The organism is Agaribacterium sp. ZY112 (assembly GCF_041346925.1).
Lineage (GTDB): Bacteria > Pseudomonadota > Gammaproteobacteria > Pseudomonadales > Cellvibrionaceae > Agaribacterium.
The window spans coordinates 2,097,843-2,155,513 of sequence record NZ_CP166840.1 but is presented as its reverse complement, the minus strand read 5'-3'; the positions used below and the strand labels follow the sequence as shown (position 1 = coordinate 2,155,513).

Sequence of the window (57,671 nt, the reverse complement as noted above, 5' to 3'; positions counted from 1 at the left end):
TGCCTGAGCTTAACTCAGCATAAGCGCAATATCGCTAAGCGACATTCTCCTAATATTACCTTCAAAGTCAAGGTTTTAGCTGCTTTTCACCTACTTGGCGCACAGATTTAGTCCAATCAGCACAGTGAAGATATTTATTGCGATTCATATTGCCCTATACTACTAGCCATACAAAGAACCAATATCATGGGTTTATAGCGTTTGCAGATTCACCTTTGCCGCCTGAACTCAACCAAACAGCATGTTACGAGGTAGCACTATGGCTTTGCTGAGCAAATTACTTGTCGCCGGAAATATTTTCTTGATCTCGGCACTTATAAGTTCAGCCGTAAGCGCTGGAGAATACTGGCGATGGCAAGACGAACAAGGCGTGACTCACTACGGCTCAACACCACCACAAGGTGTTGCCGCAGAAAAGGTCACCACTCACGGTGATACAGCCCCTGTAAATAACCAAGCAGCAGCGAGCACCTCTACTGCCCCGCAAGCAGGAAGCTCTGATATAGACACGCAGAAAAAACAACTACAAGAACAGCGCAAAGAAGAGTGCGAGCAAGAAAAGCAACGCCTACAAACCTTAAAAAGTAGTGGCAGCCGTATTCGCATGAAAAGCGAAGATGGAACCACACGCTTTTTAACACCAGATGAGATCGCGCAAGAAATTCAAATGAGTAACAGCTTCCTTAAGGATGCCTGCTCAAATAACTAACACTTTTGGTGCCGCACTTTTGCGGCACCAAATTTGATTGGCCAAGCTTGATAAAATCAAAAAGAAAGAACTACTTAGAAAACGCCAAAGCGCCTCTCTCAACAGTCGCGTGAATACAGTCTCCCGCAACAAACTCTCCAGCCAATAACTTCTCTGCCAGAGTATTCTCAAGCAAGCTCTGTATTGCACGCTTTAAAGGCCTCGCCCCATAAACTGGGTCATAACCGGCATCAGAGATAAGCTGCATGGCCTCTTCACTTAACTCAAACTTAAGTTCCCGCTCAGCCAAGCGAGCCTGTAAACGCTCTATTTGAATATTCGCGATGCCATGAATTTGTGTTTTACCTAAGGGGTGAAATACCACCGCCTCATCTATTCGATTGATAAACTCAGGGCGAAAATGCCCCGACACCACATTCATTACCGCGTCTTTCATGGCCTCATAACGGTTTTCATTCAGTACATCATCGTTCGCTTCAAGCCCGTCAAAGCTAATACTGTCAAAGGCTTTATTTTCAGTAATATCTTGAATTGCATCCGACCCCAAGTTGGAAGTCATAACAATAACCGTATTACGAAAATCGACCGTGCGCCCCTGACCATCAGTTAAACGGCCATCCTCCAGAACCTGTAATAAAATATTAAAAACATCCGGATGAGCCTTTTCAATCTCATCCAGTAACAATACAGAATAAGGTTTGCGACGTACGGCCTCCGTTAAATAACCGCCCTCTTCGTAACCGACATAGCCAGGGGGAGCACCAATTAAACGAGCAACGCTATGCTTCTCCATAAACTCGCTCATATCTATGCGCACCATGGCGTCATCACTATCAAATAAGAATGTCGCAAGTGTTTTACATAACTCTGTCTTACCAACGCCTGTTGGCCCTAAAAATAAAAAGCTGCCATTGGGGCGGTTAGGGTCACTTAAGCCTGCTCGTGCACGCCTTACAGCATTGGATACGGCAACCACAGCTTCTTTTTGACCAATGACCCGCTCATGTAATACCTGTTCCATACGCAAAAGTTTCTCGCGCTCACCTTCAAGCATTTTAGATACAGGAATACCCGTCCACTTAGAAACAACTTCGGCAATTTCTTCATCGCCAACTTTATTACGCAATAAAGTTGTTTCTTGCATCTCAGCTTGAGCAGCTAGATCAAGCTGTTTTTCTAACTCTGGGATAATACCGTATTGCAATTCACTCATGCGCCCTAAGTCACTAGCACGATGAGCGGCCTCTAAATCCAAGCGAGCTTGCTCCAAGGTACTTTTAATTTCCTGCGTACCTTTAAGGGCAATTTTTTCTGCTCGCCAAACTTCATCAAGTTCAGCAAAAGCGCGTTCGGCTTGATCAATTTGAGTTTCTATCTTTTCAAGGCGTATACGTGAAGCCTCGTCTTCATCTTTTTTAACAGCTTCACGTTCAATTTTTAGTTGAATCAAACGGCGCTCAAGCTTATCCATTTGCTCAGGTTTCGAGTCTATCTCCATACGGATACGACTTGCTGCCTCATCGATTAAATCAATGGCCTTATCAGGAAGTTGGCGGTCGGTGATATAGCGCTGACTCAATTTAGCAGAAGCAATGATGGCCGAATCCGTAATATTGACCCCATGGTGAACCTCATAACGCTCCTTAAGGCCCCGTAAAATAGCGATCGTATCTTCTTCAGAAGGCTCATCGACTTGCACTTTTTGAAACCGCCGCTCGAGCGCTGCGTCTTTTTCAATATACTGACGATATTCATCTAAAGTGGTTGCCCCCACACAGTGAAGTTCACCACGAGCAAGAGCTGGTTTTAACATATTGCCAGCATCCAAGGCTCCGTCAACCTTACCAGCACCAACCATGGTATGCAGCTCATCAATAAATAAAATGATGCGCCCCTCTTGCTTACTTAATTCATTAAGCAAGGACTTTAAGCGCTCTTCAAATTCGCCTCGAAATTTTGCCCCTGCTAATAAAGATCCTAAATCCAAACTAAGCAGGCGCTTATTTTTTAAACCTTCTGGCACCTCACCATTAACAATACGCTGGGCCAAACCTTCAACAATTGCGGTTTTACCGACACCGGGCTCACCAATAAGCACTGGGTTATTTTTAGTCCGGCGCTGAAGTACCTGCACTGTGCGACGAATTTCATCATCCCGGCCAATAACAGGATCTAATTTACCGGCCTCGGCTCGAGCAGTTAGGTCAACAGTAAATTTTTCTAAAGCTTGTCTGTTTTCTTCTGCATCGGGATTATCGACCGTTTCACCACCACGCACATTGTTGACCGCAAGCTCCAAGGCCTTTAAAGAACCACTTTGATTTAGCAGCTTGCTAATATTTAAGCTGCCATCTCGCATCGCAGCGATAAGCACGCTTTCAGAACTAATAAATTTGTCTTTATTTTCTTGCGCGTGTTTATCCGCTAGATTCAATAAACGCCCAAGCTCTGGCGACATACTGACATCGCCACTGGGCTGAGATACCGTCGCCAAGCCCTCTAAGGCTTTATTTAACTCATTACGTAAAGCACTTAAATCGAAATTAGCTGCCTGCAATAAAGAGCGCACCGTACCACCACGCTGATCAAGCATGGCTTGCAATAAATGCAAAGGATCTAAGTTGTTGTGATCACGACCGACAGCAAGGGATTGCGCATCGGACAGCGCCACCTGAAGGGGATTAGTCAATCTATCAATTCGCATAACAAACAATCTTCTCTGGTAGTTGAGTTGGCACTTGGCCTGTTACCAATAAGATTGGGGGCATTCGACTAAATAACAAGCGTATTTATAAAGAGCTTAACCAAATAAGTGACACCATACGGCCACATTCCGCACTTTGGCGATAGGAAAATAAATCAGGGGCATCATAAGTGCAATATTGCCCACCAAAGATAGCTTGCACTCCAGCACCCTGCAGTTCGGCCAGGGCCAAACGATATAGGTCAGCTCTATAACGTGAAGCATCTAAAGCATCTTTAACAAAAGCATGCCTTATCGATTCAGAATACGGACGCTGCTGCTCGGCACAGATAAATGCCTCAAGCACATCGCGACCTACCTGAAAATTTTTTTGAGAAATTGCAGGCCCCAGATACACCAATAAATCTTCTATTGGAGTATTAAAGCTTGTTAAGGTTTTGCTGATGATGCCATTGGCCAAGCCTTTCCAGCCGGCATGCACTGCCGCAACCTCTCGCCCAAAGCGATCACACACTAACAAGGGTAAGCAATCCGCCGTCATCACACAGCAAGCCAACTGAGGGGCTTGAGTATATGCGGCGTCGGCTTGTGGTGTCGCATCTAACTGCTGGGACAAGTGCACTAAGTCACAGCTATGTATTTGCTCAAGCCATTGTAGCTCAGGCGAACACCCAAACTCGCTAGCCAGAGCAAGCTCTAACAAGCGGCGGTTTTCCAATACCGAACTTGGTTTATCCCCGACATGCAGGGCAAGGTTAAGACTATCAAATGGGCTAGCACTTACTCCTCCTAAGCGAGTTGTTATAGCAGCCTTTACTGTAGACGGGGCAGGCCAGTCTGGCTTAATAAGCACTGTGCCTATCCTTAAGATCGAGCAAAACCGACTCAAAGTCTTCTGGCAGCATAGTTTGCCAGCTCATCTCTTTGCCAGTACCCGGGTGAATTAAGCCTAACTCTTTAGCGTGTAAGGCTTGGCGAGGAAACTCGCGAACATAGTCGAGCATCTCATCGTTTTTCAAATTTGCAGGCCAGCGACTGCCATAAACTTGATCACCGACTAAAGGAAAGCCCAAGTGACTCATATGCACTCGAATTTGGTGGGTGCGCCCCGTCTCAAGCTTCAGCTCGACTAAAGCAAAACCGGAAAGCTTGTGAGTCACACGATAGTGTGTACGCGCTTCTTTGCCTGTACCTTTAACAACCGCCATTTTAACTCGCTGAGTCGGGTGGCGACCTATAGGCGCGTCAATGATGCCTTTTTTATCGGGCTCTCCTCGCACAATAGCCCAATACGTACGGCTAACACTGCGCTGCTGCAGTTGATCAATTAGAGATAACTGCGCATTCAAAGTTTTAGCCACCACCATCAAGCCGCTCGTATCTTTATCTAAGCGGTGTACGATGCCTGCACGAGGGATATTGGCCAACTCGGGACAGTGAAAGAGTAAACCGTTTAATAAAGTCCCACTCCAGTTCCCCGCGGCGGGATGAACCACAAGACCTACAGGCTTATTGAGAACGATAATCTCATCATCTTCGTAAACAATATCAAGAGCGATGTCTTCAGGTTCAAAGCTTGCATCTTGCTCAAGCTCTGCGTCTAACTCTAAGTGCTCACCACCTGCCAGTTTGGTATTCGGCTTAACTGTGCGCCCATCAATCCGCAATGCGCCACTCTTAATCCAATCTTTTAAGCGTGAGCGGCTGTACTCAGGGAACATTGTAGCCGCCACAGCGTCCAAACGACTGCCGGCATGTTCAGCACTGATGGTTTCTTTATGCTGGGTAATAGTAGAAGAGGGAGGTATCGTCATTGTTTTTCGCAGGCGGCCTATTTACACTGTCGGCCCGACTTTGTTCTTACCGCCTGTGCGGGCCAGAACACAGCGACATATAGCGCGGCATGATGCGCCGCCAACAAGTTGATTACAAGCGTTGATTCTAGAATGCCTACATACCTAAGTTCAAACCCGATTGTCCGCACACTTTTATGGCTAAGCTTTTGCGCCACTCTCTTAACTAGCTGCAGTACCACTGAGGACTACGGCCGGGGCACAGAGCAAGAAGTCTTTGAGCGCGCCCAGCACCATATGGAAAACTCTAGCTGGCAAGTAGCCATAGAAACCTTGCAAGCTTTAGAGGAGAACTTCCCTTTTGGCACTTACGCCGAGCAAGCTCAACTAGAACTTATCTATGCGTATTATAAGGCTGGGGAGTTTCAGGCAGCCCTAATAACCTCAGAGCGCTTTATTCGCCTACACCCCCAGCACCGCAATGTTGATTACGCCTATTACATGCGTGGTATCTCGAGCTTTTATAACGATTCTGTGTTTTCTTCATTTTTCCCTGTCGACACTACCTTACGTGACCCAGGCACAGCCAAAGAAAGCTTCCACCACTTCTCTGAGCTCTTAAATAATTACCCGCAAAGCCCTTATGCATTAGATGCTGAAAAACGTATGATCTTCTTACGTAATACCTTGGCTCGTGGAGAAATCAATGTTGCCAACTATTATTTTAAACGAGGGGCTTATTTAGCCGCTGCTAATCGCGGACGCTGGGTAGTTGAAAACATGCAAGGCACGCCTGCTGTACCTGACGGCTTGGCAACAATGGCTCAAGCCTACCACTTGATTGACATGCAGCCCTTATCTGAAGATGCGATTAAGGTATTAAACCTAAACTACCCTGACTACCCCGCACTAAAAAATGGTGGCTTTGACTACCAATACGGTAGCGCTCAAGGCCGCTCTTGGGTCAGTTATGTGACCTTTGGGATTTTTGATAAACGCCCAACAATTAAGTTTGATACACGAAAGCAGTACAACCCTTACTATCTAAAAAATAAAGAGCAAAGTGAAAACAGCCCAGCACTAACGCCTCCTGCATCCTAAAGTCTCTATCAAAAGCTCTTGATATCAAGGAAAATCGATTTCAAAGCGGACTAAGGCAAATATAAAAGGCTAACCTTGGGTTAGCCTTTTATATGTTTAATCACCAATCTTCCAGCCGTTTGTAATTGGATAACGGCGGTCTCGCCCAAAGGCTCGCCTAGTAATACGAATGCCTACCGGAGCCTGGCGACGCTTATACTCATTAATATCCACCATTCTCAGCACTCGTCTTACATCTACAGCATCAAAGCCACGACCAATAATCGCTTCGGCGCTTTGATCTTCTTCAACGTAAAGGCGCAGAACCTCATCCAGTATTTCATAAGGTGGTAAAGAATCTGAATCGACCTGATCAGGCGCCAACTCAGCCGAAGGCGGACGGGTAATGACATTCTCTGGAATCACTTCTTCGCGGGTATTGCGAAAACGACTAAGCTCAAAGACCTGTATCTTAGGTACATCCTTGAGTACATCCAAACCACCCGCCATATCGCCGTATAAAGTGGCATAACCTACAGACATTTCACTTTTGTTACCCGTTGTCAGCACAAGATAACCGAGCTTATTAGAGATCGCCATTAATAGAACGCCCCTGCTCCGAGCCTGCAAGTTTTCTTCTGTTTTATCGACTGCAGAGCCTTCAAATACAGGCCCTAAGCTCTGCATAAAGCTTTCATAAATGCCCTCTATACCAATGCTGTGATACTTAACGCCCATACGACGCGCCTGCTCAGAGGCATCATCTTTACTCATTTGAGAGGTATAGCGAAACGGCATCATCACCGCTTGAACTCTATCCGCACCTAAGGCATCCACGGCAATCGCCAAGGTCAAAGCTGAATCAATACCACCACTTAAACCCAGGACCACACCTTTAAAGCCGTTTTTATTGACATAATCTCGCACGCCAACAACAAGGGCATCATAAGTGACTGCAAGATGGTCATTGGCATAACGTGCATCAATACTATTTGTCGACTCGGTGTGTAGAGAACCTGCCTCAAGACTCACGTGAATAACATCATCACGTAACAATGGCGAGCGAGCAACAAGAGAACCGTCCGCATTGACAGCCATGGAACCACCATCAAAAACCAACTCATCCTGAGCACCTACCTGATTAACATAGACAATAGGCGCCCCAATTGCCTGCGCACGCTTTTTAACCAAACTTTCCCGCTCAGCTTGCTTTCCTTGATGGAAAGGAGAGGCATTTAGATTCAACACAAGATCAATGCTTTCGGCACAAAGCTCCTCAAGAGGACGGCCATCCCAAATATCTTCGCACACACTTAAAGCCAGACGATGGCCTTTAAAATCGAATTCGGCCTTACCTTCTCCGGGGACAAAATAGCGTTTCTCATCAAACACCTGATAGTTAGGTAAACAGCGCTTGGCGTATTCAAACAGCAACTTACCTTCATAGATAATACCGGCGACATTCAACAGCCCCCCAGCACTCCGCTTAGGATAACCTACGATCAAAGCACAGGGTAAATTAGCGGCTTTGAGTAAATCTAAAGCTCGCTGAATACGACCTTCGAGGCTGTCTCGGAGCAGTAGGTCTTCCGGTGGATAGCCACAGAGGGTCAATTCAGGAAAAAGAACTAAGTCACAAGGCTTCTCTGCTAAGATGTCTCGCGCCACCTGTAAAACCAATTGGGCATTACCATCGATATCTCCAACGAGAGGGTTCAATTGTGCAAGGGCGATATTGAGCTTGGACATAAAGCAGGATAACTCCAAAATTTAACGGGCTGCTATTGTCCTCTAAAGTCGATAATGAAGCAAAAAGGATGCACATGGACGCCAAAACGTTCAAATACAGCGGACACACAATACAAACCATACAGGTCTACCTTTATTACCGCCTTGTAGTCGCATGCTTGCTGTTTGTCATGTTTTTTATGGGCGTTGCAGATAATGTTCTCGCTTCTCACCATAAAAACATCTATCAGTGGACAAGCCTCGGCTACCTTGGACTGGTACTACTTAGCCTCATTATTTCGCCAAGCAGAACACTCTATAAAAAGCCGCGTTACTTACACTTTTTATTAAGCACAGACATTATTGCTCAATTTATACTCATTCATGCCAGTAACGGTATGGAAAGCGGCCTGCCCTTTTTATTACTTATTAGCGCCGCCATGACCAGCATGTTCCTAAAGCGTCAGTTTGCTTTTGCATACGCAGCCACAATGAGCATAACCCTGCTTGTTGATACTTGGTTATTACACAATGGAACTAACGGCTTAAGTAAAAACATATTTAGTGCAGGCTTACTTGGCCTACTCTTATTTGCGGTAACCTTTGCTCTTTCTTACCTTACCAATAAGCTACAACAACAAAATACTGAGGCTGAACAACAAAGTAGGCGCCTTAGAAACCTGCAAGAAACGGCTCAGAGCATCGTCACTCGTATGCAAACCGGCATCCTTGTTATTGGCCACGACAAACGTATTGAGTTAATGAACAGCTCAGCCAAGCAGCTATTTGAAATGAGTGAAAGCGAGCGTACCTATCACCGATATATAACGGATATCCCTAAGCTCACCCCTTTACTAGAGCACCTTCAATCATTAAAAGAAAATAAAAACTTCACCATTATTAGTGACAGCGGCAATAGGAAGCTTCGCATTAGCAACGCCTATCTCAACATGGGGGAGAATGAAGAACAAACCATCTTTTATATTGAAGATTACGGCAATGTTTTGCAGCATGCTCAGCAACTTAAACTCGCCTCACTTGGTCGCTTAACAGCAAGCATCGCCCATGAGATACGAAACCCACTAGGTGCACTCTCCCATGCCGCCCAACTGCTCAACGAGTCAGAAGCTCTGCCCAAAGCCGAACAGAGAATGACGGAGATTATTCTCAACAACAGCGCTCGGGTAAATGAAATAATCGAAAACACGCTAGATCTCAGCCGCCGTAAAGAGCCTAGCCCCGAGCAACTTAACCTTGCTACTTGGTTGCCCCACTTTATTAATGACAACCAAGCCCACAATCAAGGCTCTATCGACCTTCATGTCCACTCAAGTCAGTTATTAACCAAATTTGATCCAACCCACTTAAGCCAAATTCTATCTAACCTGGTAGATAACGGCCTACGCCATAGCCAAATTGAAACCGGTAAGGCCCAGGTTGAAATACACGCTAATGTGATGAACAACGACGAAAAAGCCTATATTGAAGTTATTGATGTTGGTGGTGGAATATCAGAAGATAAACAAAACATCATTTTTGAGCCTTTTTACACTACGGAAGATAAAGGCTCCGGCCTTGGGCTATACATTAGCAAAGAGCTTGCCGAAATAAACAACGCTAACTTAAGCTATCAACGCAATAACAAGCAAAGCTGCTTTCGTATAGACTTCTCTCATTACCAACGTATGCGCTAGACCATGACAACTTTACACGCCCTGATTATTGACGACGAACCTGATATTCGAGAACTGTTAAGCCTAACCTTAATGCGAATGGGCTTAGACTGCGATACTGCAAAAGACTTTAATGAAGCCATTAGCTACCTAAAATCGGGTAAAACCTACAATATCTGCTTAACCGATATGCGCTTACCCGATGGTAGCGGGCTTGATATCGTACGTTTTGTGCAAGAAAAATTGTCTACCCTACCCATCGCAGTGATTACCGCTCACGGCAATATGGACACAGCCGTTGAAGCCATGAAAGCCGGTGCCTTTGATTTTCTAAACAAGCCTGTCGATTTAAAAGACCTACGCACACTCGTCGATTCAGCAGTAAGCTCTAGTCAATTAGAAGAGAAAAACTGTAGTGAGCTAGATGCACAAGTAGACATCATAGGTAACTCCCCCGCTGTCACCAAGCTCAAACAAACAATCAGCAAATTAGCCCGATCTCAAGCCCCTGTTTATATCAGCGGAGAATCTGGAAGCGGTAAAGAGCTGGTAGCCCGGGCCATTCATAAACTTGGGCCCAGAGCAGACAAACCCTTTATCCCAGTGAACTGCGGAGCTATCCCTTCGGAATTGGTAGAAAGTGAGTTTTTTGGCTATAAAAAAGGTGCTTTTACTGGGGCTCACCGAGACAGCGAAGGTTTGTTTCAAGCCGCTAACGGTGGCACTTTATTTTTAGATGAAGTCGCCGACCTGCCCTTATCTATGCAAGTAAAAATACTTCGCGCCATCCAAGAAAAAGCCGTTCGCCCTGTGGGAACACAAAGTGAAGTGTCCGTTAACGTTCGAATTTTAAGCGCCACACACAAAGGCTTGCACACGCTCGTTGAAAAGGGTGAATTTCGCCAAGATTTATTCTATCGCCTAAATGTCATACAGCTTGATGTACCTCCTTTACGTAAGCGTTTGGACGACCTTGGAGCCTTAATTCAACACATATTACAAAGGCTCGACAGCGACTTAGGTGACTCTTATACACGCATAAACCCTGAGGCTTTAGCCAAATTAAAAACCTACAGCTTCCCAGGCAATGTCAGAGAACTAGAAAATATCCTAGAGCGCGCATTCACTTTGTGTGAAAACAGCTCTATTGGAGTCGAAGATCTACAACTGCAGCATCAAAGCCCAGAAGAAAGCGTAAACAACCTACAAAACACGGCTAATAATAATTTACTTAAAACCGTCTTAGAGTATGGCTCTATTGATGCGTACCTAGAGGAAATAGAGAAAGAAATATTACACGAAGCCTTAGAAAAAGACCGCTGGAATAAAACCAATGCGGCTAAAACCCTAGGCATTAGTTTCCGCAGTTTTCGTTATCGCTTAAAGAAACTAGGCTTAGACAACAGCGACGATGACTAACTAAACATTTTTGTAAGCTTTAGCTCACACAAATTAGCGACAAACACCACTCGCATACATTAACCCACTAGCTAATACTAAAGCTAAGAATGCCGCTCACTGTTTTTGTACTCAAGGAGGAGTTATGAAACAGCTACAGGGTTTTATTAGCATGTTTGAGCTACTAATAACATTGCTAATCAGCTCACTACTACTAAGTATTGCAATACCTAGTTTCTCTGAACTTATTAGAAAGAATCAAGCAAGAACGGACCTTAATGCCTTACAGCACGAGCTAAACTATGCTCGTATACATGCGGTCAGTAGCCATACACATACCTTACTCTGCCCCAGCATAAATCAGCAAGACTGTGTTAATGACTGGTCTCAACAGAGAATGATATTTGCGGATACAAATGCCAATGAAAGGCGAGACAATAACGAAGCACTTTTACTACTAAGCGATGGGTTTCGCCATTCACGACAAGTGGTATGGAAAAGTTTTGGCCAAAAAGAATTTATTCGCTACGACTATCTAGGCACAACAATCTACCAAAGCGGGCGTTTTTATTGGTGCGATATTGAAGAAAAAGAAAAGCAACAACTGATCATTTATAGAAGTGGCCGAGTACGTAAAGCCCTTGGCTCCCACATACTCGACAAATGCTCTTAAGCATAAAACACTAACGCCAGCACTGGTCATAGCTTGAAGCTGAGCCAGTATATCCCTTGCCCCCTAAGCTATCAAAAGTAAGGGTTAAGCACTCTGCATCGTTAGAGGGCCCTGTTGCAGTCAACTTATAATAAGTGCACTTTGTTGTGGAAGGGCTACAGCCGCTGGGTGTAACACTCACGGCTACTGAATAATGCCCCTCAGGGCTGGTAGCAGCACTTAAACCTAAGTCAGAAAGCGTAGAACTATAGCTAATTTTTTCCGTGTAGAGCCTCTCTTGACGGCTTGCGATATCCAATAAAAATGCTTTCGCATCCACCCTTTTACCTCGCATAACCTGCTTATTATAAGCAGGTATAGCAAAAGCACTAATAATGCCGATTATAGCCACAACAATCATTAGCTCTATCAGGGTAAAACCACGACTTACTTTAATCATATACATACTCTTAGCGGATGATAGACCAGTTTACTCGGCGAGAAAGTGCTTCTTTAGAGACCTTGGTATTAATAGACTGAATACCTCCAGAGGCATCTGGCACCACTGTTTTATTATCTATAAAGCTGGTACCAACCGGTAGCTGATCAATCGCTACCGACGCTTGATCAGGGTCGACATCAAAAACTTGAAACGGCGGTGTTTGGCCTTCAAAAATAGAAGCCGCCATCAGATGCCCCGAACCACCTTCAGAACAAGCAGCACTTTCTGGAATCGAGGTTGCAAAAAGAATTAACTCGCCAGCAGCCACAGGAGTAATAACTGAACGCTCACCAGAGTCTGGCAAGTTCATATACCAGCCATACTGAGTATTGTAATTCACGTTATTTTTACTGAGCGTTCTATAACCTTTAGCGTCTTCAGTAATTACCTGCTCTTGCAGATTTGAAAAGCGATTTAAGGGTTTCGCCAGATTATCAATCGCCGCCCCTGCATCCCAGGCAGCATAAAAACTCTGCTGTTGGGTATTATTAATATCATTTTGAGTCAAATAAGTGCCCGTACCAAACATAACAAACGTATTTGGTTTAGTTCCTAGTGAATTTTTTTCTGCATGACCAACAATAGCTGGCTCCACAGTAATTGACTGACGAGTAGTAGAGAGGCAACGTCCTGTTGTAGGATCAATACTACTAGCAGCATCAACACCAGAACAAGCAACGAAAAACGGCATAGGTTGATTGGTTGCATCGCTGTGTGCAACGGCCCACTTAGTTGGGTCGCTATCACTTAAATCAAAGGCCCACATATTGCCCCAAAGATCACCAGCATACACCCTATCGACTTTGGCATCCCCAGTTAAATCAATCAAGGTGGGAGATGAGAGGCCATTACAATCTGCAATTTCTTTACAATCTGTACCTGTTGCCGGCCCCGTTTTGGTTGAGATCTTCCTAAAGGAAGGCCCACTTGTACCTGCACCTTCATGGCCATCCAAATAAAGAATATACAAATAGGCTATACCATCAGCACTGACATGATCGTTTGCATAGCCGTTGCCAAAAATAGCCACCCACTCGCCATTATTTAACTTAGCAATTTGAGGGCGAGCAAAGGTATAACCTAACTGATCATCCGTAAACTCCATCACTATTTTTGAGGCAACGGATGCTTCAGAAGTAAAAGACGCAGGGTCCGTTACATCTAACACATAGATACCTCTAGCACCAGCGCCAAACCCTCCTACCAAGTAGGTCTTCCAAGCAGAGCCAATATAGACATCACCTGTAGTAGGTGTACCGTCAATATATGGCTTGTGCGTATAATTGGGGTTGGCTAACCAATGTAAGCCTTTATCAGTTTCAGACGAATAAAGATGACTGGGAATATAAGCAAAGAGCTCATCCAATGTATCGGCTTTAAAGGCGTGCACCATACCATCATTTGCACCAACATAGACGACCTTTTCACGTGCCGCATTGGCATTAACAAAGGTACTATAAGGAGCTAACGAACTTTCAATATGATTAGGATAAGGCTCGCTTGGTTTACCAACAATTTGCGGACTTGAATGAGCGATATCTCCTAATACAAAGCCATTTTTACGTTGACGAAATTGTGGATCTGTATTGTCGCCACGTAACCACGCAACAATAGCGTTCATATAGTCATCGTATTCATTCTCGCCTGTAGCTGGATCATCTACAGGCGCACCATAGGCAAGATCATTTATTTGCGCTGTACTTAGTGCATCAGCTCCTGTGGTTACATAGGTAAAAGGCACGCCTTTGGTACCGTTATGGGTAACGATAATACGGTCTGCATGCCCTTTATCTGCAACTCGGTCACTAAGTATTTCACCCGCTTTCAGATCAGGCTCTTGAGTCGATACAATACTGTTACCACTAGAAAAGTCGAAAGAGACTAGATCACCACTCCAATTCTGAGGCTCAAAGCGACTCTGATACAGCTTAGTCCCATCACTAATGTTTGTTGAATTAAAACCAATAGACGCAGCACTAAATTCGGAGTTACTTAAAATACTTTCAACCACCTCATTTAAACTAGCTTTAAGCTCAATTGGGTTCAGTGCTGATAAGAAATCCCCTCGACCGTTAAAAGCCGCATGCATAAGATCATCAAGAGAGGCTTTTTTCTCACCAACCCATAGATTGTTGTTCGCATTAGGCCAAGTGGGAACATTTGTCCATGCACCATTTTCATCACGTACAGGCATGCCTGTTGTAATATTCCCCGCCAAACCAAAGGCAACTGTATAAGTCACCATATGCTGCTCTTCATTTAGATCTTCAGGGTTTTTAGATTTTACTTTTCCGTCTAAATTTGTGTCTAAGTCCGTTGAGTAGTAATACATGGCAATATCAGCCATGGTATTTGAGTAGTCATCTTCATAGGGGTAACCACCGTACTCAGTATCATTTTTATCCTTATTGCCATAATTTACACTAGGAGTATTGCCTCCCTCATTAGAGTAACCGTCGGTCAATAACATAGTGTAATTATGCTGGCACTCACCTCCCTCTGCCTTACTTAAAATTGGGCTGCCGGGGTTTGATGTCGGGCCAATAAAATTCCAATCAACGCTTTCACCCGAAAAGTAACGGCCAGCATTTTCTAAAGGGCGACGTAAAGGGGTTGATTTCTGCTGCCCTACTTCCAGAATGCTATTAATAGCTTTAGCTCTTTGACCAGTATCCAACCCGTTAGAGTCTACAGTGTCATCAATTTCAAGAGCGACATCACTCGCCTTATTAATAGTCGCAACACCAACGCGTAAAGTGGTCTCAGATAATATATCCAGCATTGGAGACGTCATCGAAAAACGGCGCTTTCGATGATAAGTAAACCAATTGGCGTAATTGGTTTTCTCTTCTGCGGTCATACTACTTACAGGTACAAAGTGAGCATTATCAATATTGGCATTAGTAGGGTTATTCCAATTAGAAATTGTCCCTTCACCACACTCACCGGGATCAAACACACCAGGTGTGCCTGTACTAGGCTCGTCATCCCAGCGAACATAACCATAACCACGCTTTAAAGGGTTATTGGTATCCACCCCTTGGCTAGGTGTTTCTTCTAAATTAACCGTCGCATTCGCATAATAATACGCCTGAGAGGTTTTATTATCATGCATCTTACCAATAGGGTATAAAGGTGCAGCAGTAATTGGCGCATCAGTATAACCATACCAAGGTTCGTATGTCAGATCCGGATTATACGCTAGACTACTATAGCCAACACAGGAACGTAATAAATCTGCGTGATCAGCGTAGGTCCGGTCATAAGTAGGCATACCCCACCACTTCCATTTATTTCCATACCAATTATGCCAAGCCTTAATATTTCGATCAAAGGCTGCACCACTTGCATTGTGACCACTATAACTGCTGTTAGCATAGGCCCCAGGAGAAAGCATAATCTCATTTTCCATCGAGCCTGAATCATCCATTATAAATAGGACATTAGGCTTGACAGAATTACCTAGGAACAAAGGTAAATCACTAAGTTCATCATCAACACTAGCAAGAGCTTGAACCGAATAGGCACATAAAAATGTAAGACCATATTTACTGTATTTATTCATCATAAGTCCTCTAGTAGACAAAGCCTGTGCCATAACCTGTACGGAAGGTACTTTCTAATACCGAATATATTTTTTCATCCTTCGCCCAACCAATAGCTGTAATACGAAAGAAAAATGGCTCAACATCCCCCTGTTGAGCGCCAGCGTTTAAGCTAAGTGCCTTGGTGCCACCACCTAAGACGCTGCCCCTGCCAATATATTCAATAACATATCGAGGGTCTTTTGCTGTTACTGCTTTATTTGAGCTGTTTGTTAATCCATTAACGGTAACAGAGTTTGATGCTGTCCAAGCTGAATCTTTATTTAAATCGGTCGCTGCAGGAATGGCTGCAACAGAATCATTAGGCCGAGCAACAGCAGCGTATAAACCATTCGTACCATCAAACTTAGAATTAACATCATCTGTTTTGGCAAGGTTTGCTAGCAAATAACTTTCCGCCGTTTTTAGCGCAAACTCTGCCGCACTCTGTGCTTGCACACGATTTCTTGCATTAGCAGCCATACGCTCTTGTAAAGTTGAGCTTTGCATTGTTGCTATACCCAAAAAAGTCATTACAAGTAAAATAATGAGCGCTACAACCAGTGTCGCACCCTTTTGTTTAAAAGCCATCATTACTATTCGCTCAGTATTAATACACGGGAAGTTGATTACGAATCATAAATACGCGTGAGATTTGTTTTTCCATATACTTGGAGCCATCAAGACTCGGAGCAGGGTCTACCGAATTTAAACTCAAAGTAACTTTAATTCGATCGATTAAGGATTCAGCGCCGGCCGTTGCAACATCAGCCCACGTTGCATAACGTAAGTTGCCATTGGCTAATTGCCAGCCATACTCAACCTGCATATCATGTACACCCTCAACCAGCTCTTCACCATTGCGGGTCAATACACAATTTTGTTCTGCGCTTGCAGAACAAGTACCAGCCTGCCCACTTTCAACTTGATACTTTGCACGTGACTCACCCGCAAAAAGGTAAGGTAAAGACACATCTGCCGTTCTGGTTTGGCTCGCAGAGATTTTTAATGCAAAATGGTCCCCCAAGCTTAAATCCTGAGAAGCATTCTCTTGGCCACTGTTTAAACCGCTGCTAGCGGCAGTGCCAATAGCAAAATTAACAATACCATCACTAGAGGAGGGGGCATTTGTAATCATAAATACCGCCGCGCGAACACAGTTAGCAACATAAACAACATCAAACTGTTTCAGGTCTGAAAAATCTGGGTCCGTGTTATCAAGAGTCAGCTCACCTAGATTATCGTAAGCCGTAACTTGAATACGCTTACTTCTATCAGCATACCTAAGTAATACACTGTCACTGTTATTAATGCCGCTATTATCGGTCGTATCTCCAAGTACATAATGAACGTAGTCATATTCTTGGTTTTTTGCCGCATTGTTTTTTAAAGCATTAACAAAACGCCCTTGGCTTTCTGCACTGATCAAACCAAAACAACCACCTGAACCGGCTTGAGTTATATCACGCTCCAAACGGGTAAAGGCATAACGGGCATTTTCTTGAATTCTCGCCGCGCCTTCAAAGGTTCTTGAGTTTTGACTTGAGGTCGCATAGAGCTGAACGACACCCGCCAAAATAAAGGCGGACACAGTTAAGCTGACAAGTAACTCAACAAGGGTTAAACCCTGTTGGCGTAATAGCTCATACTTCACAGGCGCAACTCCAAGGTATAACAAGCCAAGTCGACAGCAGGATCTCCACCACACGCTGTTCCGGTAGGCTGAAGATTATCGTTGTCCCACATGATCGTTACGGTATACAAACCTGATGCGGCAAGGCTAATATCTGCTCGCCCCATCGGTAAGTTACTTTTCACTTCATTGGCCCACTGGCCAACGATAAGCTTCTTTTGATCTTCTTTAGTACAGCCTGCAGCCGCCGTTTGACAAGTAGGTGGAGCCGCTACTGAATCCGTATTAATGGCGTTAAAGGCATCGTCATCCGTAGTAACATCAACATCATCGTAGGCATAAATACGATCGACAATATCAGAAGCAAGTACGGGCACCATGCTCGAGTATTCAGCTCGTTGAGCGCTTTTAATACCCGTGGCCTGCATTGCAAGAATGCCTAACAGACCAATCGCAAGAATAAACAAAGAAATCAAACTCTCGATTAAAGCAACGCCTGTCTGATTCTTCTGTGTTCGAACTACGAGCATGTTGCAGCCCCCTTTTTCACTCTTGCGCTGCCAGAAGACGCAACACTAATCTCATGGGAGTTATCCACATCACCTGAAGCAAGGGCATTACCGGCACATAAGCGCAAAGAACTTAAGCTTCCTGTAGCTAAAGCGCCATAGCTATCAAAAGCCAAATATGCGCCCGATGAATACAGTGTATTTTGCCCATTAAGGCCTTGTTGTACCCTCAAGATACAATCTACAACGGGGTCACAATCCGCCGTAGTTAGTAAACCATCACCACTCTTATCAACATAAATAAGCCAGCCAGCACTCCAGTCTGAACTGGTCGCACAGCTTGTCGCATCTGTAGTGGCACAAAGTGCTACTTGTTCTTTAAGGCTAACCGCTTCGGTTCTAGCAAAAGCAATAGAGGATTTAAGAGTATTAAGATCTCCTCGTAACTCATTACCTCTTATCATGCCTGTCATTGCGGGTGCGGCGAGAGATGTAATAATCGCAAGAACTGCCATAGCGACTATAAGCTCGAGAAGGGTTAGACCGTTTTGTAATATATGAGTTTTCATAGACGCTACTCTACATGACCAATAATTAAAAGGGAGGGGCTTATGACGTAAGGTTACTAAAAGCGACAAATGGTTAATAAGCGCCATTTAAGTTGCTAGCTTACTGAAAGGAACACCAAATGAAATAGCGCTTAGATAGTTTCAAGAAAAAGTGTGACGCCGTATCAAATAAGAGGGCCTGGGTAGCCTAGCTCGAGCATAGCGCGGGACCAATTATAGACATGCGAGCCCGTCAAATATGAAGCGTTTAAAACTGAAGATGAATCAAGCATTAAGCTACTAACTGGAATACGAGCAACACTTGCTTGCGCACCATAGGTCACGATAAATTCACTATTATCGACACTAAGAGTCACACCTCTAGGGCGATCCAGCTCGATAAGTCTCAATAAACTTCCATCATCTAATGACCAGAACGTTAGCATATCTCCATCAGGATGGGTGGCCACCGCAATACCTTGTTTATCATGAATAGCAACACTCAGGGCCTCACCATACATCCTCCCTGCTACGACCGCCGGCTCTTGCCTGGTCTCTAAAACCCCTCCCGGTTTGCGAATGCTCACACCACCAACAAACTTATCCCCTAAACCCGCTCTAGGGGCGCTAACCACAACTAAATCACCTTGCTCGCTTATTGCAAAGTGCCCCGTATTCAAGTTCTTATTACTTAGCTCTATACGTTCAAGCAGCCTCTGACTCGCTACATCAATATATGTCACACAGGGCGCAGAGCCTCCCAATGGACCTCCCCCGTTAGTAACAACCAACGTCTTACCCGAATCAATCAACTTACATTCATGTGGCTCTTGTCCATACGAAGGAAACTCCCCAAGGTAACTCAAATCCCCCCCGTCACGAACGCCGATTACCCCTTCTCGGCTATCTAAAATCGTTTCTGTGCTTAAAAGCTCTTTACTATCCGCGGTATAAGCTCCGTGCCCATAAAAAAAGCGCCCCTTCTCAGGTGAAAGCTTGTGTATAACTTTATTTTCATCGATATCAAAAATAACTGCGCCAGGGCCTTTTTTTTCAAAAACAGCCATCACATTTTTCTGTATAGGCTTTCGATGGAAACCATGTGGTAAAAAATCGACGGGGCATAAATTAAGTTTTAACTGATCATACTTAACTGTAGAGATAACAAAGTGCTTACCATCAGGGTCGCTAAACTGCCCCCCCCCCACTAAGATATTGGGTTTAACTACGACATGTGGTTTTGTACACGACGGCAACACAGCAAGCAGTGGAAGATATGCGGAACGGTTTAATAATTGACGACGTGAAAACATGGAAGCTCCGAACTAAGAAGACAAATAAAAGCGGCAAACTCAAATAGTGCAGAGTGCGACAGATCAGTGCAAGAGCGATGTTGCTTTTATTTGATCTTAGATGGAGCTTAGATCTACCAGCAAACACCAGCCGAGTCTAGAGTGCTAGAACTGTTATAGGCAAGCTGGCTTCCCCTACTATCTAGGGTGAAACTTTTGCAAGAGCTGTCCGAAGCTTGAGCCCCCGTAGTTTTGGCTGTTGCTGTTAGCAAAAAGCAAGCCCCGTCAGAAGCACACGATGTATCTGCTGCTGTAACACTAACAGATATCGAATAATATCCGTTAGATGAGTCACTGCTTGTATTTAATACCGATAGATCATCCGTATACGTATTTTCTCGAAAGTAATATTTCTCTTGCTCCGAGGCTATATTTTGCAGCGCTTGCTTAGCATCAGCCCTTTTAGCTTTTTGACCCGACTTGGAATAACTCGACACTGCAAAGGCAGTTACAATACCTATAATAGCGACAACAACCATCATCTCAATCAGGGTAAAACCTTTATCTAACTTCTGCTTATACATATGTATTACCAATTAATAATAATTTCTCGCCAAGAAACACGCCCCGTTGCCGCACCTGCGGTTTGAGGCTGCACAACCGTCAAATCCCCTAGACCGCCTTGCACTACGGTTTTACCTTTAATAAATTTCACATCACGAACAAAACCAACGGCAATCGACTCGCTTTTTTTAGCAAGTGTTTTCCCTGATATAGTAGTGGTATCTTGAAAACCCGTTGCAGAGAATGGCGCTGCGGTACCAGTACCAAAGTGAACCAAATTAAGCATTGTTTCACCAAAAGGCTCACAGCGATCACCCGTACCTATGTATTCAGTAAAACCAACACTTAAGCCCGAGCTATCTGATTGGCCGGCATGTTTTGCTTTGCTATCAGAAAACTCAAACCTCCAACCGGGGCCTGTTTTAATTGCACTGCGTAACTCAACAAAGGAGTTAGGGTTATAGGTTGTGCCAGCGACACTAATCGTAGGTGTTGATCCAGAACCATTATAAATAGGGCCATTGGTTTTACCTTCATTAAACTCAACATGGATGTCTCCCACATCCGCAAGGTTCACCTCTGTTATCGGAGTCGCACCGTGTGGTTGGTAAATGCCGTAATAACCTTGTTGACCGGTAGAAAGATTATCCTCAGGAACATAAAAACGCCCTGTACCTGTAAACAACCACTGCTCCCCAGCAATATCCATTACATGTGGTTTACCAGAAAACGGCTTATTAACATCACTTAATACTTTGGCAGCGGTAGCCGATGTTATTTGTGTAGCTCCACTACCAAGGTTAAGTTTCATTAAACTACCTTCGGGGCTAGAAATCGTACCTTTTACCGTTCCGAAATAAACTTCATCATCTTCAAAGTCCCCATCCCAGTCAGCTGAAGTAAAGTCACCAGTAAAGGATGTGACCTCACTACTGAGCTCTAAATACCCAACACCGCCAAAAGAAACAAGAGACTTATTAAGTAAGTCAAAGGCGAATATTTTTGCAGTTTGATCACTAACCGCACTCTTTAAAGCTTCCTCTCTGGTAGTGTCATTACTACCATAAGGGCCACTACCAAAAACCAAATGCCAAGCATTATTTTGAAACTGCCCATTAGAATTTTGAGTACGTGATTTAACTAAAGCAGGCCTAGTGGTTGCAAAGCCCATATTAGGATGAGTAATTTCAGAGATTAATACAGGCTCTTTCTCTGGATTGGTGATATCAAAAATCACATAAGAAGAACCTGATGTATAATCATCACTAGTATCAACATCAAAATCACTATCCGGGTCAACGGTTATTTGAGCTCCACCAAAACGTAAACCTACAACCAAAATAGTTCCCCACCCACCAGGGTGATCTGCGTCATCAGAAAAAATATTTACTTCAAAAACTTGAGGAATACCATCAACATAATAAACATGCGGATAGTTGATACTAGGAAGCCATTGTAAGTGAGGAAGAACATTTGCCGGGACATAAGCCCACAATTCAGAGCCTAGAGGATGAGCAACTTTTCCGCTAATGCTTTTTACATAACCATTACCACTAGAGCTGTGTTTTAAGAACCCCCCATTTATGGCATGTAACATACCATCGTTTGCACCAACATAAACCATATGCCGTCTATCTTCATAATACTGTTGAAACTCTAAATAACTATCATCACCATATTTACTGTAATACTCTACGGATGAATCGGGTTCACCAACTACAGCGGGTGAAGAAGTCACAATATCTCCCAATAACCATGGCCTAAGAATACCGTCCCCAAGGTAATCTAAGGTTCGAGAGCGAGCACCACTTAGACCTTCCTCTCCTCGTATAAAGTTTACTAAGTCTTGAGCGCGACTACCTGTCGCACTATCCAAACCTAAAAGACGAAAATTATTTGAAACACCTCCGGCATCAGTAAATACCGTATCATCAAAATCAACGACCTCTGACGCCCTTATGTGACCATCAAAATCCGCATCGATTGCACTAATGATATGTCGCCCTGTGTCAGCAAGAGAATCATAAGCTCGCTGAGAAGTGTAGTCACTCACGGCTGCAAGCTGGTCTCGTGTATTCCACAAAGTTTTTAAATCTTCCAAACTAACATCTGTTTCAACCGGTAATGCAGAGACAGTTTCACCACCATCTGAGGTAGTATAAAGATCGGCTGTAGCATAATTTTCGGCCTCATGAATGGTGAATTTAATAACACGATCGTCATTAGTTAATACACCGTCCTCTTTCGTGTCTTCACGAACGTTACCGAAAGAATCAATAAATAAAGAATGTAAAATACCCAACCACTTTGCTTGGTTTCCGCTGTCATCAGTGGCTTCAGCTTTGTACATAGCCTGTACAACCATGGCTTCACCACCAGAAGTATTGGCAATAACCCCCGCAGCAGAGCTTGCTCGTAAATGTGCCGCTACTGAATTAAATACATCATTTAACCCCTCTACCAGCAAGGCTGGCTGATTCGCTAAAGTATAAGTATCCGGCTCACAGTCTCCATTAGCATCCCACTCATCAGTCGAACCACAATAATCAGAGCTACTTGGATCTGCACTATTTCGATTCCCTTTTGGGGCTACGCCATTATTAGGGTCATTATCATCATTTTCATCGACAAAACCGCCATATTTTGCAGCCATCCAAAGTGGGTTTTCTTCCCTCATTGGAGGATTAGTTTTATATTCTTGGGTATCAACAAAAAAAGTTCGAACGCTCTGTACACCGTCAAAATCACTACGCACATCATTGGTATTAGCGTAATACGCTAAGCCCGCAACATACCAACCATTATTATCTCTACCGCGAGTAGTACTTCCCAAGCTTCCCGAGTGGAAATTCTCTAAGGTACCGATAGTATCTGTTTCTGCATCTACATTAATGTCACTATCAGCATTTGATGGCTCTCCTGTTGGCACGCTCTGTCCTCCCGTTATACTTGTACCGGGAAGGTTATGATCAGCATGAGCAAATTGATCCCCAACCGCTACCATATAATTAGGCTGGCAAGAATCCAGTACAGGATCAACCCAATCTGAAGAGGAATTTATAACAGGAAAGTTATCTTTTTGATCATTAGTAAGCGCCAACAAAGAGCCACTGGCACCACTATATTCCGGTGTTGGCCCTAAAGCCTTAATATAGCGAAGGCCTTCATAAAATAATTCAGCAACTGGATCCGCACCTTTGTACCTTTCAGGCCCCAAACCAAAACTATTTATGTAATTAAGAATACCGCTATTATTAATCCCCTGACCTACATTTTGTAAACCATCAGGATCAAAGACAAGCTGCCCATATTGATTAACTTCAGCTTCAGGGTTAACTTCTAAATCGCCATTAACATCTGGTCTTAAATAACCAATATGCTTGGCATTTGCTCGTAAAAGCCCACCGTTACGAGCACGCCCATCTTGAGCACTATAACTGGTTAAAGCAAAACGCATTTGCTCTGCATGACGCTGCATCACACCTTCAGGCTTGTACCAAATGTCATTACCATTAGTATATTCCTCACAGTTCTCTTCAATACCAATACTGTCGTTACATACCTCAACAATGACATTGTATTCCCCCAGAGAAACACCTTTATCATCATAAAAACGAACTCTATTAGCGTAATTCCCTCCGTTATCAACACTTACCAATGCAGCACTAGAAAAAGGAGTAACTGTAGATGGGTCAACTATGAATGTACGACTACCATCCGAATTTGAACTTGTTAAACCCGATTTGCTAATGGCTTTAGTTCTAAATTTCCAATCTCCATAACGATGGGTTCGTGTTAATAATGTTTGTGCGGAGGGGCCAATTGTATCAACCAGCCGAGAACCACCTGTCATAGCACGACGGAACTGATCGAGAGCTGTCATCGTTGACCAATTTAAAAAATTACCGCTAAACTCACCACTGCACTCGTGTTTATCATTTGTTAAACCTACGGGCTTAAAATAATGAGGTTGTGGTTGAGTCGCCTGCCCATGACCATCACCTCGATAAGGCCCAATAGCATCTTGCTCTGTATTAGTATCAGATGAAAAATCAGTTTTGTTGTAAACATAACACTTATTAGAATCGAAATAGCCGATGTAACTAAAATCAGGGTCATAGCACACACCTACTGTTTCCGTTGATCCATCATCATCGATGTCAACATTTATCAAATCATAACAGGCGCTGTGTTTAAGGCTTTCATCGTAATAACCAACGGAGCTATCTGTATAAGCATTCTCTTGTTGAGTTAACTCTACCGACAAGCTAATCATGACAAAGGGGTCTGTAGTATCCACCAAAAATGGAGGAATAACGGAGAAATCTGAAGCACTAGCTGACCCAGAGTAAGCATTAGCACCCAACAAATGAGAACTAAAAAAAACACCAGCCACTAACATTCTTTTAAAACATGTAATCTTCATTTTATTTCCCCCACTAAATTGCAGGAACACGAGCGACAGATTGCAGCATAACTCGAGACTTTGCATCTCGGCTTTCTGCGAGAACAGTAAATCGGTAAAGTGCGATGCAGTTATTTGGTGATCCAGATGCACAAAGTAATGCACTGTTTGCATCTAAATCGCTATAACATAAAAACTCTGCAATATATTTAGGGTCAGAAAAACCGGGGTAGCCTGAAATATTAACCGTTTTATGACGAGAGCTAGTTTGCCAAACACTTAAATCACTACGCACCCAGTAGGGCTGCAAAGGAGGACTCACCGTACTTAAGGCGCATTCATGAGGCTCGTTATAGGTTGCATTCGCAGACAAGTAATTCCCATTAAAACAAAGCCCACCCAAACAAGTAGACCCAAAACAGCTAGCGCTATCAGTTGTACAATCTTGCACTGCATTAATGCTATGACCATTTAAGCCAAAATCATCTTCTACCCACTCCAAAGCAGACTCAGCTAGTTTAAAAGCTTGTAAACGATTTTGATTATAAGTCACCATTTTTAATTGGGTATTAGTGCTACGCATACTAGACATACCCAATAAGGTCATGACCAGTAAAATAATCAAGGCAACAATCAAGGTCGCACCTTTCTGCTGACTTAACATTAACTGCGTATTTTTCAAAATCATGAGCAGGCCTCCGTGCGATTACGCAATGACACAGTAGAGCTTACACGCTGACGCAAATAGCGGTCTTCATAGGTATAACCAGCGCCCAAATCTGTTTTAGTATCTTTCGGGTAGACTTGATTCTTAGAACGAAGAATCAATACCACTCGAGCAGTAAGCACACGATCCCAACCAACCCAGCCTGTAGCAGACGTTGCCTCATTAACCGTTATTTGATCTGCTGAATAATAACGATCTACCACGCAGTCACTATCTGTAGGGTTATTGTCGACCCCATAAACCACCTGCATATTTTCAACGCTCGGTAAAAACTCTTGCGCAATGGTCGTTGCCGAGGAAGAGCCCTCCTTCAGAACCACTCGATAAAGAGTTGGCAAACCAGAAACCGATGACGTACCAACAAAATAACCCGAGGTTTTAAATTTCAATAGAGCCGACCCCGGCCCATAAGTCACACCACTAACGTTATTAGCTGGCTCATTTGGCCCTCCACAACTATAAGCACCACCACTATTAGTGGCAGACAACGCTTTTTTACAGTTACCCGGAACCATACTGTTGCTTTTAGCATGATTTATATGAGCAGGGTTATTTGAATTGGGGCCTGTAACTTGAAACACCGACATTTGACTACAGTCAGTGTTGGCTATGACGAGAATTTCACCTTTATTAAATGGCTGACTTCCCGTTAAGTGTATGGTTGCCGATGACGGCGTATGAGAAGCAACTTGAGTACTGTCATCCTGCTCTCCTCGATTAACAATCAGGGCATCGGTACCACTTAAGATTGAACTCATCTCAGTAGGTAAATTAGAATCTGATGACTCATAACCTCGAATGCCATTGGTTTGAAACATCCAATCAGCATCGTCATCCGTTGCATTCAAGGTATTAGTCAATGAGCCATTACGATTACAACCAAAATAGCCAGCTAAACGAATCTCATAACCAAACTCATCAACAGCAAAGCGAGCATTTTCTTGAAGGTAAGTAATCTCTTGCTCATAAATATAGGCTTCTTTACTGTCAGACATAACACTGACCACGCCACCAACAATAAATAGACCAATGGCCATCGCTACCAATAATTCAACTAATGAGAGCCCACTGCATACGCGTTGATTCAATCGATTCATAATCTAAAGCCTATATCTAGCTGCTCTAATTCACCCTCGCCTTTACGCTCAACATCCATACGGATACTTATCGTATATTCTCGCAAGCCTACTGCCTGGGTAATGCTCGCTTCAGCTAGAGGTAGGCTCTTATTTAAGTCTATTAACCACTGAGCTTGATCCCACTGAGCTAACTGCTCTGCACTGCAATTTGTGCTGGTACAGTCTGTAGAGGCCGTCACCGCTGCCCCATAATCGAGTAAATAGCTATCCGCTACTGCTGAATTTGCTCCCATCCTCTCCATAATGTCCCAAGCAAGATTACTGGCTTGGCTATAAAGATAAGCCTGCTGATTTAACTGCAGAGAACGGTTTTGCAAGTTCATAAGACCAAGTAAGCCAATGCCCAGCACTAATACAGCAACCATTACCTCAATAAGCCCTGCTCCAGCCTGTAACTTCAAGCCGGTAAATGACCTATTCTCTAACATGAGAAATCCCCCCCACTTAGATCATTATGAACATCATTGTTATCACTATCTCGCGAAGCTAATGCGCGCCCTGTAAGCTCTACAAAAATGGCTCGAGCATATTTACTGTCTTTATCTGGCTCACAAAATAAAAACGTTTGCTGCTCGTCATTGTTAATGGAATATAAATAACCACGTTGATTAAAGCTCAGAGTTTTAACGTCATCACCGCTTGGCTCATCCATAAGCACAATACTGTTATTAGCTTTGGTTTCATAAACACGGATTAGCTCTTCAGTGCCATCTAAGACACCATTAGCGGAATTAGCTGAACTTGTACCACTGCCGTCATCGATAAAAACCAGCCAGCCTTCCGACCAGTCATCGCTGCCATTGCAAGTTAATGTTGATGCCGATTTGGCACAAATAGTCACAACGGTATTAGTTTCAATTGCTAACGCACGCGCTGTACTAAGCTCGGCTTGCAGCGCTCGCTGATCACTAAGAACTCGGTGCTTTTTGAGCATATGAGAAAAAGAGGGGATGGCGATAGACAATAAAATAGCCGCCATTGTCATCGTGATTAACAGCTCTATTAAGTTAAATCCTTGCTCTTGAGCTTTACAACTCATGTACATCTCCGCTGGCCAGTCGATCAAACGGCCCAAAGCCGCTAAGTAAAACTTAGTCGACCTATAGCAAAGTTGCCTATAAACACGGATAAGAGGAACGCCAGGGAGATAAACGGCGGCAAGAGATAAGGCAAAGGAAGGGCGTCACAAAACGCCCATAACAAGAAAGTATTAAGGCTTATTACTTATGCTGAGAACGCGATAAAAAAGCATCCAACAAAAGGCAAGCCGCTCCAGCGCAGATAGCTGAATCGGCAATATTAAACGCAGGGAAGTAAGCTGTTCCCCAGTAAAATTCGATAAAGTCGACGACGTAACCATAGGCTACGCGATCGTAAAGGTTACCAAGGGCACCACCAAGCACCAAGCTTAAGCCTGTAACCTCGAAGCCTGCTTTGCCGCCTATACGCCAAATCCATATCGCAAGCGCAATACTCACAACTGCGGCTAGAGCAGAGAGAGGCCAACGCTGCCCCCCGCCCACTTGATCAAAAATGCTAAAAGCGACACCGTAGTTATGGCGCAGAGTTAGATTAAACAACGATGGGATAACTTCTAAGCGCTCACCATAAGCAAAGCTTGCGCTCACCGCCATTTTTGTCCACTGGTCAAGCACAATAACAAGCGCCGCGATGGCAAACCACAACCACGGCAGAAGCTTAGATTTGTCGGTGCTTATGCTTGCCGGTTTAGGCGAACTCACGCTTCTCGCCCTCACCTTCTATATTGTCGACACAGCGCTGACAGATCTCTTTATGCTCAACATTGGCACCTACATCTTCTCGATGGTGCCAACAACGTACACATTTTGCCGCTTGCGTTTTACGAATCGTTAACTTAAGCCCTGCCAGTTCTGTTTCTTCAGCATCGGAGCCATCAGCTAGAGCATTAAGTGAGGCTTGAGAAGTGATCAAAACAAAGCGCAGCTCATCCCCCAAAAGAGACAGTGCCGAGCTCAACTCGTCATCACAATAAAGCTCTACTTCAGCTTCCAGTGATTTACCCACTTCACCCGCACTTCGCTTCTCTTCAAGCGCTTTATTCACTGCCGTTTTAACGGCTGCTACTTTTGCCCAAAGCTCATCATTGAGCTGCTCGTCATCAGCAAGCTCTGGAAGCTCAAGCCACTCTTGAATAAAGACTTCATCTCCCTGATAACCAGGTAACGCTTGCCAAATCTCATCTGCAGTAAACGAAAGAATCGGTGCAATCCAGCGCACAAATGCGTGGCTAATTTGATACAAGGCGGTTTGCGCTGAGCGTCGGGCTAAGCCATCGGCTTTAGCTGTGTACTGCCTATCTTTAATGATATCGAGATAAAAGCCGCCCATATCAACAACACAGAAATTGTGAAGTTTTTGATAAATTTGATGTAGGTTGTAATTCTCGTAACACTCTAGAATTTCTTTTTGCAATTTAGCCGCACGACTTACCGCCCAGCGATCCAAAGCAACCAGCTCACTGTTGTCGACCAAATCCGTCTCTGGATTAAAACCACTTAAGTTAGACAGCATAAAACGCGCAGTATTTCGAATACGTCGATACGAATCTGCTGTGCGCTTTAAGATCTCATCACTCACGCTCATATCGTTACTAAAATCTGTCGCCGCTACCCATAAACGCAACACATCTGCACCAAGATCATTACAAATCTTTTGTGGGCTAACGGTATTGCCAATGGATTTCGACATTTTTTTACCGTCGGCATCAACAGTAAAGCCATGAGTTAAGACTTGTTTATATGGGGCGTTACCATTAATGGCTATGGCCGTTTTCAAGGAGCTTTGGAACCAGCCACGATGCTGATCCGACCCTTCCAAATATAAATCAGCGGGGTAACGCAAATTATCCCGCTGTTTTAATACACTGAAATGAGTCACCCCTGAATCAAACCAAACATCCAGGGTATCAACAACCTTGCTGTAATTATCGGCCTCATCACCAAGTAGGCTACTTGCTTCAAGATCAAACCAAGCATCCATGCCTTCTTTTTCAATCAATAAGGCAACTTTCTCGATCAGCTCAGGGGTATTGGGGTGCAACTCTTGGCTTTCTTTGTGTACAAATAAACAAATGGGTACGCCCCAGGTGCGCTGACGGCTTACACACCAGTCTGGGCTGGAATCGAGCATAGAACGAATTCGCATTTCGCCCCAGTCAGGTATCCATTGCACACCATCAACAGAATCTTTTACCTGAGCCAATAAATTATTTTTCTCCATGCTGACAAACCACTGAGGTGTCGCACGGAAAATCAATGGTGTTTTTGTTCTCCAGCAATGAGGAAAACTATGCACAAACTTTTCTTGATGCAGCAGAGCCGACTTTTCTTCCAATAAAGCAATGACCTTATCATCGACTTTATAAACATGCTCACCCGCAAAGATTTCTACGCTATCGCGATAGATACCGCCCTCATCAACATAATTTAAGGTGCCAATGTTGTATTTCTTACCTACAACAAAGTCATCCATACCGTGATCAGGTGCCGTGTGAACGCAGCCCGTACCCGCATCCGTTGTAACATGCTCACCCAAAATAGCAGGTACTTTTCTGTCATAAAAAGGATGCTGAAGGACTAAGTTTTCAAGCACGGAGCCAACACAGCGACCAACAACCTCAAAGCTCTCAATACCACTGCGTTTAAGCACAGCTTCGTGTAAAGCCTCAGCCATGAGCAAACGCTCATCCCCCACTTGTAGCACAAGGTAGTCTATTTCAGGATTTAAACTAACGGCTTGGTTTGAAGGCAGAGTCCAAGGTGTTGTTGTCCAAATAACAATACTAACGGCTCCTGTTCCGGTCAAACCCTCGATACGAGAAGTCAAATCGGCTTCATCAGCCACAGCGAACTTAACATCGATACTAAATGATGTTTTATCTTGGTACTCAACTTCGGCTTCAGCTAAAGCAGAGCGGCCCACCACAGACCAATATACGGGTTTAAAACCTTTGTGCAGATGACCGTTTTCAGCAATCTTTCCAAGCGAGCGAACAATGTTAGCCTCAGTAAGAAAATCCATGGTCAAATATGGCTGATCCCACTCGCCAAGCACACCTAAACGAACAAAGTCTTTTAATTGGCCTGCAACTTGTTTAGCTGCGTAATCACGACACTTATTACGGAAGGTTTTGTGATCAACCTTAACGCCCGCCTTGCCAATTTTCTTTTCAACATTGTGCTCAATTGGTAAACCATGACAATCCCAACCGGGCACATAAGGCGCATCTTTACCACTTAAAGTCCGAGCTTTAACAATAATATCTTTAAGGATTTTATTAACCGCGTGACCGATGTGAATATCGCCGTTTGCGTAAGGAGGGCCATCATGCAAAATAAACTGCTCACGACCGGCACGGGCTTTACGAATTTTTTCGTAGAGTTTTTTCTCATTCCAAGCTTTAAGCATTTGCGGCTCGCGCTGAGCCAAGTTAGCTTTCATAGCAAAGCTGGTTTTAGGAAGATTTAAAGTTTGCTTGTAATCGGTCATAAGGCCAATAATATCTACATATTTAGTTCGGTTTCAGCTGAAGCAAAGAATGCTCTAGCCTGTTCAACATCGACAGCGATTTGTTGTTTTAACGCATCGATGCCTGAAAATTTCTTTTCATCCCTGATTTTTTTCATATAGCTAACACGCACAAAATCGCCATATAAATTTAAGGTTTTATCAAGCACATAGACTTCTAACTTGGCTTTATTTATACCATCAACAGTCGGCCTTGAACCAACGTTGGCAACCCCGTTATAAACACAGCCATTGTGCTCTAACAGCACCGCAAAGACGCCCTCCAAGGCGACTTTTCTACGCGCCAGTGCAATATTAGCGGTCGGAAAACCAATGCTACGCCCCAATTGCTGACCATAACTCACTCGCCCACAATTACTATAAGGTCGACCGAGTAAGGCCTTAACCGACGCTAGCTGCCCCTCTGCCAATAGGCTGCGCAGTCGTGTACTGCTGACCCGCTCCTCAGCGTGTTCATGCGTTTCGGTATCGGCCACCTCAAAACCCAGCTTACGTCCCTGCTGCTGTAAAAACTCAAAATCACCTGACCTATCACAGCCAAAGCGAAAGTCATCACCGACAATTAATGCTTTGCACTGAGTTGCATCCAGCAACACTTGCTCGACAAAACGCTCTGCGCTTAAAGCCCTTAAACGCGCATCGAACTTCAGGCACAATACTGCGTCTATACCTACTTCAGCCACTGCACTCACTTTTTCACGCAGGCGCATCAACCGTGCCGGAGCCCGCTCTTTCTGAAAAAACTCATTTGGCTGAGGCTCAAAAACAATAGCCAAAGAAGGCAGGCTTAAAGCTGAGGCTTTAGCACGTGCAGCCATCAACAACTGCTGATGGCCAAGGTGCACACCATCAAACGCGCCGATGGTGACAACATGGGCGCCAGCACACGCCTTGCGCATACTGTCTATACCACGATAAAAGTCCACCACTGCCATTCTTACCACTATCAAAAAAAGGCGCCAAGTATAACTCAGATTTAGCCCTAGGCGTGAGTCGGCTTAAGATGCCTAGGGCGCATTCCAGCAAGCAATAAGGCAAAGCCATAACTTACAAGCCCGCCCCCTACCAAAACACCTAATTGAAGGCAGCGATCAAACCAATCTAGAGCGGCATAATCCTGCTGCTGAGCCATTAACCAATAAACAACCGCACTCATAACTAAGGCCGCAAACACGAGCCTTAATAAGTAAATAGGCCAGTGCCCCTGTCCATCAAAAACACTCAGCTTAGATAGGCCACGATAGAGTAAAAAGGCATTGAGCGCTGCCGAACAGCTCGTTGCAGCAGCCAAACCAACATGACCGATATTCCACAGCCACAGTAAAGGCAAGACAAAGATCAAATTCAAAAACATATTGGCAATCATCGCAATCACACCAATACGCACGGGTGTTTTCATATCCTGACGACTAAAATACGCGCTCGCCAACACTTTGATAAGCATAAAGGCACACAAGCCCACCGCATAAGCTCTAAGGCTTAGTGCCGCCATATCCATATCATGAGCTGACATTTCCCCGTATTGAAATAAGGTATAAAGCAAAGGCTTGGCCAGCAAGATTAAGGCTAAGGCGGCAGGAATCGCTATCAACAAGACCATCTGCATGGCCCAAGCGAGCGTAGCGCCAAAACGCCCATCATCGGCACTGAACTGCCGACTTAGATTCGGCAAGATCACCGTTGCAATACCTACCGCAAAGACACCAAGAGGCAATTCAATGAGTCGATCTGAGAAGAATAACCAACCAATACTGCCGTCCACTAAAAACGACGCCAATATAGTGTCTAAGGTTAAATTGATTTGACTGACCGACACACCAAAAATAGCCGGCGCCATGAGCTTGAGCACTTTCTTAACCTGTTTATCCTTCCAATCCAACTTAGGCCTTGGCAATAAGGACAAGCGAGCCAAATAAGGCAGCTGCAAGGCAAGCTGCAATACCCCCGCAACAAATACAGCCCAAGCCAAAGCGTAAACTGGCTGCGCTAAGTGCGGCGACACAAATGCTGCAGCCGTAATTAAAGACAAATTTAAAAAGACAGGGGTTAACGCGGGCACAGCAAAACGGTCGTAACTGTTAAGAATACCGCCAGCAAAACCCGTCATTGAAATTAAAAACAAATACGGAAAGGTTATACGCAACAATTCAGAGGTGAGCCAAAATTTTTGCCACTGATCGTTAACAATAAAACCAAAACCAAAAATGGCAGCCACCAACGGCGCCGCTATAACAACTAAAACGGTAATCAGCAATAAGCTAAGGCCTAAACAGCCCGCAATGCGATCTACAAAATGCTTCACCGCAGCATGAGGGCCACTCTGCCTTAGCTCACTTAATACAGGCACAAAAGCCTGAGCAAAAGCGCCCTCTGCAAAGAGTCGGCGCAGAAAGTTAGGAACCTTAAAGGCGATATAAAAAGCATCAGCCTCACCACCAGCACCAATAAAGCGCGCAAGCAAAATGTCACGAACAAGGCCTAACACCCGTGAAATCATGGTCATGCCTGACACGATGGCGCTAGAGCGCAATAAACCTTTAGCCTTAGGGCGAGCTGAATCCGTCAAGTCCGACTCTCTTCTTGTGAAACAATCAATTTAGATACAAAGCCATGCCAGTCAGTACTGCAATACCGAAGGCATAGCTAATAGCACTTACTATTTACGAGCTTGAACTGAAAAGCAAAAAGCTCACAGAACTCAAACATAACAGACAAAAAAAACGGGCCATCAGGCCCGCTTTTAGCATCTAAGCACTCAGCAATTAGAGCAACAAGCGACGTACGTCGCCAAGAACCGCACTGAGATAAGTCAAGAAGCGACCTGCATCAGAACCATTCACGGCACGGTGATCGTAGCTCAAGCTCAATGGCAACATCAAACGAGGCTGGAACTCTTTACCATCCCAAATTGGCTTCATCGCCGCTTTAGAGACACCGAGAATACCGGCTTCAGTGGTGCTTACCATTGGCGTAAAACCAGTGCCACCAATTGGGCCAAGGCTCGAAATGGTGAAGCAGCCGCCCTGCATCTCATTTGGTTTCAACTTGCCATCACGCGCCTTACCTGCAAGCTCAATCAATTCTTGAGCAATTTGGTACACGCCTTTCTGATCGACATCGCGAATAACAGGAACCATCAAACCGCGAGGCGTATCAACCGCAATCGCGATATGAATAAACTTCTTCTGAATGATGTGCTCGCCGTCATTGTGCATAGCCACATTAAAACTTGGCTCAGCCTGCAAAGCAGCTGCTGCAGCTTTAATAATAAACGGCATAGGCGTCAGCTTAACACCGGCCTTTTCAGCTTCTGCTTTCATACCTTTGCGGAAAGCTTCCACATCGGTAATGTCGGCATCATCAAACTGAGTAACACGAGGAATGTTCAACCAGTTGCGTGTCATCGCTTCTGCAGTGAGCTGCTTAATCTTGCTCATTTTCTGCAGTTCAATCTCACCAAACTGAGAGTAATCAACCTCTGGCGGTGTTGGAATACCACTGCCAATAGCAACAGCAGGGCCACTTGCCTTGCTTTGTAGGGCGAGTTTAACGTAAGCCTTGATATCGTCTTTAGAAATACGACCTCGAGGACCAGTACCCTGCACCAAGGTCAAATCCACACCCATTTCACGCGCTAATTTACGTGAAGCTGGGCCTGCATAAACCTCAGAACCTGAGCTCTGAATCTCTTTGGGTGAGGCCTCAACAGTACGATCATGCTTAACTGGCTCAGGAGATACATGAGCAAGCTGAGGAGCAGGACTTGCACCTGAAGTAACAGGAGCAGGTGTCGCTGCAGGCGCTTGACCTTCAGCCTGCATGACCAAGATGGCGGAACCTTGGCTAACCTTGTCACCTTCTTTGATATGCAGGCTAAGCACTTTACCGCTGGCAGGAGAAGGAATATCCATTGAGGCTTTGTCGCTCTCTAGCACGATCAGTGAATCACCTTCATTCACCTCATCGCCTTCGGCAACGCAGATCTCGATAACATCAACGTTCTCCGAACCACCAATGTCTGGCACATCAACTGCAAGCTCAGCACTTGCTGCTGGCGCAGGCGCGGCTGCTTCAGGGGCTGCTGGAGCCGCAGCTTCAGCAGGAGCAGCATCACCAGAGGCCAATACTAAAATCGCATCGCCCTGGCTTAATTTATCACCTTCTTTAACGCTAATGCTAAGTACTTTACCCGCTGCAGGCGCAGGGATATCCATAGAGGCCTTATCACTCTCTAGCACGATAAGAGAATCACCTTCGGCAACCTCATCACCCACTGCAACACACATTTCGATAAGGTCTACAGAGTCAGCGCCACCTAAATCCGGCACGCTTACAGGAAGCTCTGCAACAGCAGCGCTTGCAGCAGGGGCTGCTGTTGCTGGAGCGGCTTGCTCAGCAGCAGGAGCCTCTTCGGCGCCCGTTTCAAGCTCAAGAATAAGGTCTCCCTCATTAACCTTATCGCCTTCTTTTACGCTCATAGCAACAATCTTACCGGCAGCTGGGCTAGGGATATCCATAGAGGCTTTATCCGACTCAACCACAATAAGCGCATCATCAACAGCAACTTCGTCACCAACAGCAACGCTTACTTCAATTACGTCTACGTTCTCCGCACCACCAATATCGGGCACGGTAATTTTTTCAATCGCCATGTTGTGCTCCTTATACCGTTAGTGGGTTTGCTTTTTCTGCGTCTAAACCGTATTTCTTAATTGCATCACTTACAACAGAAGCTTTAATAGTGCCTTCATCGGCCAAAGCTTTAAGTGCAGCAACCACAACATAATAACGATTCACCTCAAAGAACTTGCGTAGCTGTGAACGTGTATCAGATCGGCCAAAACCGTCTGTTCCCAATACGGTATAAGAACCAGGCATATAAGGGCGCAACTGCTCACTATAAGACTTCATGTAGTCAGTAGAGATCACAAACGGACCTTTAGTCGACTCAAGCGTCTCCGTGATATAGGCCTTCTGAGGCTCACTTTCTGGATGCATACGGTTCCAACGGTCTACCTGCTGACCATCACGAGCCAATTCGTTCACCGAAGTAACAGACCAAACATCACTCTCTACCGCAAAGTCATCACGCAACAATTCAGCCGCTGCTTCAACTTCACGCAAGATAGTCCCCGCACCCATAAGCTGAACGCTCTTCTTGGCTTTTTTCTTGGCTTCGTGAAGTTTGTAGATACCCTTAACGATACCTTCTTCAGCGCCAGTTGGCATATCTGGGTGGGTGTATTGCTCATTCATGGTAGTCACGTAATAAAAGACATTTTCTTTGTCTTTATACATACGCTTCAAACCGTCGGCGAGGATCACTGCCAGCTCATGACCGTAAGTTGGGTCATAGGTACGGCAATTAGGGATCGTATTTGCCAACAAGTGGCTGTGACCATCCTGATGCTGAAGACCTTCGCCGTTCAAGCTAGTACGACCCGCTGTCGCACCGATCAAGAAACCACGCGCCTGTGCATCGCCAGCCAACCATGCCAAGTCACCAATGCGCTGGAAACCGAACATAGAATAATAAACATAAAAAGGAATCGTCGGTGAACGATAGGTACTGTATGAAGTTGCAGCAGCAATCCACGCAGACATTGCACCGGCTTCATTGATCCCCTCTTCAAGGATCTGGCCTTTTTTATCTTCTTTGTAGTACATGATCTGATCGTGATCATGTGGCACATATTTCTGGCCAGCAGCGCTATAAATACCCAACTGGCGGAACATGCCTTCCATACCAAAAGTACGGGCCTCATCAGGAACGATAGGCACAACCTGCTTACCGACTTTTTTGTCTTTAGCTAAGGTCGACAAGAAACGTACAAAACTCATGGTGCTTGAGATTTCACGCTCACCACTGTTTTTCAGTAGCGCTTTAAAGGTATCAAGCTCAGGCACTTCTAGCTCGTCAAAATCACCGTGACGCGCAGGAACAAAACCACCCAGTGCTTGACGGCGCTCGTTCATGTACTTGATTTCCGGGCTGTCAGGCGCAGGACGATAATAAGGGACGTTTTTCAGCTCTTCATCAGAAACAGGGATTTCGAAACGGTCACGGAAAGCTTTCAGGTCATCGTAACCAAGTTTCTTAACGTTGTGAGCGATATTGGCAGACTCACTGCCAGCACCCAAACCATAACCTTTTACGGTTTGAGCCAAGATTACAGTAGGCTGACCTTTGGTTGAAGTCGCGGCTTGATAAGCAGCGTACACTTTCTGAGGATCGTGACCACCGCGCTGTAACGCGAAGATCTCATCGTCAGTCATGTCTTTAACCAATTCAAGTAATTCTGGGTACTTACCAAAGAAGTGCTCACGAGTATAAGCGCCGCCATTGGCTTTGTAGTTTTGCATCTCACCGTCACAGACTTCGTCCATGCGCTTTTGCAATAAACCACTCTTGTCTTTCTCAAGAAGCTTATCCCAGCCCTTGCCCCAGACAACTTTAATCACATTCCAGCCAGCGCCACGGAAAACACCTTCAAGCTCTTGCATAATCTTACTGTTACCACGAACAGGGCCATCAAGACGCTGTAAGTTACAGTTGATCACAAAGATGAGGTTGTCGAGTTTCTCACGGCCAGCAAGAGAAATTGCACCTAGTGATTCTGGTTCATCACACTCGCCGTCACCAAGGAAAGCCCAGACTTTACGATCGCCACGAGTAGCAAGACCACGCGAATCCATGTACTTCATGAAGTGCGCTTGGTAGATAGACGTAATTGGACCAAGGCCCATAGATACCGTTGGGAACTGCCAATAATCAGGCATTAACCAAGGATGAGGATAAGAACTTAGGCCATCACCATCAACTTCACGGCGGAAGTTATCAAGCTGATCTTCACTAAAGCGACCTTCCAAATAAGAGCGCGCATAGATACCAGGAGCAATGTGCCCCTGATAATAAACCAGATCGCCTGAACCGCTGCCAGTGTCCGCTTTAAAGAAGTGGTTAAAGCCCACATCATAAAGCAAACACGAGGATGAAAAGGAAGAGATATGGCCGCCAAGACCTTCATTGTTGTCATTGGCACGGACTACCATTGCAATCGCATTCCAACGAATAAGAGCACGTAAACGACGCTCTAAATAAGCATCACCCGGCTTATGCGGCTCATCTTTAACCGCAATTGTATTGGAATAAGGTGTGGTGATTGCCGATGGCAAACGTACACCTGAGCTGGTAGCTGTATTCGCTAGCTGAGAAAGCAAGAAAGCCGCTCGTTCTTCGCCATTGTGGCGGATTACAGACTCGAGCGCTTCAACCCATTCCTGAGTTTCGAGCACATCAGTTTCATCTAGCATTTAAGCCTCCTAAGTTCAGACTGGGTCTTTCATCCCCAGTAATTGATAAGCTGTCTACCGGGCTGAGTGTCAGCCACAGGTAAACCTAAAGCACCCACTTTTGGTGGATTTCACAGTCGCCCTAAAGCAACTGCGATGAAAATTAAAAAACCAGCTCACGGCTGGCTTTTGACCTGATTTGCAGCATAAAGCTCAAACCTTGCGCAGTTCGCCGCCAAAACACTCAATATAGCGGCAAAATAAACGGCGCAACGATTCTACACGGCTCACTGCGCAATATCCAGCTAAGGGCGGCATAGTCGGCAGACAGAACACCGATTAAAAGCACCCAAATGCACCAAAGTGCAGCGTTTTTCGCCGAACGCGAATTAAAGCTCTAGCTCAGACGATTCCTCAACCACTGACGCCTCATTCGTTAAAGACGTTGGCCAAGCATTCAGAATCGCGTTTACCAAGGTTGCCAATGGTATGGCAAAAAACACACCCCACAAGCCCCATAAACCGCCAAATACTAAGACAGCAAGAATAATCGCTACCGGATGCATTTTAACCGCTTCCGAAAATAACAGCGGTACAAGTACGTTGCCATCCAAGGCCTGAATCACAGCATAGACAAATAAAAGCCAAAAGAAATCGGCGCTCCAACCCCACTGAAAAAAGCCAATCGCGGCCACAGGAATCGTCACTACCGCCGCGCCGATATAGGGAACCAATACGCTAAAACCCACGACAACACCAAGCAATAAGGCGTACTTCAAACCCAAAACGCCAAAACAAATTGCAGAAACACCGGCAACAATCACGATCTCGATAAACTTACCACGAACATAGTTAGCAATCTGCTGATTCATTTCTCGCCATATTTTACGCATGACGGGGCGCTTACTTGGCAGCAACGAACCAAGCCACGACATCATCAGATCAGCGTCTTTTAAAAAGAAAAAAACCAAAATAGGCACAAGCACCAAATAAATAAGCACGGACAATAAAATAGGGATCTGCGCCAAGGAGAAAGACAAAACCACTTGGCCGGCATCGCCTAAGCGAGTATGCAGTGTACCTATTAAGTCATTGACCTGAGACTCGCTCACCAAAGCAGGATAGCGCTCCGGCAGCAGCAACATCAGGGCCTGACCATCTTGCAGCATGCGCGGCGTCTCTTTCACCAAGTTATGCGCCTGCTTCCAAACAGCAGGTAAAACATAAACCAGAGCCAGAACCATGGAGCCTGCCAAGATTAAAAAGGCAAGACTAACTGCGGTTTTATGACCAACACCCCATTTTTTTAGGCGAGATACAACCCCTTGCATCATAAAAGCAATAATCACAGCCGTAATCATCGGCGCAAGTACCCCCCCAAGTTGAATCACCACAATAAAGCCAACAATCAACAAGACGGCAACGAGTACAGCTTCCTCGTCAGCAAAATAGCGTTCCATCCAGCCTTTAAATACGGTCAACATAAATTAATTTTGACTCCGATCGAGAGTTTCAGGGATGATGAGCGCCATTAGTATTACTTGATTCACGGGGAACTCCAACGAATCAAAGGCATCTAAAAAGCCTGTTACACATTAAGGATAACCCAGCTTGCTCATGCAAAAGCGACAGTATAATGCATCTACAGCAAGCAAAAGACTATGAAAGCTTCATTTCTATGCTCACTACTACTCAGCCTAGCTTCAGTAGTCAGCCTTCAAGCAAGCGCTAACGACCTCAACCTTCCCGACTTAGGCGGGGCAAGCGGTGGCCTGATTAGCACCTCACAAGAATACGAACTTGGCCAGCAGTGGCAGAGAATGTTTCGCTCTCAAACTAAGACTTCTGGCGACCCATTTATCCAGAGTTATACTGAAAAGCTGATAAAAAATCTCGCTAACTACAGCGAGCTTAAAGACAAACGTCTCGACATCATCGTTGTAGAAAATCCCAACCTAAACGCGTTTGCCGTTCCCGGTGGTGTCATTGGTGTTAATACCGGCCTATTCGCTTATGCCGAAACCGAGCAGCAGTTTTCTTCTGTTATGGCTCACGAATTAGCGCATATCAGTCAGCGCCATTTTGCGCGTCGAGTAGACGACCAAAAAAACAACAGTATTCCAAACCTTGCTGCTTTGCTAGCCAGTATTCTAGTGATGGCTACTGCAGGTGGTGATGCGGGGGTTGCAGCTATCGCAACCGCAAGGGGTGTTGCGGTAGACCAACAACTTAGTTTTAGTCGGGATATGGAGCGAGAAGCAGACCGAGTCGGTATGGCAACCATGGTCAGAGCCGATATGAACCCTTACGCTATGCCTGAAATGTTTGAGCAAATGCTGCATGCCTCACGCTTTCAGCGCCGTCCACCCGAGTTTTTAATTACTCACCCACTTACAGAAAGCCGAGTCAGTGATGCCAAACTTCGCGCCCAACAATATGTACGCAAACAAGAGCCCTACAGTAGAGAATTTCAGTTGGTAAAGGTTCGCGCAGCCCTTATTCACGAAAAGAACCCAGCTTTAGCCGTAAAACAGTTTCAAAGTGAATTAACCTTGCGCAGCGGCTCCGAACAAACATCGCGCTACGGGCTAGCATTGGCTCAATTAAAATCGCACCAATACAAGAAAGCCTTGGAAAACTTCGAACTGCTGCTTAGCAAAGAGCCCCAAAATCTACACTTTATCATTGGTAAAGCCCAAGCTCAGGTAGCCTTAAAACAAGCTGAACCTGCAATAGCATCACTTGAAAAAGAGATTGCTCAAAAGCCAAGTAATCACGCTTTAAATATGTATTTAAGTGAGCTTTACCTCGAAGCAGGCCGCTATAAAGAAGCCGAAAACTTACTGGCCGCTCACAGTAAGCGCCGCCCTAAAGATGAGCATGTGTGGTATCAGCTTGCCGAAGCACATGGTTTAGCTGGCAATATCTATGATGTGCACACTGCCAGAGCAGAGTACTTCCTGCTCAATGGCATGTATCGCCAAGCGGAAAACCATCTGCGCAGCGCTCTGCGCATGATTAAGCAAGACGATCGCCGCCGCCAAGGACTAGAAGAGCAAATAAAGCAGATTCAACGCATGCAAAACCGACAAGCCATCTAGCCAATCACACTCGCTCTCACAGGTAACAAAACTGTCAGAGCTTTGTAATAAAAACATCATAGCGCAAGTAAATACTGCGCTTATGAATAGCAAAGATCGGCCACAAGCCCCACACTATCGCAGTGTATTTATATCTGACGTGCACCTAGGCACCAAGGATAGCAAGGCAAGCGAACTCAACGATTTCTTAAAAAGCCACCGCTTTGACCAGCTCTATTTAGTCGGAGATATCTTTGACGGCTGGCGCATGCGCAGCGGCATACACTGGCATAAAAGCTTTAATCGGATCATCAGCCGAGTGCTTAAAATAAGTAAAAATGATATCCCCGTATATTACATTACAGGCAATCATGACGAGTTCTTACGCAAGTTTGCCAATAGCCATTTTGAAAACATTCAGCTGCTAAACCGCAAAGACCATATATGTGCTGATGGTCGACGCCTATTGGTTATTCATGGCGATCAATTTGAAGGCCTCACTCACTGCGGCCGCTTCTTAAAGTTTATTGGTGACCGTGGTTACGACTTTCTTATGCTGATCAACCGCTCCGTCAACCATCTTCGAGCTCGCTTTGGTTTTGGCTTTTGGTCTTTTTCCGCTTATCTAAAAACGCACCTAAAGCGTGCTCAACGTTATATTCACGACTATGAACACGCCGTAGCCCACGGCGCAGCAAAGCAAAATTATGACGGTGTTATCTGTGGCCACATTCACCAAGCAGCCATTAAAAAAGTCGAAAACACCGATTATTACAACACTGGCGACTGGGTCGAGTCGTGCACGGCCATTGTTGAGCACCACGACGGAAAAATGGAGCTCATCCACTGGCTAGAGCACCCACTTCGTCTGTCTATGGCGCAGGCAAAAAAACAAAAAATAAAACTCAAAAAGAAAAAGACTAAAGCCCTAGTCGAAACGATGCCTTAATTAGGTTCGTCTTTTTCTTTCAACCGAGATCCGCAATGCAAACAATACTTGGCAGCTAGCTCATGAGCCTCGGCATGACATCCACTACACTGCCTGCGCTGCTTTTCTCGGTTCATTTCCTGAGTGAGCTCTGCCGTCAAGATCCCCGTTGGCACAGCAATAATTGAATAGCCCGTTAACATTGCTATCGCCGCAATAAACTGCCCCAGCGAGGTTTGTGGGGTGATATCACCATAACCTACCGTTGTGATCGTAACGATGGTCCAATAGACACTTTTAGGGATACTGCTAAAACCATTTTCAGTCCCTTCTACAACGTACATAAGAGAGCCAAAAATAATCGACAACACAAATACAGAAAAGAAAAACACTAATATTTTACGTCGGCTGTGTAACATCGCTCTTAGTAGAACATTTGCCTCACTTAAATAGCGCGCTAGCTTAAGTATCCGGAAAACCCTAAGTACCCTGAGCAAGCGAACGATTAATAAGTAATTTGCTCCCGGAAAAATTAAACTAATATACGACGGCAGTACCGATAACAAATCCACCACCCCATAAAAACTGCGAGCATAGCGAAAGGGGTTTGGAGCACAATAAAGCCTAAGTGCGTATTCCAGCGTGAAGACCAAAGTAAAAAACCATTCCGCTATACGTAGCAATAGTAAGCTTCGCTCTGACAAGTCACTTAAACTTTCAATCATTAAGACCAAAACACTGACGCAGATAAGCATAATCAAGATTAGGTCAAAGGTTTTGCCCAAACGGGTGTCTGTACCAAATATAATTTCATAAAGCTTTAACTGGGCTGGGCTACGAGTCATTTAAACTCCAATATGTGCTTATCACGATGGCTGTGCCAGAATACCACGCTGTTTGTTGGTGGAGATAACCATGAAAGAAAAGAACACCCGCTTGGTCTACAGCACAGACCAAGGTCGCATTAAAGACAAGGACAAAACAACACCACAAAAGACTGGTGACGGCATTATCCGTATTCGTCGCGAAACCAAAGGCCGCAAGGGTAAGGGCGTAAGCTGCTGCGAAGGTTTTGAACTAGAACCTAAAGCACTTAAAGACCTAGCCAAGAAACTTAAGCAGCTATGTGGCACAGGCGGTGCTGTCAAAGATGGCATTATTGAGATTCAGGGCGATCAAAGAGAAAAGCTGAAGCAATACTTAGAAACACAGGGCTTCCAAGTCAAGCTCTCTGGTGGCTAAGCTGGTTTAAAACTTGCAGACATCTTAATCACGGTAAGAAACGACAAAAATCCGTCGACTGAGGTAATGCACATGAATACAGTAGATTACTGGCAAATCTTCGACAGTGGTCTCAAGATCGCCATGGGAGCTGCGCTAAGCTTTGGCTGCCTTTGGGCTGCAAACTGGTGGCGACAAAAGCAGGGCCAACCAGGTATTAGCGGTGGGCATCGACGCCGCATTGGCCTACTTGAACAAATAAGCAGTGATGTTGGCCGGGTCAACCATAGCTTCGCCAAGTATTCAGCCTTGGTGATTGAAAGCACTCGCTTTGGCAAACGTTGGCCCCCCGCACGCAAGCAGGAGCTCGAGCGAATTAACTCGGAACTAGTTAAAGAGTTTGAGAAACTCGCGGAAGCGGAAGCGAGCCTGCTTATGCTGGGCGAAAAGACCATGGAAAAAACCTTGCGTTTATACGGAGCCAAAATCGCCCTGTTTCGCAAGCAAGTCTATATTGGCCGGCAAGATATCAGTGAACAGGAAATCGCGGAACTAAAAACCTCGATTCTCTCTTTACGTGAACAGTTTTATGAATTGTTAAGCCGCCGCTATGACAAACTATTAGCAGCTTAATAGCGACAAAAAAAGGGCCTAGAGCCCTTTTAACATAGGCACTTAGGCTACGAATCAATGCGGTGGAAAATCGGCCGCATATTTCATCACCCATTCATTAGCGGCTTCTTCACTACTCAACTTACGCCCCTCGCAAGCTTCAATAGAGCGTCGGTAATGCTCGATATAACAGACCTGCTCTACCATTCGAATATTGTAAGCTGAGCAGTTCTCATCAAAGCTCAAGCCCACTTCATAATGGCCTCCTTCCTGATGGCACCAAGCTACCTGCCCTACGGCTTCAAAAGGAGGTTTCTCTATAGGAATACTAATATGTAATTGCGCGCCTTTGGGCAAAGCAATGTGGCTCTCAAAGCAAAGACCACCGCGACTAACATTGATAATAGAGGCCTGATCTGAAGTGCGCCCACACTCAATAGTATCAATCTTAACTGGGATAGACGAAGGGTGACGAATAAAGCGCCGTATGACTGCCTCGTCATTGACAGCCTCATTGGGCTTTAATCTTTGCTCAGTGCTGGTGCTAGAACCATTACCTTCGGCCTTATTCATCGGGCCTCCTACTGCTTTAGCTTAAGGGTCTACCTCAAGCTATAGCTCACAGAAAGCCACTTTCCCAATTATTAGGGGCTTGGTTTAGAATAAATCTTGCTGAAGATACTTTTTGACAGGCCCAAATGAGCGACGGTGAATTGGTGTAACACCTAAACGCGCCAATGCTTCTAAGTGCACCTTAGTAGGGTAGCCTTTATGAGAAGCAAAACCATAACCTGGGTATATAGCATCAAAGGCTTGTAGCTCACGATCACGAACGACCTTGGCCAGAATAGACGCCGCACTAATGGCCGCCACTTTACCATCACCTTGCACAATGGCTTCGGCCTTGTAATCCCATTTTGGCAGCTTATTACCATCAACCTGTACAAAATCAGGCTGAGGGTCTAAAGCCTCTACGGCTCGCTTCATCGCAAGTAAGGATGCCTGAAGAATATTAATCGCGTCAATTTCCTCAACAGAGGCTCTAGCCACAGACCAGGCGAGCGACTCTTGCTTAATAAGCTCAAACAAAGACTCTCGCTTTTTGTCCGTCAGCTTCTTAGAATCGTTTAAACCTTCGAGCTCAAAGTCTTCAGGTAAAATAACAGCCGCAGCGACAACATCACCGGCTAAAGGACCTCGACCAACCTCATCCACTCCCGCAACAAGCATTAAGCCAAACTCCTTTGATATTGCTCAGAAATAGCCTTAGCCGCGGAAGCACTAGCGTCGTTACGAAGCTTAAGGTGCAGCGTTTTAAATAAAGAGGTGATTTCTTGCGACTTATTACTTTCACGAATCAAAGAGTCTAGCTCTTCAACTAGATTTTCAACCGTTGCGGCATCTTGCAAGAGCTCTTTAGCTACCTCTTTATTGGCAAGCAAATTAGGCAAACCGACCCATGGTACCTTAACCAGACGCGAAAGAATGGCCCAAGTGAATGGAGGCCACTTATAACAGATAACCATAGGTTTTTTTAATAACATGGCTTCTAACGTGGTCGTCCCCGAAGCCATAACAACTAAGTCAGAGGCCGTCATTGCCTCGTGACTTTGCTCAAGCAACAAATCTATATAAGGCGGTAATACGCCATCAAGTAAATCAAGTATCTGTTGCTGGCGTGCTTTATTTGCTGCTGGTAAAACAAAGCGTAAGTCGGGGTAGCGCTTAACAAGTTGGGCCGCAGCATCCAACATCATAGGCAATAAAAAACCTACCTCAGAGGAGCGACTGCCAGGCATTAGCGCAACAAGTTTAGCCTCAGCAACTTGCTTATTATTGAGGCCAAGTTGTTTGCGAGCTCCGGCTTGATCTGGGTCGAGCTCAAACTTATCCGCCAAGGGATGGCCAACAAACGCAACCGGCACATCGTGTTTTTTATAAAACTCAGCCTCAAACGGTAGGAGGCAAAGCATAAGGTCTACGCTCTTCTTAATGCCTTTAATGCGCCCTTGGCGCCAAGCCCAAACAGAAGGACTAACGTAATGAACAGACATAATGCCCAAGCGCTTTGCTTCTTTTTCTAACTTTAAATTGAAGTCCGGCGCGTCGATACCAATAAAAATATCAGGTTTTGTCTCCCGAAATAAGCGTTTAACGCCACGCAGCATGGAGAGTAACTCAGGCAAGCGCTTTAAAGGCTCAATAAAACCCATAACCGCCAAGCGTTCCATCTCGTAATGAGAAACAAAGCCCTCAGCCATCATTTTAGAACCGCCAATACCGTAGAATTCAGCATTAGGATAGATTGCACGAAGAGCTTTAATAAGACCAACACCAAGCTGATCACCGCTTTGCTCACCGGCAACCAACATGATTTTTTTTACAGATGAGCACATAGGATTGGCTTAACGAACAATGCCGCGAGAGCTTCGCTTTAAACTCGCTAATAAAACTTCGATTTTATCGCAAGTAGAGGCTTGTGATTCTATTTCTGCAATCGCTTCTTCAAGCGTTAAACCTCGGCGATAAATCGCTTTATAAGCCTGCATAATCGAGCTAATTTCAGCTTTATCAAAACCGCGACGTTTGAGCCCTTCAGCATTAATACTACGAGCCTCAGCGGGAGCACCATAAGCCAATACATAAGCAGGTACATCTTTACCAATCGCAGTGCCCATTCCTGTAAAAGCATGGGCACCAATCGAACAGTATTGATGAACAAGTGTAAAACCACCCAGAATAGCCCAGTCATCAATATGAACATGGCCGGCTAAAGCGGTGTTGTTAACCAAAATACAATGATTGCCTATGACGCTATCATGCCCGACGTGAACATAGGCCATTAGCAGGTTGTCATTACCAACACGAGTCTCGGCTTTATCCTGAATCGTGCCCCTGTGTAAGGTCACACCTTCTCGAATAATATTTCGATCACCAATAATCAGGCGAGTATCTTCACCTTTATATTTAAGATCGGGAGTATCTTCCCCCACAGAAGAAAACTGATAAATACGGTTATCTTCACCAATAGTGGTAGGCCCTTTAATGACCACATGAGACTCCACCGTTGTTCCCGCATCAATCTGTACGCCTGGACCTATATAGCTCCAAGGGCCAACAGAGACATCACTCGCAAGCTCTGCATCTTTATCAATAATCGCGGATGGGTGGATAAGGGCTTGTGTCATTAGGATACTTTACGGTCTGCACACATGATATTAGCAGCAGTTACCAGTTGCCCTTCAACTGTTGCTTTACACTCAAACTTCCAGATACCACGTTTTTCCGAAACAATCTTGGCCTCAATATAGACTTGATCACCAGGCACAACCTGACGCTTAAAGCGAACGTTATCAATACCTGCAAATAAGTAGACAGAACCATCGTCTGGAGTTTTATTCATGGTCTTAAAACCTAAAACACCACAGGCCTGTGCCATTGCTTCCACAAGCATTACACCAGGGAATACCGGAAAGTGCGGGAAGTGGCCCTGAAAAACTTCTTCGTTAATAGAAATATTTTTGTAGGCGAGAATTCGCTCCCCCTCTTCCAACTCCACCACACGATCAATTAATAACAGCGGGTAGCGGTGAGGTAAGTATTTACGAATTTCCAGTATATCCATCATCGGATTAGTCCCCAAACATTCAAACCCAGCTTAAGCTGGGTCTATTTTTCATTTAATTGTTTTTCTAGCTGCTTAACACGGTTAAACAGCTCATCTAATTGTTTGTAACGCACAGAAGCTTTTCGCCACTGTGGTATGTCCAAAAGTGGCGAAGCCGAAGCAAATTGACCAGCTACTTTATTGCCCTTTGTGACAACGGTGCCACCATGGAAATAAGTGCCATCAGCAATACTAATATGCCCATTAATACCTACACCACCTGCAATTTGGCACTGTTTGCCTATATCGGTACTACCGGCAATACCAGTGCAGCCAGCAATGGCACTCCCCTCACCAACACTGACGTTGTGAGCAACATGCACCTGATCATCAATAATGACGCCATCGGCAATCACGGTATCCTCAATGGCTCCGCGATCTATCGTCGTATTGGCACCAACCTCGACGCGATCACCAATCAGAACACGGCCAATTTGATGAATTTTTTGCCAACCATCTGCACTCGGAGCAAAACCAAAACCATCTGCGCCAATAGTTGCGTTGGCATGAATAATCACATCACAGCCCAACTCAACTTGATGGTAAATCACGACATTGGAAAACAAGATTGACCGTGCACCAACTTTTGCTTCATCGCCAACACTGACACCCGCGTACAGCTCAACATCATCACCAATAACGGCACCAGCCCCGACATGACAGTGAGGACCAATGGCGACATTAGCACCAAGCGTTACACCCTCTTCGATAACCGCACTGGGGTGGATTCCGACTTGGCGTTTACGCCGTGTTTCAAACAGCCGACTTAATTTGGCATAACAAAGGTAGGGCTCTTCACTAAGCAGCTTATTGCCAGTAAAAGCATCAGCCTCTGAAGGTTTTAATACCACTGCCGATGCTAAGCACTCACTTAAGCTTGCCGCATATTTAGCAGAAGATAAAAAGGAAATTTGATTTTCTTGAGCGCGATCTAGATTGGCCAAGCCACTGATTAAACAGTTGGCATCACCATCTAAACGAGCATCAAGTAAGTCTGCTAGTTCAGCAAGTCGATAGCTTTTCGCCATTGCACTTCGCCTTATTTTTTCGCTTGCTGCTTATTAAGCTCCGCAATCACTTTGCCAGTAATATCCGCAGCAGGCATAGATACAATCGTGGTGTCTTTACGCAAGATGATATCGATATCTTCGGCTTTAACTAGAGCTTCTAAAATAGCTGGTAATTGCTGCTGACCACCTTGTAACAAGCCTTTCAGTAAGTCATCGTTTTCTTTTTGAATACGCTGAACGACTAATTGAAAATCAGCTTGAACAAACTCAATCTGCTTGCGATGTTCCGCCTTTTGCTCATCGCTCCAAGTAAGGCCTTTTTTCTCAACTTCTTCGGCCAATGCTTCAAGGTCAGCTTTTAAACCCTCGGCTTCTGCAATTAACTTTGCATATTCAGGCTTTTGTTGTAGCGCTTGCATTGCTTGCTTAGCACTATCGGTTTGCATAATAGCCTGCTGCGGATCAAACACCACAACTTTACCTGCAAAGCTTAACGGAGCAACAATCAATAAAAGAAAAACACTAAACGGTTTAATAAATTTCATAAGAATATCTCTAGATCCATGTTGTTATTAGAAACCAGCACCAAAGGTGAACTGAAACTCTTCAGTTCTATCAAATTGACTCTGGTTAATTGGTAAGGCATAGCTAAAGGTCATTGGGCCCATGCCCGAAATCCATGTAAAGCCAATACCATAAGACGAACTCAAGTGATTAAGACTAGGAGTAAAACAGTTTGCTTGAGTATCACGGCAGTACGTTGAAAAAGAGTTACCGGCATCAACAAAAGCCGACAGCTGCATAGAGCGGCTATCTTCAACAAAAGGAATAGGCAAGATGAGCTCAGTACTAAACTCCATCTGTACATTACCGCCAATTGCATTATCTCGTGTTGCAGACGTGCCTTCCGAGCGGTGTGTTAACTTACCACTTTCACACGTGCTAAAAACACCACCAACGATGGTGGGCGTTGCATCGTCACAAAGGATATACGCAGAGCCTAGCCCCTCTCCACTGTCAAACACGCCATTACCATTTAAATCCTGCCAACCAGATGAAGCGGTCTCGTACTCTCGAGAAAAAGTGCCTCGAGGCCCCAAGGTCGATTTTTCAAAACCACGTACCGAACCAAAACCACCGGAATAGAAATTTTCAAAGAATGGCAACTCATCCATGCTGCCATAGCCATCGCCATAACCTAAAGAGGTTTTAAAACGAAGTACAAAATCTTTAGTAATCGGTTTAAAGGCCTGAGCATCATAAAAAACCTTGTAATACTGCATGTCTGAACCAGGAGCCGTAATATCTATACGCAAGTTCTGCGAGCTACCGCGCGTTGCCAATATACCGCGATTCAAGGTAAAGCGACTCCAACCCAAGTTAAACTTACCGGTATTAAAGGCATGGCCATATTTATCGATAAAACCCTCTTCGCCGTCATATAACATAGAGTCTTCAATGGCAAAAGTAGGTAGGGCATATTCACCCGATGGAGAGTTAAAAAGGTCGCTGCGATTAACATAATTAAGCTGAGCAAAGTCATGCAGATAAGGGCTACGGCGAATCTCTTGCGGGGTATAAGCACCAGTCGTCAAGGTTTGATGCTCAAAGGTCAAACCGAAATTAAGGCGAGAAATCTCCGATATAGGATAACCAAAGCGCACACCTAAACCAAAAGTGTCGACACTGTAATTAGCAATCGCAAAGTTTTCCGTATCACGCGTATTATAAAACGCGTTAAATCCACGACTTACACCGTCGGGGGTATAATAAGGATCGGTATAACCCAAATTATAAGACGTAGTATACGAGTTTTTATTAACTCCAAAACTAACCTGCTTACCAGTACCTAGCCAGTTGTTTTGAGAAACGCTCACACCTAAATTAATACCACTGTATTGGGCATAACCGACACTAGCGCTAATAGAACCGGAAGGCTGCTCCTCGACAACGTAATCAACATCAATAAGGTCATCGCTGCCTGGAACATCACGGGTATCAACATTGACCTGTTTAAAATAACCTAAACGTTCTAATCTCACCTTGCCCTGTTCAATACGAGCGTTTGAAGCTGAAGAGCTTTCCATTTGGCGCATTTCGCGGCGAATAACTTCGTCAGAGGTTTTAGTATTGCCGCTAAAACCAATACGACGCACATACACTCGCTTACTCGGGTCTACAAAAAAGGTGAGTTCAACCGTTTTTTCTTCTTCATTTTTTTCTGTCAAACCTTCGACTTCAGCATTGGTATAACCGGCATTGCCTAATAAGGTAGTAATGTACTGAGACGTCGCATCTAACTTAGCCTGACTATAGGTATCTCCCTCACGCAGAAGAATCAAACGGCGCACACTTGATTCTGGCAGCACGGGGTCACCACCTACATCTACTTTAGAAACCGTATAAATATCACCTTCATTTAGGTTCATGGTGATATATACATCACGACGGTTAGGACTGATGCTTACTTGGGTAGAAACAACAGAAAAATCAAGATAACCCTGATCGAGATAAAAAGACTCTAGGCGTTCGATATCACCGGTTAACTTCTCTTTAGCGTACTGATCATTGCTGGAGAAAATAGTGGTCCACTTAGCTGTTGTCAGTTCAAACAGGTTAATAAGCTCTTTATCACTAAAAATTTCATTACCAACAAAGTTGATATGACGAATCTTAGCTGACTTACCCTCATCGATAAGTACTTCGATATCAACCATGTTATTAGGCAGCTCAATCACTTTGGCCTCTACCGAGGCACCATAACGAGCTTGAGCAATGTAGCTTCGCTCTAACTCTCGTGCAATACCCTGCAACTTCTGACGCTGTAAGATTTCGCCTTCAGAGATGTCATTATCGGAAAGAACCTCCTCTAATTGCTCCGTCTTCATGGCTTTATTGCCGTCAATCTCAATCGACTTAATTGCTGGCCTTTCTTGAAGAATAACAATAAGGACATTGCCTTCACGCGCCATTTGCACATTCGAGAAAAAGCCGGTCGCAAAGAGGTCTTGAATGTTATCGCGCACACCCTGGCTATCGATAGTGTCGCCGACACGCACCGTTAATGCCGCAAACACAGGGCTTGCCGACACTCGCTGTAACCCCTCTAAACGGATATCAGAAACAGTAAAGCTTGTTGCCCACAAATTTGCGCTTAACAATAAAGGCAGTAGGCTAAATAAAACGCGTGTTAACACAAAGTAAAACCAATTCTTGTTCTTAGTTCAGGGCCTAAAGGCGCATTAGGTCATTATAAAAAGCAACAACCATAAGACACATTAGTGCAGCCATTCCGGCTTTAAATCCCCACATTTGCGCCCGCTCTGACAGCGGACGCCCCTTAACCCATTCGGCAATGCAATAAAGAATGTGACCGCCATCCAAGACTGGGATGGGGAGAATATTCAGTACAGCCAATACAACACTGACATGAGCCAAGAACGACATAAAGGCCCAGAAGCCATACTGCGCTTGGTCGGCGGCCACTTTAGCAATGCCTATGGGGCCGCTCAAGTTTTTTATCGAGATTTCAGCAACGAGCAGCTTCTTTAAGGAAACAAAAACAAAGCTAATTGCTTCCCATGTTTCTCCGCCGGCGCCTACTAAGGCTTGCAAAGGACTATATTGAACAAGCTTGCGCATATGCTCAGGCATACGAGGAAGTTCAACACCAACCCCCGCATAACCATAGACCTTGCCATCATCGGCTGTTTTCATGTTTGGAATCAGACTTAACTCACGCAGCTGCCCAGCACGCTCGACCGCCACCAATAGTTCCTTTCCTGGGTGAGCCTGAATAAGATCCACCCAATGATACCAGTCTTTAATTGGCTCACCATTGGCAGCAACCAAGGCATCCCCAACCTGAAAACCAGCCGCTTGTGCTGCTCCACCCTCAACAAGCTGCCCAACGGTCTGCCCTAAAGCGGGGTAAAAGAAACTCAGCCCAAGAGACTCTAAGGGCTTAGGGTCCTCAACGGCACTTAACCAATTTGAAATACGCACAGGGCTTTCATAGGTTAAGCCGCCGTCTTCGTAACGCGTACTAATAACAATATCGCCGGTTTCACCTAAGCGCTTAAGCAAAGCTAGGCGTACATCTCTGCGCCCTGGTGTAGGCTCACCATCGACAGCAATAATTTCTTGCCCCTCTCCTAAACCAGCAAGCTCAGCCGGAGAGCCCAGCTCAACGTCACCAATAACAGGACTATAAACCAAGGTTCCATTTAGCAAGATGGCCCAGTAAAGAACAAACGCCAGAAGAATATTAGCTGCGGGGCCTGCAGCAGCAATAGCAATACGCTGGCCAACGCTTTTACGGCTATAGCTGTAAGCCAGCTCGTGCTCTTCGACAGGCGCCTCGCGCTCATCAAGCATTTTCACATAGCCACCCAAAGGAATGGCACTTAGAGCAAATTCGGTCCCCTGCTTATCACGAAAGCTTAACAACCTTGGCCCAAAGCCAATAGAAAAGCGCAATACCCTGACGCCACAGCGTCGTGCAACAAAAAAGTGCCCGAACTCATGAACTGCCACCAAGATGCTGATAGCTAGCAAAAACCATAAAACTGTTGTTAAAAAAGGCACCCAGCTTTCCTCAGCTTAAGAGCGATGCCAGAACACGGTCTGGCGTTTTTATTAGCATCACAATCTGACCACAGCCACCTGATATAAGTTCCGGATGATCAATTGTACATTTATTGATAAATCAACTCGCGTGAGCGAGCACAAGAACAAGTAAAGGAATAGCAGCAACAACACCATCCAAGCGATCGAGCACGCCGCCATGCCCAGGCAAAATGGAGCCGCTGTCTTTAATGCCTCGCTCGCGCTTAAGCATACTTTCCAGCAAATCCCCAAGCACCGATACAAGCGCGACAGGAGGAATCAACACTAAGAGGAAAGGCAGACTCAGAGCCAAAACAAAGTACCCATAAGCCAAGCCCACCAATAAAGAAAGCAACAAGCCTCCCCATACTCCGGCCCATGTTTTACCAGGACTCACCGCTGGGGCCAACTTACCTTTACCAAAAGCTCGACCACTAAAATAAGCGCCGCTGTCAGCCGCTGCCACCAAAAGCAATGCAAAAAGAATTAATTCAATACCATTCGCCTGCTGGCGAAGCCATGCCACTGAAAAAAGAGCGGGAAGCAATACCAAACCACCCATAAATAGGCGCACCCACTTAGGCCGCCATAACACGCTGCTAGCGGGATAAGACTGCACCCACAGCAAAGCCACCGCCCACCAAGTGCAGGCAACAATAGTGGCCTTAGCCGTTAAAGCGGTCTCTGCAGCAAAAGACGAAAAATAGAAAAACGCGACGGCCAGTGCGGCAATGAATAATGTGTAAGCCAAGCGAGCCCAAGTAGAAATAAGCCCGCTTAAATTAGCCCATTCCCAAGCCCCTATAGCAAACACGCCTGCAATCACCGCAACAAATACAAACCAAGGACTCAAAAAGAGTAACGACAAAAAGCCCAGCATTAACACCGAGGCAGTAATAACACGCTGTTTAAGCACCTGATGCCTCTTGCGCAAGCTGTTCGGATGTTTTACCGAAGCGGCGCTCTCGACCATAAAAACAATCAACTGCTTGCTTTAAGGCCTCTTCACCAAACTCAGGCCACAACACAGGGCTAAAAAATAATTCAGCGTAAGCCGCTTGCCACAACAGGAAGTTCGAAATGCGCGTCTCACCTCCTGTACGAATCAATAAATCGAGCTCAGGCAGCCCCTCTGTTGTTACAGAGTGGCCAAGCAAGTCCTCATCGATCAACTCCGGATCAAGCTTCTCATCACGTACTTTTATAGCAAGCTCTTTCGCGGCATTAGCAATATCCCAACGACCACCATAATCAGCAGCAATGCACAAAGTTGCATCGCCTTCTGAAGCGATGCTTTCAGCATCGTTGATTGCCTTAAGTAACTTAGGGGAAAAGCGAGCACGATTACCAATTACCTTTAAGCGCACCCCTTCTTTTTTTAACTGCTTAGCTTCTTTTTTTAAGTAGCTATAAAACAAGCTCATCAAGGCTTCAACCTCTTTAGGAGGACGACGCCAATTCTCAGAGCTAAATGCAAACAGGGTTAAAACCTCAACCCCTTGTGCACGACAAGCCGAAAGCACATCGCGGATACGCTCAACTCCGACCTTATGGCCGGCAATACCACTGCGCCCTTCTCTTCGAGCCCAACGGTTATTACCATCCATAATGATGGCAATATGGCGTAGCTGTTTTGCACTCACGTTTCGACTCCGACTTATATTTCCATCAAATCTTTTTCTTTAACACTTAAATCAGCGTCAACTTGTTTAATGTTTTTATCGGTAATCTTTTGAATATCGTCAGCAGCGCGGCGATCTTCATCTTCAGAAATTTCTTTCTCTTTGAGCAGGTCTTTCACCTGACCTAGAGCATCACGACGAATATTACGGATAGCTACACGAGCCGTCTCCGCTTCAGAACGCGCGTGCTTAATAAAATCTTTACGCGTCTCTTCCGTCAATGCCGGCATAGGCACACGAATTAGTTCACCTGTAGTTGCAGGGTTCAAGCCCAAATCGCTTTTCATGATGGCCTTTTCTATTTCAGGCACCATGCTTTTATCCCAAGCAGAAATGCTCAAAGTACGAGCATCAAGCACGCTTACATTAGCCACTTGAGACAGCGGGCTTTCCGAGCCGTAATAGCTCACTTTTACACCATCAAGAATGCTTGGATGAGCGCGGCCAGTACGAATTTTATTAAATGCCACACCTAAAGCCTCAATACTTTTAGTCATGCGGGTTTGAGCTTCTTCTTTAATCTCATTAATCATTTACACTCTCCTCTTTGATCAAGGTGCCTTCATCTTCACCAACAACAATACGCAATAAAGCCCCAGCTTTATCCATTTGGAATACGCGTACTGGCATTTGATGATCTTGACACAAGCAAATAGCAGTTAAATCCATTACGCCTAATTTCTCAGCTAGCACCGTGTCGTAACTCAACGTGTCATAGCGAGTAGCGTTTGGATCTTTCATTGGGTCAGCAGTATAAACACCATCAACTTTAGTGGCCTTTAATACCAATTCGGCCTCGACTTCAATACCACGCAAACACGCGGCAGAGTCAGTAGTAAAGAAGGGGTTACCGGTTCCTGCAGAGAAAATAACCACCTCACCATTTTCAAGCTGGCGAATGGCTTTACGACGATCGTAGTGCTCAACCACACCCGACATAGGAATTGCGCTCATGACATTAGAGCTGATATTTGAACGCTCAAGCGCATCGCGCATAGCCAAGGCATTCATCACTGTTGCAAGCATGCCCATGTGATCGCCAGTTACTCGATCTAAGCCCGCGTCACTTAAAGCTGCGCCACGAAACAAGTTACCGCCGCCAATCACTAAGCCGACCTGCACACCAATACCAACTAACTGACCAATTTCTAAGGCCATTTTATCTAGCACCGCAGGGTCGATACCAAAACCCTGCTCCCCCATTAACTGTTCGCCACTAAGCTTCAGTAGAATTCGTTTATATTTACGGTCACGGGTTGAGGCCATATTGATTGTCCTGTGCGCAGAAAATTTGGGGAATTCTAACAGCAAAAAGGCGGAATAGATATTCCGCCTTTTTAAGAAATACAGCCTGAAAAGACAGACTGATTAAGCTTTAATCAAAGAGCTATTACGCCTTGGAAGCAGCGACCTGAGCTGCAACTTCAGCTGCAAAATCAGCCTCTTCAACCTCAATGCCTTCACCCACTTCAAAGCGAGCAACAGAAGCAATGTCAGCACCAGCAGCTTTAACCAACTGACCAACGGTTTGATCAGGGTTTTTAACAAACGGCTGCTCAACCAAAGAATTCTCTTTCAAGAATTTCTTGATACGGCCACCCATCATTTTCTCAACAATCTCAGCAGGCTTGCCTTCCATATCCGGCTGCGCCTTGATCACATCTTCTTCTTTCTTAAGCATGTCAGCTGGCATATCTTCAGGACGAATAACCTGAGGATTGCTAGCAGCAACGTGCATGGCAACATCTTTAGCAACAGCAGTTTCACCGCCTTTCAACTCAACCAATACAGCGATACGGTTATTCGAGTGAACATATTCAGCCACAACACCTTCAGTAGCCTCAACCAACTGAACACGACGAATACCAATATTCTCACCAATTTTCTGCACTAGCGCCTGACGTGCAGCCTCAAGAGACTCATCAACCAACGCTTCTACAGAAGCTGACTTCTCAGCAAAAGCCTTTTCAACAACCGTGCTAACAAAAGCTAAGAAACCCTCATCACGAGCAGCGAAGTCGGTCTCACTGTTAACCTCAACAACAACGCCAAAACTGCCATCTTCAGCGACTTTAGCGGCAACAACACCGTCCGCCGCAGTACGACCTGCTTTTTTAGCTGCCTTTAGACCAGAAGCCTTGCGTAGATTTTCAATCGCAAGATCAACATCACCATCGGTCTCTTTAAGAGCCTTTTTACACTCAAGCATACCTAAGCCGGTACGCTCACGTAATTCTTTTACCAACGCCGCAGAAACTGCCATTCGTCTGTCCTCTATTCAAAGGGTAATAAAATAGGAAAAGCCGCCGCTACTGTAGTAACGGCGGCTTAAAAAATTATGACAAGTGCTTATTCGCCAGC

49 protein-coding genes (1 of these 49 only partly in view) are annotated in these 57,671 nt (G+C 45.0%); 9 read left to right on the top strand and 40 right to left on the bottom strand.

Going from position 1 to position 57,671, the window contains the following annotated elements; all coding sequences use genetic code 11:
- Positions 1 to 259 precede the first annotated feature (259 nt).
- Positions 260 to 709, top strand: a complete 450-nt coding sequence (locus AB1S55_RS09485; RefSeq protein ID WP_370977758.1) for a DUF4124 domain-containing protein — start codon at positions 260 to 262, stop codon at positions 707 to 709.
- A 70-nt stretch (positions 710 to 779) separates the two neighbouring features.
- Here the strand turns inward: AB1S55_RS09485 and clpB are convergent, their stop codons facing one another.
- The 3 genes from clpB to rluD form a co-directional block, all read right to left on the bottom strand.
- Positions 780 to 3,413: an ATP-dependent chaperone ClpB gene (gene clpB, locus AB1S55_RS09480; RefSeq protein WP_370977757.1), complete on the bottom strand. Its 2,634-nt coding sequence runs from the start codon at positions 3,411 to 3,413 to the stop codon at positions 780 to 782.
- A gap of 85 nt (positions 3,414 to 3,498) precedes the next feature.
- Positions 3,499 to 4,266: a peptidoglycan editing factor PgeF gene (gene pgeF, locus AB1S55_RS09475; protein ID WP_370977756.1), complete on the bottom strand. Its 768-nt coding sequence runs from the start codon at positions 4,264 to 4,266 to the stop codon at positions 3,499 to 3,501.
- Positions 4,256 to 5,227 carry a 23S rRNA pseudouridine(1911/1915/1917) synthase RluD gene (gene rluD / locus AB1S55_RS09470; RefSeq protein WP_370977754.1) on the bottom strand — a complete coding sequence of 324 codons (972 nt, stop codon included), beginning with the start codon at positions 5,225 to 5,227 and terminating at the stop codon, positions 4,256 to 4,258. Before rluD ends, pgeF begins: the two co-directional genes overlap by 11 nt.
- 132 nt (positions 5,228 to 5,359) lie before the next feature.
- On the opposite strand from rluD, the gene AB1S55_RS09465 reads away from it, so the two are divergent.
- On the top strand, positions 5,360 to 6,307 hold the full coding sequence (locus AB1S55_RS09465; protein WP_370977753.1) for an outer membrane protein assembly factor BamD: 948 nt from the start codon (positions 5,360 to 5,362) through the stop codon (positions 6,305 to 6,307).
- A 96-nt stretch (positions 6,308 to 6,403) separates the two neighbouring features.
- On the opposite strand, the gene AB1S55_RS09460 is transcribed toward AB1S55_RS09465, so the two are convergent.
- On the bottom strand, positions 6,404 to 8,035 hold the full coding sequence (locus tag AB1S55_RS09460; RefSeq protein ID WP_370977752.1) for an NAD+ synthase: 1,632 nt from the start codon (positions 8,033 to 8,035) through the stop codon (positions 6,404 to 6,406).
- 74 nt (positions 8,036 to 8,109) lie between these two features.
- Here AB1S55_RS09460 and AB1S55_RS09455 point away from each other — a divergent pair, with 74 nt between their 5' ends.
- The 3 genes from AB1S55_RS09455 (at position 8,110) to AB1S55_RS09445 (ending at position 11,758) form a co-directional block, all read left to right on the top strand.
- On the top strand, positions 8,110 to 9,708 hold the full coding sequence (locus AB1S55_RS09455) for a PAS domain-containing sensor histidine kinase (protein WP_370977751.1): 1,599 nt from the start codon (positions 8,110 to 8,112) through the stop codon (positions 9,706 to 9,708).
- 3 nt (positions 9,709 to 9,711) lie between these two features.
- A complete protein-coding gene (locus AB1S55_RS09450; protein WP_370977749.1) occupies positions 9,712 to 11,106 on the top strand; it encodes a sigma-54-dependent transcriptional regulator in 1,395 nt (464 codons plus the stop codon).
- A gap of 124 nt (positions 11,107 to 11,230) precedes the next feature.
- Positions 11,231 to 11,758 carry a GspH/FimT family protein gene (locus tag AB1S55_RS09445; protein ID WP_370977748.1) on the top strand — a complete coding sequence of 176 codons (528 nt, stop codon included), beginning with the start codon at positions 11,231 to 11,233 and terminating at the stop codon, positions 11,756 to 11,758.
- A gap of 10 nt (positions 11,759 to 11,768) precedes the next feature.
- Here the strand turns inward: AB1S55_RS09445 and AB1S55_RS09440 are convergent, their stop codons facing one another.
- The 20 genes from AB1S55_RS09440 to AB1S55_RS09345 form a co-directional block, all read right to left on the bottom strand.
- Positions 11,769 to 12,197 carry a type IV pilin protein gene (locus tag AB1S55_RS09440; protein ID WP_370977747.1) on the bottom strand — a complete coding sequence of 143 codons (429 nt, stop codon included), beginning with the start codon at positions 12,195 to 12,197 and terminating at the stop codon, positions 11,769 to 11,771.
- A gap of 10 nt (positions 12,198 to 12,207) precedes the next feature.
- Positions 12,208 to 15,807, bottom strand: coding sequence for a pilus assembly protein (locus AB1S55_RS09435; RefSeq protein WP_370981560.1), 3,600 nt, complete (start codon positions 15,805 to 15,807; stop codon positions 12,208 to 12,210).
- Between the two features lie 7 nt (positions 15,808 to 15,814).
- Entirely contained in the window at positions 15,815 to 16,417 is a 603-nt protein-coding gene (locus tag AB1S55_RS09430; protein WP_370981559.1) for a PilX N-terminal domain-containing pilus assembly protein, read from the bottom strand.
- Positions 16,418 to 16,433: 16 nt separating this feature from the next.
- Positions 16,434 to 17,477, bottom strand: coding sequence for a prepilin-type N-terminal cleavage/methylation domain-containing protein (locus AB1S55_RS09425; protein ID WP_370981558.1), 1,044 nt, complete (start codon positions 17,475 to 17,477; stop codon positions 16,434 to 16,436).
- A complete protein-coding gene (gene pilV / locus AB1S55_RS09420) occupies positions 17,474 to 17,986 on the bottom strand; it encodes a type IV pilus modification protein PilV (RefSeq protein WP_370981557.1) in 513 nt (170 codons plus the stop codon). The genes AB1S55_RS09425 and pilV (AB1S55_RS09420) overlap by 4 nt, the downstream gene beginning before the upstream one ends.
- Entirely contained in the window at positions 17,977 to 18,534 is a 558-nt protein-coding gene (locus tag AB1S55_RS09415) for a GspH/FimT family pseudopilin (protein ID WP_370981556.1), read from the bottom strand. Before AB1S55_RS09415 ends, pilV (AB1S55_RS09420) begins: the two co-directional genes overlap by 10 nt.
- A 164-nt stretch (positions 18,535 to 18,698) precedes the next feature.
- The gene (locus tag AB1S55_RS09410; RefSeq protein WP_370981555.1) at positions 18,699 to 19,826 is read right to left on the bottom strand and encodes a DUF1513 domain-containing protein; all 1,128 of its coding nucleotides are present in this window, start codon (positions 19,824 to 19,826) and stop codon (positions 18,699 to 18,701) included.
- A 113-nt stretch (positions 19,827 to 19,939) separates the two neighbouring features.
- Positions 19,940 to 20,389 (bottom strand): type IV pilin protein, encoded by a 450-nt coding sequence (locus tag AB1S55_RS09405; protein WP_370981554.1) that lies wholly within the window; start codon positions 20,387 to 20,389, stop codon positions 19,940 to 19,942.
- A 5-nt stretch (positions 20,390 to 20,394) separates the two neighbouring features.
- Positions 20,395 to 24,795, bottom strand: a complete 4,401-nt coding sequence (locus AB1S55_RS09400; RefSeq protein ID WP_370981553.1) for a pilus assembly protein — start codon at positions 24,793 to 24,795, stop codon at positions 20,395 to 20,397.
- Between the two features lie 13 nt (positions 24,796 to 24,808).
- On the bottom strand, positions 24,809 to 25,462 hold the full coding sequence (locus AB1S55_RS09395) for a PilX N-terminal domain-containing pilus assembly protein (RefSeq protein ID WP_370981552.1): 654 nt from the start codon (positions 25,460 to 25,462) through the stop codon (positions 24,809 to 24,811).
- Complete coding sequence (locus tag AB1S55_RS09390; protein WP_370981551.1) at positions 25,459 to 26,598, bottom strand: PilW family protein; 1,140 nt, start codon at positions 26,596 to 26,598, stop codon at positions 25,459 to 25,461. The genes AB1S55_RS09395 and AB1S55_RS09390 overlap by 4 nt, the downstream gene beginning before the upstream one ends.
- Positions 26,595 to 27,068 (bottom strand): type IV pilus modification protein PilV, encoded by a 474-nt coding sequence (gene pilV / locus AB1S55_RS09385; protein ID WP_370981550.1) that lies wholly within the window; start codon positions 27,066 to 27,068, stop codon positions 26,595 to 26,597. Before pilV (AB1S55_RS09385) ends, AB1S55_RS09390 begins: the two co-directional genes overlap by 4 nt.
- On the bottom strand, positions 27,062 to 27,679 hold the full coding sequence (locus AB1S55_RS09380; protein ID WP_370981549.1) for a GspH/FimT family pseudopilin: 618 nt from the start codon (positions 27,677 to 27,679) through the stop codon (positions 27,062 to 27,064). Before AB1S55_RS09380 ends, pilV (AB1S55_RS09385) begins: the two co-directional genes overlap by 7 nt.
- A gap of 181 nt (positions 27,680 to 27,860) precedes the next feature.
- The gene (gene lspA / locus AB1S55_RS09375; protein WP_370981548.1) at positions 27,861 to 28,382 is read right to left on the bottom strand and encodes a signal peptidase II; all 522 of its coding nucleotides are present in this window, start codon (positions 28,380 to 28,382) and stop codon (positions 27,861 to 27,863) included.
- Entirely contained in the window at positions 28,369 to 31,170 is a 2,802-nt protein-coding gene (gene ileS / locus AB1S55_RS09370; protein WP_370981547.1) for an isoleucine--tRNA ligase, read from the bottom strand. The genes lspA and ileS overlap by 14 nt, the downstream gene beginning before the upstream one ends.
- A 14-nt stretch (positions 31,171 to 31,184) precedes the next feature.
- The gene (gene ribF, locus AB1S55_RS09365; RefSeq protein ID WP_370981546.1) at positions 31,185 to 32,144 is read right to left on the bottom strand and encodes a bifunctional riboflavin kinase/FAD synthetase; all 960 of its coding nucleotides are present in this window, start codon (positions 32,142 to 32,144) and stop codon (positions 31,185 to 31,187) included.
- A gap of 47 nt (positions 32,145 to 32,191) precedes the next feature.
- Positions 32,192 to 33,775, bottom strand: coding sequence for a murein biosynthesis integral membrane protein MurJ (gene murJ / locus AB1S55_RS09360; RefSeq protein WP_370981545.1), 1,584 nt, complete (start codon positions 33,773 to 33,775; stop codon positions 32,192 to 32,194).
- Positions 33,776 to 33,971: 196 nt separating this feature from the next.
- A complete protein-coding gene (aceF, locus tag AB1S55_RS09355; protein ID WP_370981544.1) occupies positions 33,972 to 35,861 on the bottom strand; it encodes a pyruvate dehydrogenase complex dihydrolipoyllysine-residue acetyltransferase in 1,890 nt (629 codons plus the stop codon).
- Between the two features lie 10 nt (positions 35,862 to 35,871).
- On the bottom strand, positions 35,872 to 38,523 hold the full coding sequence (aceE, locus tag AB1S55_RS09350) for a pyruvate dehydrogenase (acetyl-transferring), homodimeric type (protein ID WP_370981543.1): 2,652 nt from the start codon (positions 38,521 to 38,523) through the stop codon (positions 35,872 to 35,874).
- Between the two features lie 368 nt (positions 38,524 to 38,891).
- Complete coding sequence (locus AB1S55_RS09345) at positions 38,892 to 39,986, bottom strand: AI-2E family transporter (protein ID WP_370981542.1); 1,095 nt, start codon at positions 39,984 to 39,986, stop codon at positions 38,892 to 38,894.
- Positions 39,987 to 40,163: 177 nt separating this feature from the next.
- Here AB1S55_RS09345 and AB1S55_RS09340 point away from each other — a divergent pair, with 177 nt between their 5' ends.
- Both AB1S55_RS09340 and AB1S55_RS09335 read left to right on the top strand, forming a co-directional pair.
- Positions 40,164 to 41,603: a M48 family metalloprotease gene (locus AB1S55_RS09340; RefSeq protein WP_370981541.1), complete on the top strand. Its 1,440-nt coding sequence runs from the start codon at positions 40,164 to 40,166 to the stop codon at positions 41,601 to 41,603.
- 82 nt (positions 41,604 to 41,685) lie between these two features.
- On the top strand, positions 41,686 to 42,531 hold the full coding sequence (locus AB1S55_RS09335; RefSeq protein WP_370981540.1) for a UDP-2,3-diacylglucosamine diphosphatase: 846 nt from the start codon (positions 41,686 to 41,688) through the stop codon (positions 42,529 to 42,531).
- Here the strand turns inward: AB1S55_RS09335 and AB1S55_RS09330 are convergent.
- Entirely contained in the window at positions 42,528 to 43,355 is an 828-nt protein-coding gene (locus AB1S55_RS09330; RefSeq protein ID WP_370981539.1) for an ion transporter, read from the bottom strand. The two genes, AB1S55_RS09335 and AB1S55_RS09330, sit on opposite strands and share 4 nt — an antisense overlap.
- Before the next feature lie 70 nt (positions 43,356 to 43,425).
- Between AB1S55_RS09330 and yciH the strand changes: the two genes are divergently transcribed.
- Entirely contained in the window at positions 43,426 to 43,752 is a 327-nt protein-coding gene (gene yciH / locus AB1S55_RS09325) for a stress response translation initiation inhibitor YciH (protein WP_370981538.1), read from the top strand.
- A gap of 72 nt (positions 43,753 to 43,824) precedes the next feature.
- The gene (locus tag AB1S55_RS09320; protein WP_370981537.1) at positions 43,825 to 44,364 is read left to right on the top strand and encodes an energy transducer TonB; all 540 of its coding nucleotides are present in this window, start codon (positions 43,825 to 43,827) and stop codon (positions 44,362 to 44,364) included.
- 54 nt (positions 44,365 to 44,418) lie between these two features.
- Here AB1S55_RS09320 and AB1S55_RS09315 read toward each other — a convergent pair whose 3' ends face one another.
- From AB1S55_RS09315 to rpsB, 15 genes are all read right to left on the bottom strand, one after another.
- A complete protein-coding gene (locus AB1S55_RS09315) occupies positions 44,419 to 44,916 on the bottom strand; it encodes a PilZ domain-containing protein (protein ID WP_370981536.1) in 498 nt (165 codons plus the stop codon).
- 84 nt (positions 44,917 to 45,000) lie between these two features.
- Positions 45,001 to 45,573 carry a ribonuclease HII gene (gene rnhB / locus AB1S55_RS09310; RefSeq protein WP_370981535.1) on the bottom strand — a complete coding sequence of 191 codons (573 nt, stop codon included), beginning with the start codon at positions 45,571 to 45,573 and terminating at the stop codon, positions 45,001 to 45,003.
- The gene (lpxB, locus tag AB1S55_RS09305) at positions 45,573 to 46,739 is read right to left on the bottom strand and encodes a lipid-A-disaccharide synthase (protein WP_370981534.1); all 1,167 of its coding nucleotides are present in this window, start codon (positions 46,737 to 46,739) and stop codon (positions 45,573 to 45,575) included. The genes rnhB and lpxB overlap by 1 nt, the downstream gene beginning before the upstream one ends.
- Positions 46,740 to 46,748: 9 nt before the next feature.
- On the bottom strand, positions 46,749 to 47,531 hold the full coding sequence (gene lpxA, locus AB1S55_RS09300) for an acyl-ACP--UDP-N-acetylglucosamine O-acyltransferase (RefSeq protein WP_370981533.1): 783 nt from the start codon (positions 47,529 to 47,531) through the stop codon (positions 46,749 to 46,751).
- Positions 47,531 to 47,971 carry a 3-hydroxyacyl-ACP dehydratase FabZ gene (gene fabZ, locus AB1S55_RS09295; protein WP_370981532.1) on the bottom strand — a complete coding sequence of 147 codons (441 nt, stop codon included), beginning with the start codon at positions 47,969 to 47,971 and terminating at the stop codon, positions 47,531 to 47,533. Before fabZ ends, lpxA begins: the two co-directional genes overlap by 1 nt.
- A 41-nt stretch (positions 47,972 to 48,012) precedes the next feature.
- Positions 48,013 to 49,038 carry a UDP-3-O-(3-hydroxymyristoyl)glucosamine N-acyltransferase gene (lpxD, locus tag AB1S55_RS09290; protein WP_370981531.1) on the bottom strand — a complete coding sequence of 342 codons (1,026 nt, stop codon included), beginning with the start codon at positions 49,036 to 49,038 and terminating at the stop codon, positions 48,013 to 48,015.
- Between the two features lie 11 nt (positions 49,039 to 49,049).
- Positions 49,050 to 49,565: an OmpH family outer membrane protein gene (locus AB1S55_RS09285; protein WP_370981530.1), complete on the bottom strand. Its 516-nt coding sequence runs from the start codon at positions 49,563 to 49,565 to the stop codon at positions 49,050 to 49,052.
- A gap of 27 nt (positions 49,566 to 49,592) precedes the next feature.
- Complete coding sequence (gene bamA, locus AB1S55_RS09280) at positions 49,593 to 52,217, bottom strand: outer membrane protein assembly factor BamA (protein ID WP_370981529.1); 2,625 nt, start codon at positions 52,215 to 52,217, stop codon at positions 49,593 to 49,595.
- Positions 52,218 to 52,251: 34 nt separating this feature from the next.
- Positions 52,252 to 53,607 carry an RIP metalloprotease RseP gene (gene rseP / locus AB1S55_RS09275; protein ID WP_370981528.1) on the bottom strand — a complete coding sequence of 452 codons (1,356 nt, stop codon included), beginning with the start codon at positions 53,605 to 53,607 and terminating at the stop codon, positions 52,252 to 52,254.
- 121 nt (positions 53,608 to 53,728) lie between these two features.
- Positions 53,729 to 54,544 carry a phosphatidate cytidylyltransferase gene (locus AB1S55_RS09270; protein WP_370981527.1) on the bottom strand — a complete coding sequence of 272 codons (816 nt, stop codon included), beginning with the start codon at positions 54,542 to 54,544 and terminating at the stop codon, positions 53,729 to 53,731.
- Positions 54,537 to 55,235 (bottom strand): polyprenyl diphosphate synthase, encoded by a 699-nt coding sequence (gene uppS / locus AB1S55_RS09265; RefSeq protein ID WP_370981584.1) that lies wholly within the window; start codon positions 55,233 to 55,235, stop codon positions 54,537 to 54,539. Before uppS ends, AB1S55_RS09270 begins: the two co-directional genes overlap by 8 nt.
- 50 nt (positions 55,236 to 55,285) lie before the next feature.
- Complete coding sequence (gene frr, locus AB1S55_RS09260) at positions 55,286 to 55,843, bottom strand: ribosome recycling factor (RefSeq protein ID WP_370981526.1); 558 nt, start codon at positions 55,841 to 55,843, stop codon at positions 55,286 to 55,288.
- Positions 55,836 to 56,576: a UMP kinase gene (gene pyrH, locus AB1S55_RS09255; protein ID WP_370981525.1), complete on the bottom strand. Its 741-nt coding sequence runs from the start codon at positions 56,574 to 56,576 to the stop codon at positions 55,836 to 55,838. The genes frr and pyrH overlap by 8 nt, the downstream gene beginning before the upstream one ends.
- A 124-nt stretch (positions 56,577 to 56,700) precedes the next feature.
- Positions 56,701 to 57,573 (bottom strand): translation elongation factor Ts, encoded by an 873-nt coding sequence (tsf, locus tag AB1S55_RS09250; protein WP_370981524.1) that lies wholly within the window; start codon positions 57,571 to 57,573, stop codon positions 56,701 to 56,703.
- An 86-nt stretch (positions 57,574 to 57,659) separates the two neighbouring features.
- Positions 57,660 to 57,671, bottom strand: partial view of a 30S ribosomal protein S2 gene (gene rpsB / locus AB1S55_RS09245; RefSeq protein ID WP_370981523.1) — the 3' portion only. Its footprint extends 720 nt past the window's final position; the window shows 12 of its 732 coding nt (coding positions 721-732); the start codon falls outside the window, past its right edge; it ends in the stop codon at positions 57,660 to 57,662.

Excerpts from the sequence above, each read along its gene's own strand:
- AB1S55_RS09315 (WP_370981536.1), bottom strand. The coding sequence starts at position 44,916 with ATGAATAAGGCCGAAGGTAATGGTTCTAGCACCAGCACTGAGCAAAGA.
- rnhB (WP_370981535.1), bottom strand. The coding sequence starts at position 45,573 with ATGCTTGTTGCGGGAGTGGATGAGGTTGGTCGAGGTCCTTTAGCCGGT.
- AB1S55_RS09320 (WP_370981537.1), top strand. The coding sequence starts at position 43,825 with ATGAATACAGTAGATTACTGGCAAATCTTCGACAGTGGTCTCAAGATC.
- AB1S55_RS09440 (WP_370977747.1), bottom strand. The coding sequence starts at position 12,197 with ATGATTAAAGTAAGTCGTGGTTTTACCCTGATAGAGCTAATGATTGTT.
- lpxA (WP_370981533.1), bottom strand. The coding sequence starts at position 47,531 with ATGACACAAGCCCTTATCCACCCATCCGCGATTATTGATAAAGATGCA.
- AB1S55_RS09485 (WP_370977758.1), top strand. The coding sequence starts at position 260 with ATGGCTTTGCTGAGCAAATTACTTGTCGCCGGAAATATTTTCTTGATC.
- AB1S55_RS09445 (WP_370977748.1), top strand. The coding sequence starts at position 11,231 with ATGAAACAGCTACAGGGTTTTATTAGCATGTTTGAGCTACTAATAACA.
- aceE (WP_370981543.1), bottom strand. The coding sequence starts at position 38,523 with ATGCTAGATGAAACTGATGTGCTCGAAACTCAGGAATGGGTTGAAGCG.
- clpB (WP_370977757.1), bottom strand. The coding sequence starts at position 3,413 with ATGCGAATTGATAGATTGACTAATCCCCTTCAGGTGGCGCTGTCCGAT.
- AB1S55_RS09455 (WP_370977751.1), top strand. The coding sequence starts at position 8,110 with ATGGACGCCAAAACGTTCAAATACAGCGGACACACAATACAAACCATA.
- AB1S55_RS09335 (WP_370981540.1), top strand. The coding sequence starts at position 41,686 with ATGAATAGCAAAGATCGGCCACAAGCCCCACACTATCGCAGTGTATTT.
- AB1S55_RS09450 (WP_370977749.1), top strand. The coding sequence starts at position 9,712 with ATGACAACTTTACACGCCCTGATTATTGACGACGAACCTGATATTCGA.
- yciH (WP_370981538.1), top strand. The coding sequence starts at position 43,426 with ATGAAAGAAAAGAACACCCGCTTGGTCTACAGCACAGACCAAGGTCGC.
- AB1S55_RS09345 (WP_370981542.1), bottom strand. The coding sequence starts at position 39,986 with ATGTTGACCGTATTTAAAGGCTGGATGGAACGCTATTTTGCTGACGAG.
- pilV (WP_370981550.1), bottom strand. The coding sequence starts at position 27,068 with ATGTTAGAGAATAGGTCATTTACCGGCTTGAAGTTACAGGCTGGAGCA.
- rluD (WP_370977754.1), bottom strand. The coding sequence starts at position 5,227 with ATGACGATACCTCCCTCTTCTACTATTACCCAGCATAAAGAAACCATC.
- AB1S55_RS09405 (WP_370981554.1), bottom strand. The coding sequence starts at position 20,389 with ATGTATAAGCAGAAGTTAGATAAAGGTTTTACCCTGATTGAGATGATG.
- AB1S55_RS09390 (WP_370981551.1), bottom strand. The coding sequence starts at position 26,598 with ATGAATCGATTGAATCAACGCGTATGCAGTGGGCTCTCATTAGTTGAA.
- lpxD (WP_370981531.1), bottom strand. The coding sequence starts at position 49,038 with ATGGCGAAAAGCTATCGACTTGCTGAACTAGCAGACTTACTTGATGCT.
- AB1S55_RS09415 (WP_370981556.1), bottom strand. The coding sequence starts at position 18,534 with ATGAAAACTCATATATTACAAAACGGTCTAACCCTTCTCGAGCTTATA.
- AB1S55_RS09330 (WP_370981539.1), bottom strand. The coding sequence starts at position 43,355 with ATGACTCGTAGCCCAGCCCAGTTAAAGCTTTATGAAATTATATTTGGT.
- AB1S55_RS09380 (WP_370981549.1), bottom strand. The coding sequence starts at position 27,679 with ATGAGTTGTAAAGCTCAAGAGCAAGGATTTAACTTAATAGAGCTGTTA.
- ribF (WP_370981546.1), bottom strand. The coding sequence starts at position 32,144 with ATGGCAGTGGTGGACTTTTATCGTGGTATAGACAGTATGCGCAAGGCG.
- pyrH (WP_370981525.1), bottom strand. The coding sequence starts at position 56,576 with ATGGCCTCAACCCGTGACCGTAAATATAAACGAATTCTACTGAAGCTT.
- AB1S55_RS09430 (WP_370981559.1), bottom strand. The coding sequence starts at position 16,417 with ATGATGGCTTTTAAACAAAAGGGTGCGACACTGGTTGTAGCGCTCATT.
- AB1S55_RS09285 (WP_370981530.1), bottom strand. The coding sequence starts at position 49,565 with ATGAAATTTATTAAACCGTTTAGTGTTTTTCTTTTATTGATTGTTGCT.
- ileS (WP_370981547.1), bottom strand. The coding sequence starts at position 31,170 with ATGACCGATTACAAGCAAACTTTAAATCTTCCTAAAACCAGCTTTGCT.
- fabZ (WP_370981532.1), bottom strand. The coding sequence starts at position 47,971 with ATGATGGATATACTGGAAATTCGTAAATACTTACCTCACCGCTACCCG.
- pilV (WP_370981557.1), bottom strand. The coding sequence starts at position 17,986 with ATGCTCGTAGTTCGAACACAGAAGAATCAGACAGGCGTTGCTTTAATC.
- AB1S55_RS09395 (WP_370981552.1), bottom strand. The coding sequence starts at position 25,462 with ATGATTTTGAAAAATACGCAGTTAATGTTAAGTCAGCAGAAAGGTGCG.
- AB1S55_RS09435 (WP_370981560.1), bottom strand. The coding sequence starts at position 15,807 with ATGATGAATAAATACAGTAAATATGGTCTTACATTTTTATGTGCCTAT.
- AB1S55_RS09340 (WP_370981541.1), top strand. The coding sequence starts at position 40,164 with ATGAAAGCTTCATTTCTATGCTCACTACTACTCAGCCTAGCTTCAGTA.
- AB1S55_RS09460 (WP_370977752.1), bottom strand. The coding sequence starts at position 8,035 with ATGTCCAAGCTCAATATCGCCCTTGCACAATTGAACCCTCTCGTTGGA.
- AB1S55_RS09410 (WP_370981555.1), bottom strand. The coding sequence starts at position 19,826 with ATGTTTTCACGTCGTCAATTATTAAACCGTTCCGCATATCTTCCACTG.
- lpxB (WP_370981534.1), bottom strand. The coding sequence starts at position 46,739 with ATGTGCTCATCTGTAAAAAAAATCATGTTGGTTGCCGGTGAGCAAAGC.
- AB1S55_RS09400 (WP_370981553.1), bottom strand. The coding sequence starts at position 24,795 with ATGAAGATTACATGTTTTAAAAGAATGTTAGTGGCTGGTGTTTTTTTT.
- tsf (WP_370981524.1), bottom strand. The coding sequence starts at position 57,573 with ATGGCAGTTTCTGCGGCGTTGGTAAAAGAATTACGTGAGCGTACCGGC.
- AB1S55_RS09465 (WP_370977753.1), top strand. The coding sequence starts at position 5,360 with ATGCCTACATACCTAAGTTCAAACCCGATTGTCCGCACACTTTTATGG.
- uppS (WP_370981584.1), bottom strand. The coding sequence starts at position 55,235 with ATGGATGGTAATAACCGTTGGGCTCGAAGAGAAGGGCGCAGTGGTATT.
- aceF (WP_370981544.1), bottom strand. The coding sequence starts at position 35,861 with ATGGCGATTGAAAAAATTACCGTGCCCGATATTGGTGGTGCGGAGAAC.
- frr (WP_370981526.1), bottom strand. The coding sequence starts at position 55,843 with ATGATTAATGAGATTAAAGAAGAAGCTCAAACCCGCATGACTAAAAGT.